The following is a 57,671-nucleotide window of genomic DNA, read 5'->3' as shown; positions in this document are numbered from 1 at the left end:
GCAGTCATTGGCCATGAGTGTGCACCCGGCTGGTTGTTCAATAGCAAGTGGTAGCCCGGAGCATTATCCCAATCCGCGTTTGCAGCCGCTGATTGGAAGTTTTCCATCGTTGGCATCAGGAAATCACCGTCGTGCGCTTGCATCTGGGTGTAAGCAAGATTGTTTTGCTTGGCAAACGCATACTCAACGTAACCAATTGCACCACGCGTACGGTTTACGAAGTTCGCAACCCCTGCATTACCGTTGCCGCCGATAGTGGTCGCTTTACTTGGCCATGTAATGTCTTTACCAACTCCAATTTGCTCGTGCCACTCAGGGCTAACTTGGTCAAGGTACTCAGTAAAGTTGAAGGTTGTGCCTGAACCGTCTGAACGGTGAACCACATAGATAGGTTGGCTTGGTAGCTCAACGCCTTTATTGATGGCTGCAATCGCTGGGTCATTCCAGTTCTTGATGTTACCTAGGTAGATGTCTGCCAGCACTTTACCTGTTAGCTTAACTTCACCGGCATCGATGCCAGGGATGTTAACAACAGGAACGATAGCCCCCATTACCATTGGAAATTGAATCATTCCTTCTTTTTTCAGCTCTTCGATAGTCAGAGGTGCATCCGTCGCACCAAAATCGACGGTTTTTGCTGTGATCTGACGGATACCGCCGCCTGAACCAATCGCCTGATAGTTGATCTGAACGCCCGTTTCCTTTTGGTACTGCTCAGCCCACTTAGCGTAGATAGGGTGAGGGAATGTCGCACCAGCGCCGTTAATCGTCGTGTTGGCAGCTACGCCAAAGGATGCTGCCGCCAGTACTGAAGTCACTAGAGCTGATTTGATGAATTTCACAATATATCTCCGATATAAATAAGCAAATGGTAGGGCTAATTAAAGTGAAATCTAATTAGCCCGTATTAGTTTTAGTGTTCAAGTAAAACTAAAGATATTGAAATAACTTCAACAGTCGATCGATGCTGACCAATCAACAAAGCGGAGATTAGAAATACAATGTGACAGATTTATTAAAAAACGATGTCAACCAACTAGTCGTGAATAACAATTATAGAAACCAAATATAATTTGATAAAAAAACTTCACAGAATATTCTTAGGCTAATTCAAAGTGTAATAAAATATATACTCAATGCTATTTATAAAACGCTTAGATTAAGCATTGATGAAGAGTTCATGCTCAATTAAGATTAACCGATGGACATGCTACTCATCTTCAAGATCTACCTGCTGTACGGGTTGGCGTTTTTTGCCATCTTCTTTGCGATCCTGTTTCGCAATCTTAAAAAAAGCCGTATTGCCATTGCCTCCGCACTCCCCACGCTGGCGTTGTTTGGTCTAATTCATGGTTTTCACGAATGGTCTGAACTGTACCTAGTCCTTTATGAGCACGATTTTCCCCTCACCCGCGATTTACACATCTTCATGGTGTTTAAACTTTGGGTTTCCTACATCGCATTGGGGGCGTTTGCTTGGAAAATGCTCGATCTTACCCGCTGGCGCTATACTCGCGTACTCAAAGGGGGCACGCTTGCGGTCGTAACTCTGTTTGTGTTCAGCCTGTTTTATCGCTACGGTCACAACGAATTTGCTGTTTATCTCAACAATACTGCGAACCAAATACGCTGGGTATTCGGTCTAGGCGCCGGTGCTTTATCCGGTTTTGCCATGATGAGCTACGCCAACGTACTGGAAAAAGAAGGCCATGGCGCCTCACTGCCATTCAAGCTTACGGGCCTAGCTCTCATCTTGTATGGTTTCAGCGCTGGTATACTGACTGTCGATTATGGTCTGTGGGTACTGATATTGCGTACCGCTTGTGCACTCGCCATTTTGGTCACGCTTTGGTCCGCTTTGCGGGTGTTTGATGATGAGAAAAACAAGCAAATCGAAGCCGCGATTCAACAAACCCAGCAGGATGCCAAACTTAAAGAGCTGGGTGAACTCACCTCTGCGGTTGCCCATGAAATAAAAACCCCGCTCAGTAGCGCAATGATGAGCTGCGATTTACTCGAGAATAGCTTGCCTGAAGACGACACTTATAAACGACACATCTCGCGTATTCGTCAAGGCTTGGAACGTTCAGCGGAAATCAGTCACGAAGTACTGAACTACGCCCACCACAAACCAATTGAACGTGAAAATGTGTGTGTTGCAAAAGTCATTCAGTCCGCGTTGTCGCTGAATCAATATCGCCTGGAAGGCTTCCAAATAGGATTAAGCCTTGACGAGACACTGAGTGTCACTGGCGATGCTGGGCAATTGGAAGAAGTGATGACCAATATAATCAGTAACGCAATCGACGCCAGCCAAAGCCACAAGCAGCTCTACATCGAAACGTATCAAGATAAGCTTGTGGCCATACTTTCCATTTCTGACTGGGGTACTGGCATGCCTCAGGAAAAGCTAGAACAAGCTAAGACCCCTTTCTTTACCACCAAACCGCGAGGTGAAGGGACTGGGATGGGCCTTGCTATTAGCAACCAAATCATACTACAACATGGTGGGGAGCTGCTGCTCAGGAACTCCAAGAAGAGTGACCAAGTCACCGGCCTCACTGTGGAAATTCGTTTACCTAGGAATATCGAATGACATTGAAACTCCTGCTAGCCGAAGATGATCAAGAACTGAGAGAAGTCTTGATTGAGGCACTGACTCTAGAATCTTTTGAAGTCACGGCTTTCGACAACGCAGAAGATGCTTTAGACGCCGCCTCAGAAAACCCTTTTGATTTGGCGCTATTTGACGTTGTTATGCCTGGTATGACGGGAGTTGAAGCGCTAACCGCCTTGCGCCGCCTCCACCCTAATATCGGCATAGTGATTACCACAGCTTTTGCCACTGTTGATGTCGCTGTCGACGCCATGAAAAAGGGCGCGGATGAGTTTCTGACCAAGCCGTTTAATTTGCCGACATTATCGGTGACATTAAAACGTGTTCATGCCGAACGTTCTCCAAAGACACCTAAACAGGAACGCAATAACGATCTGATTTTCAGTGCATTATCGAACCCGATACGCCGCAGTGTCATCAAACAACTTAAAGTGCACCGCAAACTCAAATTCATGGATTTATGTCGTGTGGTTGGTATTGAGGATCACACCAAGTTTAACTTCCACCTCAAGCAACTGGTTAACAGTGGTTTGGTCGTGAAAGAGGAAGGGAAAATTTATTCTCTCTCCCAACTAGGGTTACAAGTTCACTCAGGGATGTTGCAGTAAATTACAATACGCTTTAGAACAGAGTCTCAGATTGCAGCAAGGATGCTCTTCTCCACCAATATTATTTTTTTATTTCAGAAACATCGCTATTTCATTGCCAATAAATAAAATCAATAAACAAGATTTATATTAAACTCTCCTATTTATCACAACCAACCAACTCAAACGCTCAGGGAATATATTTAATATGATTCATCTCAGAACCAATCAATAATCCTTATGCTATTCAACCAAAATAATAACCGTGATATTCATGTTTGAGCTCAAAATAAAAACTAATGAAGGTCGTTATTTTAGGTTAATAGCCAATAAGCAAAAAGTTAATATTCCATTTCTATTCTCAGATTCACATTTTACTGAGGATAGAAGGCTATGCTGCTTCCCAAACGTTTCGCTTCATTATCGTTTAAACGCTCTTTTGTGACGATATCACTTATTGGTCTACTCATAGGTTGTGATGAGGAGGTCATTGTTGAGCAAGATACTCGCGATCTTGACATTAACCCACGAGCGACCAACTTCAATCTTACTATTGGTATGGATTTCGATAATCCGCCAACAGGCTCTAAGGTGAGCCCGCAGAATGTAGGCAAGACATACCCTGTTACTATCGAAGAGCTAGGCTCTCTACTAGACGTCCCCTCCTTTGACGGCTCAATAGCGAAATCATTGACTGGCCTTAACGCGCTTCGATTTTCCGATCTAAGAGCGTCAGAGCACAGAACCGTCAGCTTCTGGTTTAAGCTCGAAGAAACCCAGCCGGAGCAGGAAGTTCTCTCACTAATGAACGGTTCACACGGTGAAGCGAGAAGCCGAGAGCCCGTCTTATTGCTGAATACACAAGACGACACACTAGAGCTATGGCGTAAGTACGAAGGTACACAAATTCCAGATACTCAATTACCGAGCCAATTGTTTTCTGGAGTTAAGGTTCCCCGCGGAAAGTGGGTACAACTCACTATGGCAAGCAACCAACACTCAACCAGCGTTTATCTCAATGGTGAGCGAGTAGCGACAGGCGCACCAATTGCTTTGGCTTCTATGCACCTCGCGTTCGGGGCAAGTCCAGGGTATGACAGTCACTTGGAAGACATCCCTTCTGCTGACGTTGCAATGGACAACATTCGTGTCTATTCACAGGATATGGGAGCACAATATGCCAGAGCACTCTATCGCTATGATTTAGGCGAAAGACGTACACTGCCAGTCAATAACCCTGTTCCGTCCACAGGGGTTACAGGTGTGAGCAGTACAGACACGCTGCTGCAATGGTCGCATCCTGATGAGTTTAAGGCACAGCAGGACGTCACTTACAAAGTGTTGGTTTCTGACCGCTCAGATTTCTCGAATGTACTGTATGAGTGGACGACAACAGACAAAGCACTTCAGACCCGCAGTTTGCTGCCAGAGACCCAATACTACTGGCGAGTTGATGTTGAGTCCTCTTCAGACAAAGTAACCGGAGACGTTTGGCAATTCACCACAGAAGCGGCGAATCAGAACCCGGACGAGCTGACAACCATGTCATACAACATCTGGCAAGCAGGGTCGGCGCCGGATCCTCTGCGTAGCCAAGAATACGTTTATGAACAGATCATTCACTCTGGTGCCGATGTTATCTTTATGCAGGAAGCTTATGGTTATCAGGAGGCATTAGCTAACCGCCTAGGGTTTGAATACAGAACCTCCGGTGCTAATGATAACCTCGCGATTTTCAGTCGCTACCCGATTAAGGAAACCTTAGGCAGCTGTAACAACCACATTTGTGGTGTCAGAATTGATATGGGCAACGGTAAGCTTGTAGACGCTTATTCAATCTGGCTAACTTCAGGCGACGACATCGTCAACTTGTTACCGGATCCTGCATATTCTAATCAAGAATTGATCACCAAGGATGATTCAGCGAGAGCACAACCGCTCGAAGGCATTCTGACGCAAATCGAAAAAGACTCTGAACAAGGCATTCCTGTCATTATTGGGGGGGACTTTAATACCTTGTCCTATGTAGATACAACGGCGGAAACCAATATCTTTGGTCGCGGTAATATCGACTTACCTACCATGAGAGTGGCAGATAGCCACAACTACGTTGATAGCTATCGCGAAGTAAACCCAGATGTTCTACACAATAAATGCATCACATGGACACCCTTCTTCAAAGGCAATTCAGGTGCAGGGAGAATCGATTTTATCTTGTATAAAGGAGATAATCTGAGTGCAGAAGAGAGCTACTGCCTACTGGATGATGGCCATAGTGAGATGCATCCGTCCGATCACGGCGCTGTAGTGACTCGATTTTCAATTTACTAATCGACACAAGAAAGCTGGCTTCACAGCCAGCTTTCCATTGGATACTTAACCCGACTTTTTAAGAATTTCAGCAATATGAGTTAATCCACGGCTCTCAGCGTGTTGCAGAGCACTTTCCCCCTGGTTGTCTCTGATATTGGCATCGGCACCATGTTTTAAAAGCTCTTTAACTATCATCTGATAGTTTTCCGTGTCTTTACCCAGTACCGCCACTTCCATTAATGCTGTCCAGCCAAGGTCATTAACATGATTGATGTTTGTCCGGCCATCTTCGAGCAAAATTTTAACGGTTTCAAGGTAACCTTTCTCAGCAGCAGGAATCAAAGCTGTGCCACCGTAATGATTGGTCGAAGCAAAATCGATGTCATACTTTAATAGCTCAACCAACGCTTTATTTTTGCCTTTAGCCCCTGCCATTAGAAACGGCGTGTAGTTAATATCGTCATAGCGAGAACGTTGTTTGAGATCGGCCCCTTGCTTGACCAACCAAGCAATCATTGCAGGATCATCATTTTCTGTCGCGATATAGACGGCCGTTTTTCCGTTGCTAGACAACGTATTAACACACTGCTGAGGGTGCTCTGAAGCGTTTAGGCGGGCGATGTTGCCAAAGGAAACGCTTTGAAAAAAGTCACTGCAGTCGGCAGATAACGCTGGCGAGCTAAGCAGTAGCGCGGCTAAAGCAAATGGTGTTCTCATCGTTTCTCCTTACGATACGTCACTTCCTTCATTTCTGATGAAGTTGATCCCTTAAATAAGTTTAGACAAGCGCGATAAAACAGCGATCAGAATGCTATTCTAGTGCTTTGTAGATTGAGCGGTATGAGCATAAAAGTCGATGTTGCATGCCGCTGGGAAACATCTGTATGGGAGCAACATCTCATCGCTCGCACTCGACATTAAGAGAGATATTCACGGTGATAATCAGAGCCCTAATCAACCATTCACAACGAATTTGGTATCTTTTACAATAAGCCCTGTTGCTCTTCTCTCTTGGAATTCACGGATGAACACCACGCACCTAAAAGCGCTCCTTCTAGCTATCGAAACAGGCTCTATTTCCGCAGCAGCGCGAAAGCTCGGCAAAAAGCAGTCTCAAGTTAGCCAATGGATCTCCGATCTGGAGATTGATCTTGGCGTCAGTTTCTTTGACCGCACAGGAAACAAAAGCACGCTTAGCCAACAAGGTGAACAACTGCTTCCATCACTGACTCATACACTGGCACAGCTAGAAAAGCTGGCTGAAAAAGCTTCCGCTTTGAGCGCAGGAGAGCCTACAACAATTCGTATTGGTATTGAGCATTACGTGCCTGAGGCCCCTTTGTTAAATGCCATTCAACAGCTATTCCTATTACCTAACCTTCATGTAGAAATCTATCGCGATGAACAAACAGGCTTACGAGATGCTTTACTTAATGGCGAAACCGATCTTGTTGTCCAGCATGAGTCAAATCAGCTCCATCAGGACGATGTGGAATACACAAAGTTGGGCAACTATCTTGAAGGTCTGGTATGCCACCACTCTCTCGCTCTTGCTTCTGCTCAGCCCATATCGGTGGATGTATTAAGCGAGTACAAAGAGCTAATTTGGGGACAGTTAGGTGACGAAGAAGGCGAAGGATACAGTCCAGATTACGCGGTAATCAATGACCTAACCATGTTAATCAAGCTACTCGAAGCTGGACAAGGGTTTGCTTTTCTCCCGCTCGCTAATATCACTCAGCAAATTCAGGATGGTACGTTGGTTAGATTAACGTCTGAATTTGAACAAAGTGAGATCCCCCGACGGGTGGAATTAAGTTGGAGACCGGGATTGACTCTCTCTAAAACAGGTCATCAGATCATCGAGTCACTGAAGCAATGCCACGAGTTTCTTGCTTAATCGGAGACTAATGCGTCCCACCAGTCATAAAGGTATAACGCAATATAAATTGGCACCAAAGCCCAAAGCAGTGGGTCGTCGTAAACGTTTTCTGTCGTGCCAATCGTCGCGACGGCCAACATCATCAGCTCTGAAATACCTATAAAAAGCAATGCTTTAGTAAGATGAGCAAGCAAGCGATGGGATTGCTGATGGATATTGGTTTTCTGGTACGTAGCTTCAAATACTCCCACAATCGCAGCCGCCATCAACAGACCGACCACCGCTAAAATGGACGACTGATTGCTTCTATCCATCTCCTGCATCGCATCAAACGTCAGCTCAAATAACATGGGCACCGCTAACATTAGAATGAATGCTTGTTTAACAGCAACTTCGGCTAAAAATATCGGTGATTTCAACACGCTAATCCCTCAAAATACAACGCCGCACGTTTAACGTGCGGCGTTGTGACTTATTCGTCGATGTCGTAGACGATTTGACCGTTAAGAATCGTCATCCATATATCTGTCTTTTTGATTTTCTCGGCAGACAATTGGGTAATGTCACGCGACAAGATGGCAAAATCCGCCGCCTTACCCACTTCTATTGACCCTGTAATATCATCAAGACCTAAGCTTGTTGCCGCATTGATAGTATAGGCGTCTATCGCATCTTCAACACTTGGCAGGCCCGTTTTCCCCATGATTAGGCTATTGGCAATGCCCACCAGCGGGTTGATGTCGTGTACATTCCAGTCACTGCTTAAGGAGACGTTAGCCCCTGTGTCGAAGATGGCTTTCAGGTTCATCAAAGCACGTGTACGCTTGGCTCCAAGAAACGCTTCTGCCCATTGATGATCATGATAAGCAACGTAATCAGAGCCGACTTGAAAATCCGCAGTCACATTCAATTTCGCAAAACGTTCTACATCTTTAGAGTTCACCAACTCAACGTGTGTCAGTGTGTAATCCTTTGCACCGCCTTGCTGACGCATCGCTTCTATAGCATTGAGTGATTCACGAATCGCACCATCACCTATCGCATGGATGTGGGCACCATAGCCAATCTTATCCAATGCTTTGAGCCACTCTTCCATCGCCTCGGGTGGGATGTAGTTGATGCCGTAAGGCTCATCTGGGATGTAAGTATCCAGATAAGGTGCAAGCGTCTTCGCTGTCCCATTAACTAAAATTCCGTCACTGTACATTTTGACCTGATCCACCAGAAGTAGCTGAGATTTGTCCGTCGCTAATACCTCAGACAAAAACGATAACTGCGGCTGCATTGAATCCGTCGGGTAAATCCAAGGTCTTAAGGAAACACGCGCAGTGAGGTCACCCCGTTTCTCGGCTTCCTTCCATACTTCATACCACCCACGCTTCCAGTAAAGTCGGCCATCACCGATGGTCGTAATACCGTGTGAGCGAGCTTCATCCAAACCAGTCATCATACCTTCGTAGCTTTGATCGAATTGCTCTTCAAGGCTGTTCCACGCTATCTCCATCACGATATCGCCGGCGTTATCCAACAAGATACCATTGAGCTCGCCTGTGTATTCGTCTTTGAGAATCTTCCCGCCTTGCGGCTCTGGCGAATTCTTGTTGATCCCTGCTTTTTCTAGTGCTGCAGAATTGACCCACATTGAGTGCGAAGTTTGCTCCATGATGATGACTGGCTGATCAGGAAAGACTGAATCAATGACCTCCAGAGGCGTACGTCTGTTGTCCTCTGCCAGTAATGCCTCGATCGAGAAACCGTAGCCCATCACCCACTCCCCTCGACGCGCGTCTTTACGACATGCTTTCAGGTAAGGGATTTGCTCTTCTAATCCCGCATCCATACTCAGCTCACACTGGCCTCCTGCTTCTGATGCAGCCTCGAAGACATGGTTGTGATTGTCGATAAAGCCGGGCGCAATAAAGCCACCGTCTAAATCTATGGTTTCCGTCGATGAGCGAGTGAAGCTCTGCATGTCTGAGGCTTTGCCTACGTAAAGAATTTTACCTTTCGAAATGGCAATTGAATCCGCAGTTTGATAGCCATAGATGCTGGCATTAGTTAGCACCATGTCGGCGGAATCCGCTGCGTAAGTATTGGCTGTCATAGTGAGACTCGCGAGTAGTGTCAGAGTGTAAGCGCGTTTCATTGGCTTGGTTTCCTTGTTATTCATCCCTAACGTTTCACAGTATAGGGGCTGTCTTAACGCACAGCCTAACAAGTCCTTGGATTTAGTGAAAAATAGTCACTATCAGAGTTTTGGGATAGCATTGATTGCCCTGAACCAATCCATTCCGTTCGACACCGTTACTCTTTTAAAATAAGACGATTGCCATCACCTTAAGCCTCGGCGCAGTAACAAGAAGTCGTGAAGATGTGGAAACCTTTATCAACCGCGTTGATGAGCAAATTTATCGAAGCAAAAGTGGTGGCCGAAATCAGTATTCATATACGGCTTAGTATGTAAAGATGCCCAGTGCGATATTCAAGGAGGAAAGATGTCAGACTACAGGGCAACTATTCGTTGGCAGCGAGCCGAGCACGAAAAATTTAGTGACAATCAATACAGCCGTGGGCACCAGTGGGAGTTCGATGGAGGTGTCAGTGTCCCCGCTTCAGCATCACCTCATGTGGTTCCATTGCCTTATTCGGTCGAAGAAAATGTCGATCCTGAAGAGGCATTTATTGCCGCTATTTCAAGCTGCCACATGCTGACTTTTCTGGGCATCGCTGCTAAACGTCGTTACGTCATCGACTCTTATGTTGATGAAGCCATAGGCATTATGGAAGAAGATGACAAAGGTCGAACCTCGGTAACGAAAGTAACCCTAAGACCTAACATCGTGTTTTCTGGTAGCAAGCAACCTGATTACGCCCAGTTAGAGAAGATGCATAACCTCGCTCATCAACACTGTTTCATCGCCAACTCTGTTAAAACCGAAATCGTGACAGAAATTCTTACTCCCTAAATCGCTGCTGATCCGACAAGAATTAAGGCGGGTAGAGATCCCGTGATGAGTGTATTCATGCTAAACTCTGCGCCAAACACAGGGTTTACCCCGCTTCACTATTCAGATTCAGAGTGTACAGATGCCATTCTCTAAGCTCGGCTTAAGCCAACCAATTACCGACGCCATTCAGCAACTGGGTTATGACAAACCCACAACAATTCAAACCAAAGCCATTCCCGTGGTTCTGCGTGGCGAAGATTTAATTGCAGCCGCACAAACAGGTACAGGTAAAACCGCCAGCTTTGTATTGCCAATGCTCGAAAAATTGAGTCAGGGCGAAACTCAGCGTAAGAAACGTATTCGTGGTTTGATTCTCACGCCAACACGTGAGCTGGCTGTACAGGTTGAAGAGAAGATTCGAGATTACGGCCAACACCTCGCTCTTACTTCACTTGCGATGTACGGTGGTGTGGATGAACAGGCACAGAAACAGGCCCTAATTGAAGGCGTTGATATTCTGGTCGCGACACCCGGTCGACTGATCGATATGTATGGCAAACGCGCCGTACATTTTGAGGAAGTAGAAATGTTGGTGCTGGATGAAGCCGACCGCATGCTCGATATGGGGTTTATTGACGACATCAACAAAATCCTTGACCGACTGCCAACCGATATCCAGCACTTGCTGTTCTCCGCGACTCTGTCGAACAAAGTTCGTGATTTGGCGAAAACGGCAGTACACGACCCTTATGAGATTTCCATCGCGGCCAACCAAGCGTCGAAAAAGAACATCGAACAATGGCTAATTACGGTCGATAAAGACAAGAAGTCAGCGCTGTTAAGCCACTTGATCAAAGAAAATGACTGGGATCAAGCGCTGATCTTCATCGAGACTAAACACGGTGCTGCGAAATTGGCTCAACAGTTGGAAAAGCGCGGTATTGAAGCAGAGGCGTTCCACAGCGGTCGTAGCCAAGCGGTACGTTCTAAATTACTCGAAGATTTCAAAGCTGGAAAAATCCAATACATGATCGCCACTGGAGTCGGCGCTCGTGGTATTGATATTGAAGGGCTAACTCGTGTGATTAACTATGACCTGCCTTTCCCTGCTGACGAATACGTGCACCGTATTGGTCGAACAGGTCGTGCGGACGCACAAGGCGAGGCCATCTCCTTTGTCTCAAAAGATAACTTCAAGAATTTGTGCATGATCGAAAGCCGACTCGGCCATCTGATTGAACGTCGCGAAGTTGAAGGGTTTGAACCGCGTAAACCTGTGCCTATTTCCATTCTCAATTATGTGCCTAAGCACAAGCGTCAAAACAAGGATTCATGATGAACGCACCTACCAAAATTCTCTTTTTTGAGTTTCTTACTCCACTGATCACTTCTGGTAAGAAAACCATTACCATTCGTGATGAGTCAGAATCTCATTACGTGCCGGGTACTCAGGTTGAAGTATTCACTTTGGAGAAAGACGAAAAAGTGTGTGAGGTGAAGATCCTAGCGGTAGAGCCCCTTCACTTTGAAGACATCAACGAGTTTCACGCTGAGCAAGAAGCGATTGAACTGCCAAAGCTTAAGCAGCTGATTCGTGAAATCTACCCCAACACCGACGAGCTATTCCTGATTACTTATGAGCTGGTTGATGCATGATCGACTTTGATTTTCGCCCGGCCACACCGGGCGATTTCGACTTCTTATTCTCTCTCAAAAAGAACGCAGAATACGAAGCGATAAAAGCCATATTTGGTTGGGATGAAGAAGTACAGCAGCGTATTCATCATGAAGAATGGCAGGAAGACCAGCCTACCATCGTGACTGTTGGCGGCCAGCCCGCTGGTAGCTTTTTGCTGCAAGATAAAGGCGAGCATCTGTATTTTTGTCGTTTCTTCCTTCTGGCCCGATACCACGGTAAAGGGATGGGAAGCAAAATACTGCAATACTGTATTGAGCTAGCCGACGCCCAACGTAAGCCGATCCAACTGTGTTATTTGCAAGGAAACCGTGTGGGCAGTCTTTATCAACGCTTCGGGTTCCAATTCACGTTCGAAGATAACGCTTTTGTCTACATGAAAAGAGAACCTCTCATTTAACTCTCATGTTCTCAAAATAATCATATATGAGTGCTTCGTAACGTCCATCTTGCTTCATATCGAATAATACTTGATCAAAGCGCTGGAGCAATTCGGCATGGCTGCGGTCTTTGGAAAATGCAATGTAGCTGGGCGTTGCTTCAATAGGAGGCGATAAAATATCAATGTCGCTATCTAGTCCTTCTCTGACCAAAATGCTTCGGGCACCAAATTCATTGTTTACCCAAATATCAGCGCGTTTTGTACGGACGAGATGAGCGCATTCGACAGTGCTGTTTCTCTGGAAAATAAGCCGAAAGCGACCCTCTTCTATCTTAGCATCCATTCGTTTTCCATAACTCACACCATTGACGACACACAAAGCGATTTTGGATACATCACCCGCTAAAATTTCCTCAGGTTTGTAGTCACTACCTTTAAGCGCCATCAAACTAATATTTTGGACGAAGAGCACATTTTGACTAAAATCTGCAAATTTTTCTCGCTCAGGATTTTTAAAGGCGGTGAAAATGCCATCCGCACGACCACGCTTTACCAGTGTAAGGGCTCTGGCCCAAGGCAATACGGTGATGTTGACTGGTGTTTCCAACTGATGGAACACATACCTCACTAGCTCTACAGCAACCCCTGAAACCTGCTGTCCCTGCATTTCTATATAGGGCGGGTATTCAAGTGTGACCAAATCAACCGGCCTTGCAGCACAAGGTTTTAGTGCCACTAGAGCAAGAATGATTGTTCCTAAACGCAACCACTTCATCCTGTCTCCTTCACATAAGCCAATGATTAAATGAGAAAGTTCTATGCAACCATAGAGCAATAACGCAATTGCATAACACTTAAGACCTTCTACACTTACATATCGTTAATATTAATATCACTAGACAATATCGTTTGACTTTTTACGTAAATCATCAGTTTTTGTAGCAGTTAACACGAGGATTCTATGGTTCGCTCTTCTTTAAGTCGTTTTCAATATTTCCCAATTCTCGCCCTTGCTCTTTCTATGGTAGTCGGTGGTTACTATTACGACAAAACCCTAGACAATTGGGTAACTGATATCGTCAGTAACTACATGTCTAATCTGCTTGACGACGTCTCGCATCAGATTCAAGAAAAAGAGCTCGACCTCTATGACATGAGCCAACCTGAAATAGACGACTTCCTCGATAACCTTTCGCAATCCAGCTTTGAACAAAGATTTACCATCATACACAGCTCGGGAGCCGTGCTGGGAGACTCACAACTTACCAATAGGGAGATTTCCCAGTTGGAAGATCACAGTAGCAGACCCGAGATAAGTGCTGCTCTTTCCGGTGAAACTGGTTTATCCAAACGATTTAGCCAGTCCTTAAACCAAGAGTTACTTTATGTCGCTAAGAAGCTCGAACTTCCTGAAGACGACCATGGCCACGACTCAACTTATGTTCTCAGACTCGCGATGCCAATGACTTCGCTTTATGCCATGTCCGCCGACCTCAAATTAATTGAGCACGCGCTAATGGCATTTTCGCTGGCCATTTTGATTCTCTTAACCTGGTTGAGTAACCGAAAAATCTACAAGCTTGTTAAAGAAGAAAGAGATCAACAGGAGTACCGTATTCAAAAAAGTACTCAAGAGATTGAGCTACTCCACCAACTCGCAAATATGCTCGCCGCTTGTAACAGCGTCAAAGAGGCACAAGTTGTCGTCGCAGACATCATTCCAAGAGTGCTAGGCAAAGTGAACGGTTGTGTTTCCATCATGCGTGACTCACGCAATCAACTCGAAGTTAAACTCGACTGGGGAGGAGAATGGCCCGCGAGTAAACTCTACGCCCCCAATGACTGCTGGGCATTACGCAAAGGTAAATACCACCTATCGAAAGAAAAACACCATAACCTCTCTTGCACCCATATGAGTAGTTCTTCCATTGAAGGGCTCACGTTGTGCGTTCCGCTAACCGCTCATGGTAATACTGTCGGCATGTTCCATCTCTATTTTGATGAACAATCTGAAGAAATATCCGAAGACATCAAACAACTCGCCTTCACGATTGCTGAGCATCTCGGATTGGCATTAGCTAACTTGAGCCTTCAAGAGAAACTGCGCTCGCAGGCGATGCGCGATCCGTTAACGGGGCTCTTCAATCGCCGTTACTTTGAGGAGATATTCGAAAAAGAATGGGCGAAAGCCTCTCAAGATGATTGTCCGATGTCCTTGCTGATGTTGGATTTAGATCATTTCAAACGTTTTAATGATAACTTCGGCCATGACGCGGGAGATTATGTTCTCAAGGAAGTCGCAAACTTGCTGAAACGCGAAATTGGCGACGAACACGTTGCCTGTCGTCTTGGTGGTGAAGAACTGGCGGTGATAAGCCCTAATTGCTCCATCAGCGAATCTATGGAGCTGGCGAACCAAATTGTCAATTCCGTCAGAGATTTGCATTTAGACATGAAGGGCTTATCTCTGGGTCAACTTGGTGTCTCAATTGGGGTAACGACCTTCCCAGATTTAAATACCTCTACCACCGAACTCATTAAAGCGGCCGATACTGCCCTTTATCAGGCCAAAGACAACGGGCGGAGCCAAGCGGTACATACTCAATCAAAAGAATATCTTAAACAGCTAGAGACTGGCGCTCACTCTGAAAGCAGAGACGTGCTACCACTGAAACTCTAGGGCTTCATCTTACTTACTCTGCTTGCTCCTATCACAGGAGCAAGCGCTATTTCCCACTCCATCGTTCGTTCATGTTTTATAAAGACCAACAACCACTAGACGACTGGTCTAATTTAATCTATAGTCCGCTCCATGAATGAAAAAACAAACGACACTCGCCAACATATTCTCAATGTGGGTTACGAATTAGTAGTGAACAAAGGTTTCACCGCCGTCGGTTTATCTGAATTGCTCAAAACTGCCGATGTGCCAAAAGGTTCCTTTTATCACTATTTCAAATCCAAAGAACAATTTGGTGAAGCACTTATTGAAGACTATTTCAGAAGCTACCTAGCTCGCATCAATGCGATTTTTAATGCTGATGAAGGTACTGGCAACCAACGTTTAATGGGGTACTTCTCACGCTGGTTAGATGTAGAAAATGGCGTCTGCAATGCCAACCGTTGCCTAGTGGTTAAGCTTAGTGCCGAGGTTTCTGACTTGTCTGAGCCGATGCGAATCACTCTTGCAAGCGGTGCGGGACAAGTCATTGATTCCATTGCTCAGTGCATAGAATCCGGTATCGAAGACGGTTCGATAAAGGTATTGGATGCGCAGCAAGTCGCGACCCAGCTATACCAACAATGGCTTGGCGCTAGCCTTCTAAACAAACTGGTTCAGGATCACTCACATCTTGAACGTAGCTTAGAGACCACTGAGTCTCTACTTAGCGCTTAAGTTACACATTCCCGTTTGGCTTATTAACCCAACGGGAATTTTTTGAAATTATAACTAGACGACTGGTCTAATAATAGGAAACACAATGACTAACAACGTAAACCGACGCATTGTCCTTGCTTCACGCCCTGTAGGGGCTCCTGTTACCGAAAACTTCCGCTTAGAAGAAGCGGAGAAACCGACGCCTGCTCAAGGTGAATTGCTGCTACGAAGCGTCTATCTGTCGCTCGATCCATACATGCGTGGCCGCATGAACGATGCGAAATCCTATGCAGACCCTGTTGCTATCGACGATGTAATGGTCGGCGGCACAGTGTGTCAGGTTGAAGTTTCGAATCATCCAGATTACCAAGTGGGCGAATGGGTATTGGCTTTCACTGGTTGGCAAGATTATGGCATTTCAGATGGTGAAGGCTTGATTAAAATGGGCATGAACCCATTACACCCTTCCTATGCACTGGGTGTAATGGGTATGCCAGGCTTCACCGCTTACATGGGCTTGCTGGATATCGGCCAACCTAAAGCTGGCGATACCTTGGTAGTTGCAGCCGCAACAGGCGCGGTAGGCTCGATGGTCGGACAGATCGGTAAACTCAAAGGTTGCCGTGTTATTGGTGTTGCCGGTGGTGAGGAAAAGTGTCGTTATGCTAAAGAACAGCTCGGCTTTGATGAATGTATCGATCACAAAGCAGAAGATTTTGCAGATCAGTTAGCCAAAGCGTGTGATAAAGGCATCGACGTCTACTTTGAAAATGTTGGCGGTAAAGTGTTTGACGCTGTGATGCCGCTTCTGAACACAGGCGCTCGAATTCCACTGTGTGGCCTGATTTCTCAATACAATGCAACGTCTCTTCCTGAAGGCCCTGACAGAATGTCAATGCTGATGGCTCAACTGCTGATCAAACGAATCAAAATGCAGGGCTTTATCATCTTTGATGATTACGCTCACCGCTATGAAGAGTTTGCAACCGATATGAGCCAGTGGCTTGCGGAAGGCAAAATTCACTATCGCGAGCATTTGGTGGAAGGTTTTGACAAGGCACCAGAAGCATTTATCGGCCTTCTTGAAGGTAAGAACTTTGGCAAACTGGTTGTAAAAACCAACAATCCACTATAATCGGAGGTCAACGTGATTAAACTGCATCACCTTAATCAATCTCGCTCCAAGCGTATTATCTGGCTGTTGGAAGAGCTGGGTATCGATTATGACATCGTACCTTATCACCGCGACAGCGTGACCTTTCTCGCACCACCAGAGCTTAAATCTATTCACCCTCTGGGCAAATCTCCGGTGATTGAAGAAGACGGACGAGTCATTACGGAGTCTGGCGCAATCACTGAATATCTTATCGACAAGTATGCGTCAGAAAAGCTTGCGCCAGCCAAAGGCTCTGATGACCACCTCGATTACCTACAATGGCTGCACTTTGCAGAAAGCTCTGCTGCCCTGCCGTTATTGCTAAAAATATTCGTGTCCAAAGATGGCGCTCAAATGAACTTTCTTCCGGATTATGCCGAGGTAGAGCTGCATAAGGTCATGAGTTATGTCGACCATCGCTTGGAAGGTAAGCGTTACCTAGTCGCCGATAAACTCACTGGTGCGGATATTATGATGTCATTTATTGTTGATATTCTGACTAACTTTGGCTTGCTTGAGCGCTACACCAATATTGCCCGGTATGCCTCACAACTTGCGAGCCACGACAGCTGGCAGACCGCCGAACAGCTTGAGAGCAAGTTCGGTTAACCACTCCTGTACAGGGTTACCATTCTGAGATGGTAGCCCTGCTTCCCCTTTAAAAATTCCCCTGTTATTTTTTCCTCTTACGCCATCAGTATCCATGAGATAGAAAACATCTATCAATAACATAGCCACAACCAGTTTTATAAAAATCCACTCGCCATCTATTCTCAATGCTAGAAAGTCAGTCCAATGACGGACATTCAATTAGACGCTTTGCCAATGGAAGACGTCTTTGGCTTTAAGCAAATAACGAATAATTCGATTGCCACCGACATAAGAAAAATCAAAGTGGCGACCGTGAATAAGCGACACTAAAGGAGCAAATCATGGAACACAAAAACGTGAATACTGGCGGTAAATGTCCTGTCATGCATGGCGGTGCAACTTCTTCAGACTCATCTAACGTAGCTTGGTGGCCAAACGCGCTCAACCTCGACATCTTGCATCAGCATGACCAGAAATCGAATCCAATGGGCCTGGACTTTAACTATCGTGAAGAACTTAAAAAGCTCGACGTTGAAGCACTAAAAAATGATGTTAAAGCACTGATGACCGATAGCCAAGACTGGTGGCCAGCAGACTGGGGACATTATGGCGGTCTAATGATTCGTATGGCGTGGCACTCAGCAGGCTCTTATCGTACAGGCGATGGTCGCGGTGGTGCAGATACCGGTAACCAACGCTTTGCTCCACTCAATTCCTGGCCTGATAACGCGAACTTGGACAAAGCTCGTCGCTTGCTTTGGCCTATCAAGCAGAAGTATGGCAATAAAATCAGCTGGGCTGATCTGATGATCCTTGCTGGCAACATGGCCTATGAATCTATGGGGCTGAAAACCTTCGGTTTTGCATTTGGTCGTGAAGACATCTGGCATCCAGAAAAAGACATCTACTGGGGTGCAGAAACAGAATGGCTAGCAGAAAGCGGTGGTGAAAACAGTCGCTATTCGGGTGAGCGTGACTTAGAAAACCCACTTGCCGCCGTCATGATGGGCCTCATCTACGTCAACCCTGAAGGTGTCGATGGAAAACCAGACCCACTGAAAACGGCTCAAGACATGCGTGTCACTTTTGAACGTATGGGAATGAATGACGAAGAAACCGTCGCATTGACCGCTGGCGGCCACACAGTTGGTAAGGCCCACGGTAACGGTGACGCTGCTAAACTCGGTGCTGAACCTGAGCGTGCAGAGCTAGATGAACAAGGTCTTGGTTGGAATAACCACACCTCTCGCGGTATTGGCCGTGACACAGTGACCAGTGGGTTGGAAGGTGCATGGACAACCCATCCAACTCAATGGGATAACGGCTTCTTCCATCTTCTGTTCAGCTATGACTGGTCTTTGCAAAAAAGCCCAGCAGGTGCATGGCAGTGGGAACCAGACAACATCAAAGAGGAAGACAAACCTGTTGATGTCGAAGATTCAAGTATTCGTCACAACCCAATCATGACTGATGCCGATATGGCGCTCAAGATTGATCCTGAATACCGCAAGATCTCAGAGCGCTTCTACAACGATCCTGCTTACTTCTCCGACACCTTCGCTCGTGCTTGGTTTAAGCTGACGCACCGCGATATGGGGCCAAAATCTCGCTACTTTGGCCCAGATGTTCCGGCAGAAGAGCTAACTTGGCAAGATCCTGTCCCTGCTGGTCAAAGCAATTACGATGTTGAAGCGGTCAAAGCTAAAATCGCCGCAAGTGGTTTAAGCGTTAGCGATATGGTTTCAACCGCTTGGGACAGTGCTCGTACCTATCGTAACTCAGACAAACGTGGCGGCGCGAATGGTGCTCGTATCCGCCTTGCGCCACAAAATCAGTGGAAAGGTAACGAACCTGAAAAGCTCGCTAAAGTACTTTCGGTACTAGAAGGTATCGCCTCTGAGTCAGGGGTGAGTGTTGCCGATACCATAGTTCTTGCAGGTAACGTTGGCATTGAGCAAGCAGCACGCGCCGCTGGTGTAGACATCTCCGTTCCTTTTGCTCCGGGACGTGGTGATGCAAGTGCTGCGCAGACGGATGTCGATTCATTTGATGTGTTAGAGCCTGTCGCTGACGGATTCCGAAACTGGCAGAAGCAGCATTACGCAGTAAGTCCTGAAGAATTGATGCTAGACCATGCACAGCTATTGGGTTTAACAGCACCAGAAATGACGGTTCTAATTGGTGGTATGCGTGTTCTTGGGACCAACCACTCTGGCTCTCGCCACGGTGTATTAACAGATAATGTTGGTGCGCTGACGAACGATTTCTTCGTCAACCTGACAGACATGCGATACACATGGAAACCAACAGGGCGTAACTCCTACTCTATTGTCGAACGCAGCAGCGGTGACGAAAAATGGACAGCAACCCGAGTCGACCTTGTGTTTGGATCTAACTCCATCCTACGCGCTTACGCTGAAGTCTACGCTCAGGATGATAACAAAGAGAAATTCGTCCGCGACTTCGTAGCCGCTTGGACCAAAGTAATGAATGCTGACCGCTTTGATTTGAAACAGTAACTTGCACTGACGCCCCACGGCTTTTGTGAGTCCGTGGGGTAACAGGGAATCGATCTGGACAGATGTTTAACTCATCAACAATTTGGCAAAAAACTGTAGGTTGCACTAGTTTTAAGTATGTAACAGCAGTTAAGAAAAGAAGCGCATATACGGCTTCACCAATCCATTAACCATAGATGTTACAAATGAGGAGAGTTGGCTATGAAAGGATTCGAATTCTTTAAGTTATTTGACACCAAAGAGCTGTTCATCTTCTACTGATACTGAGCAACCCGCTTGAGTCAGTACTGAAATCCATACGCCGATCGCTAACCTGCACGCATCGGCGTATTGTTTTATTCAGCGCTTATTGTCTTTTCGCCACCGCTTTCATCAGAACAGAAGTATCCATACGTCCGTAGCCATCTTGTTGTAGCTCAGCGTATTGCTCATCGACCTTCTTAGTTAACGGTAAATCAAGTCCGACTCGTTCCGCTTCTTTTAGGCAGAACCCTAAGTCTTTACGCATCCAATCAATGGCAAAACCAAAATCAAACTTATCTTGTGACATTGTCACGGCGCGATTTTCCATTTGCCATGAACCCGCTGCACCATGTTTGAGGGTTTCAACCACTTGTTCTACATCCAAACCAGATTTTTGAGCGAGTAGCAACGCTTCGCTAAGCCCTTGGAGAATACCGCCAATACAGATTTGGTTAACCATTTTACAGCGTTGACCCTGACCATTCTCTCCCAGCAACGTCATTTGTTTAGAGTACACATCCATCACTGGTGAGATTTCTTCGAACACCGCTTGGTCACCACCACACATAATGGTCAGCACGCCGTTTTCCGCACCCGCTTGACCACCAGAAACTGGCGCATCAATAAACTGATTGCCGTTTTCTTTTGCTGCTGCCGCCAATTCAACTGCTAGCTCAGCGGACGTTGTCGTATGGTCTACCAGCACGGCTTCTGCCTTCAATCCAGCAAGAACGCCATCTTCACCGTAAATAACACTGCGTACGTCGTCGTCATTACCCACACAAACAAACACAACATCACAATCCTGAGCCGCTTGTTTAGGCGTCTCACACGCAATACCTTGGTATTCCTCAGCCCATTTGTCTGCTTTGGTTTTAGTGCGGTTAAACACTTTGGTGGAATATCCGGCTTTACTTAAGTAACCCGCCATAGGGTAGCCCATCACACCAAGGCCAATAAACGCGACTTTCTGCTGACTCATTCTGATTTCCCTTTATGATTTTGTAATTAGGGACACAGTCTACTAAACATTCTCTCTTTGGTTTACTACAAATACTCACTATCCAGTTAAACAAGAGCCCCATTAAGGGGCTCAATCTCTAAAGACAACACTCATTTACACTTTGACCAAGTCTTACCTTTGTCCAAGGAACATTCCAACGAAGATGTACCATTGTGGTAATAAGTATTCTTCCACCAATCACCAATAGCATTTCTTGAAATTGAGATACCGTCGAATTTGTAAGGTGTTACAGCCACTTGAGAAGACTTGGATCTCACCCATGTATGTGCCCCGTAATCTGAGTCGTCATTGAAATCTGAGGATATATAACTTAGTTGATCCAATGTACTACGGCTAAAACTATCGATCTTCTGTTCAATGTTTACCCATTCTGGATACTTAGGATCGGGATGATAGCTAAAAATATGCTGGGCACGTAACATACCATCACGATAATTATTAACGACTGACACTTCCAAAGATTGGGTGAAATTACTTCCCACATTATTGTTTTTGCAGCTATCCCAATCCAGTTCTTGCGTGCTTGAGCTGTTACTGACACGGTAAGTTTTCAGAGAGTTGGGTTGAACAAGCTGCTCAATTGACTCCGTGATATAACAGCTGTAGCTGGCGTTATCTTCGTTGATCCATAATGAAGCATTCTTAGTGTAATCAAACCCTGCTTTCTTTTTCGTATTTCGCTCTGTATGGCGGGTTAATAGCACTTCGGTCTTTAAGTCTTCTAACACTTCATATTCTGTGTGTACCAGCTTAGTTTCAGTGAGGACCGTTTTGACCTTATACCACTTATCGACTTTTTGCTTTGTATCTTCGTCCCAGTACTTCCAGTAGTAATCTATGTAGGCTTGATGAACCCCTGAGTTCTCCAGTTGAAGTGCTTTGGTATCACTGTACGACTGTCTAATCGCGGGCATCATCTTCTGAGCTAATTCGTACAGCTCTTTGTTATCATCCTTAATGAAATCGCCGTAAATTTTATCTACTGCGATGTTGTAACGGGCCGCAATACGATGATCGTGCTCCTTCACATTTTGAATAACCTTTTCTTGGGTGTTAACAGCTGATCTCAACGCCGTACAACTGGTGATACCGCTTTCATGCAGATCTTCCTGAATTTGATTCCACAATACCGTCGTTAGAGGAGTTGTGGATTTTATCTCATGCTCAGAACTCAGTGTCATCGCTGGAGGAAAAACAAGCTGATACGGTTTACTGATAGGCGTATTAGGAGCATCTGCATCAATCGCACCGACAGGGACATTTACGACAATAGGCGCGTAATCAATACAATCAGAGTTGCTACCAGACAAGGATAAGCGATAGCTGCCCTCAGAATTAGTCACAGCACTCGGCTCGCCAGAGTCTAACTGACCGTTGTAGTTGATATCTAGGAACGCCGTCGCTCCAGAGATGTATCCATCAATAGCCACACCTTGAAGACTTCGTGTTTGTGATGAAGCGCTAGAGCTAGATGAGCCACCGTCGCCGCCTCCCCCGCATGCGACTATGCCTATAGAGAAGGGGACAACAGCAAGAAGTTTAAGATTCATTGCAAAATTTCCGATGAAAAGTGAAAGGCAAAAACGCGCCACTAAGGATTTAATGGCGCGTAGCGTTATAGCAGTGGTTAACGCATTGAGAATACTAACGGCTATACACTTGGAAAAACATGTAAGAAATGGAGGAAAATAGTGCATGTTTTTTCATTCAAATGGCCTACTTTCTCACTAAGCCCACTATTCTTAACTACTCATTGTTTTGTTGCAAAAGTGCAGCTGTAACCTTAAGTACTGTTAGTCTAGTATTGTTAAGAACCTTATCGTTATTGGTGAAAGGAGGCAGTGAACTTGAACATTGAGCCCACTCACCAAGTTGGCTTTCAGAACACTCATATACAGAGCGGCCATCATCGTAGTCAGTTTCCATATACCAATCTCCATTTGAGTCCTTTGTTGTAATCACTTGATACTGTAACGACTCATTTTGACCAAACACACTTTGCCCAAACTCAGCTTTCGATCTCACCCAACGTACTGAGTCGTGAGCCGAGTTTTCACTAAAATCGGTGCCTATATAGAAAAAACTTCCCAGCAAATTTCCATTAACATTATTCAAAGTAGGATCCACGTCTACCCATTTGGCATAGGGCGTATGTTGGTCATAAGTAAAACGATGCCCAGTAATAACTGTCCCTTGATCCTGACTATTATTAATCGCCATCACTTCTATGGTTTGCTCAAAATCAGCCCCACCAACATAATTACCAAAACAATCGTCCATACTGGACTCTTTTTTAATACCAGATTGATTGGTTACTTCATAAATAGTCATTGAATTTGCATCGGTAACTCGAGATTCCTCAATAGTTTCTTTAATTGTGCAATTAAATGAACGACTCAAAATAGACTCTTGATTACCCTCAGCTTCTCTACGCAGGCTGTACTCTCTTGTATAGGACAAGTCACTATTCTCGGCTGTGTGTGTCACAATATGCTCAAGCAATTGAGGGTCAACAAGCTCGCTCGTTACTTCATATGCTCTTGTTTCTACCTTTGAATCACTCTTTGTCACTTGAACTTTGTACCATTGGTCGTTCAGCTCGCCATTGGTATCCTTTTTACTGCGCACAATGTAACTAACGTATGCTTCTTCGGCTGCTGGGTTTTCTTGTCTCAACATTTTTGATTCACGATAAGACTCCTTGATTACTGGCATTAGTTTCTGTGTAAGCGCTTTTACTTCACTGTCATCCTCTTTTATGAAGTCACTATACAGTTGCTCTACACTAACGTTATTCCGGCTCGCCACACCGTTTTCTAATTCCTGAATGCTATTGTCTGTAATGCCTTGCAACTGAATCGCAAGTTTTAGGTCTGCACAACTACTCATAGCATTATCTTCTAGGTCCAGTTTTAGCTTCATCTCGTTCCAAAGCATGGAAGTCAATGGGGTCGTTGACCTAATTTCAGAATCTGAAGTCGTCATCTTTACTGGAGGAAAGAACAGCTGATACGGCTCTTCAATTGGATTGTTTGGATCGTCAGCATCAATGGCACCAACAGGTACATCAACCACGATTGGCACGTAATCAACACAATCTGCATTATCTCCGGATAGAGAAAGCTCATATCGACCATTGGCATCGGTAATACTCTTTGGTTCACCGCTATCAAGTTCACCGTTGTAGTTCAGATCAAGAAATGCAGTCGCACCTGAGATGTAGCCATCAATAGCGACACCTTGAATTGATTTAGATTGAAGAGAGGAGGGTGAAGTGGATGACGAGGTTGCTCCTCCGTCACCACCTCCACAGGCTGTCAAAAGTGTAGAAACAGTCGCGATAGTTATAATTTTGGAAGTCATGATAATAAGCCCTGACACATATTTCCTATGGGTAAAACTGCACCGCACAGAGCAAGTGCATCCTGATGTGTAATCATTGGTAACACGTGCCGATGGTATAGGCTTTGATAGGCATAAAACATGAAAGGGTTTAACGAAAACCATGCATGTTTTATTAACCATCCATTATCAACAAAATGGTATTAAATTATTGTTTTTCCTTATCAATCCAAAGCTTGTAGAACTCGCTCAGTCCAGATTTATTCGTTTCAACGCCATGAACTTCAAGGCTACGTGAAATCTTTTCTTTGCCATGGAACAGAGGCAAAAGCAGGTTATTGTCATACAAAGCCTGCTCAATTTTCCGCAATGAATAGACGTATAAAATATCGCTCATTGCGTGCTTCACTTGCTCATAATGAACATCCATTTCTGTTTGATCGTAAATGAATTTCAGGCCGGAGCTAGCAAGAAGCCAGTCATACAATCCAAACTCTTCAGGCTGCTCTATGACTTCTTCAATAAATAGAATATCGGCATGGCCGCTGACTGAACTTGGATTACTGATATCCTCTAACTCGAGAATTTCAAGGGTTAGTCCGGTTTCTAGAATTGTACTTTGTATCCACCCAGCGATCTTTTGCAGACAAGGAATCGTCAGTCGAGGCATGGTCAGTACTAAGTGTCCACTTAAGCGTGGTGGCGCGTCATCAGAAACACTGTCAAAGCAAGGCGCAAAACCTACATCATTAACAACAGTTTCTGAGTCCAAATTAGCTCGGCAACGACGTAAGTACTCAACAAGTTCAAGGAGGTCGTTTCGGCTGATTCCTGCATTAGGCCTTGTGTTGATGGCAAGGTAAGACAAAGCATTGATAGTACTCTCCTCACAATCTCCATCCTTATTGAAACTGATGCTGAAGTCACTCAGCTCTGAAGAAGAAGACAAGGTGATCTTATCTAGCAAGGCGGATTGCGCATAGTAATTACGATGTCGTTTTAACACCAAGCGCTCTCGATCCCAATCTTTCAGATAGAAAGGACCGCTTCCTATATACGTACTTAGGCCACTTGAGAAGTACGCTGATTTGAGGCGATAAATCGAAGCATGAACCAAACATAAAACATGCAAAAACAAAGCATTAGGTTGCTGGAGCTCAATCGTTACTTGCCCTGCATCGAGGATGCGTATTTCAACAACCTGCTCAAAGAGATACTTCACCGGTCCGTCGGTAGCTTTTAGCTTGTTAAGGCATTCAGCGACATCAGTAGCTTCTAAATTTTCCCCGTCATGGCAAACTATCCCCTGACGGAGCCACAAATGAATAAAACGCCCTTCTACCTTCCAACAATGCGCCAGTCCCGCTTGAATACGTCCTGATTCATCTTGCACTAATAGCGTACTGTAAATGCTACGGATTACCTGCATCTCAGCGATGCGGTATGTCTTAGCTGGTTCTAGTGTATCTACCCATGGATATTCAGTGATTAGCAAGCTATCGCAACGCTCATTGGCACTCGCTCGCGTTGCTGTTGCTTCAGCCATAGCTTTTACAGCAAGGTGTCCATAAAGCTCCATCAAACGAGAAATACAAGAAAAGCGCCCTTGTTCTAGCTCTTTATAAAAGATTTGTTCTAGTGCTCCCTGCAGATTATGCAAGATCTTAAACTGACTGAGTTTTCCTCTTCCCTTAGAGGGAAGCCAACTGATCCAACCTATCTCAGACAAGCTTTTCAGAATATTAGAAGTGTTTCTTCTCGAAGTTGATAATGCTATCTCCAGTTCATCGATCGACAGATGATATGTTTTCCCCGCCTCATATTTTATAAGCAGTTGCTGGAGTCTGCGTAAGCTTACGTCGTTCAATGGCCACCTTAACTCAACAAATAATAAATGACGGTTTCGTCAACGTTATAAAAAAGTGCTCGAGCTGACACTTTGTACAACTTTCAAACAGTTCGTTCAAAAAATAACCTCAATCCCTGCAAAGTTCTACTCTACTAGAAATTTTATAAATTGGACCCCTACAGAATGTGACCGTAATTCAGTCTTCTATTTCGAGCACTACTAATAGCAAGCCATAAAAATATCATTAGCCTGAATATCAATAACGAGAAACACCCTATGAAAAAAATAACAACTTTACTCGCTGCCACCGCTGCTCTCAGCGTACCGCAAGTCACTTATGCCGATGCAATCCTGCATGCATTCAACTGGAAATATTCGGATGTAACGAATAACGCCCAGCAAATCGCTGCGAACGGATTCAAAAAGGTTCTGATTTCACCCGCTATGAAATCTAGTGGCACCCAATGGTGGGCACGCTATCAGCCTCAGGATTTTCGTGTTATCGATTCTCCTCTGGGCAATAAGCAAGATTTAGAAGCGATGATTGCTGCACTTAAAGCGCAAGGTGTAGACGTTTATGCCGATGTCGTTCTGAATCATATGGCCAACGAAGCGTCAAAGCGTAGCGACCTGAATTACCCTGGTACTGAAGTGCTTAACGACTACTCTGCACGCTCAAGTTATTACGCCAACCAGACATTGTTTGGCGACTTGAGTCAGAACCTGTTCTCTGGCAATGACTTTCACGCTGCCGGTTGTATCACCAACTGGAACGACCCAGGTCACGTTCAGTACTGGAGACTTTGTGGTGATAATGGCGATACCGGATTACCAGATTTGGATCCAAACAATTGGGTGGTGTCACAGCAGAAGCAATACCTTCAGGCACTTAAGTCGATGGGAATTAAAGGCTTCCGCATCGATGCTGTCAAACACATGAGTCAGTACCAGATCGACCAGATTTTCACATCAGACATTACGTCTGGAATGCATGTATTTGGCGAAGTCATTACCAGTGGTGGTAAGGGCGATAGTGGCTATGAAGCCTTTTTGGCCCCTTACCTGAACAATACCAATCACGCTGCTTACGATTTCCCTCTGTTCGCTTCTATTCGCGGCGCTTTCTCTTTCGGTGGCGGATTAAACCAACTTCATGATCCTCAAGCCTACGGTCAAGCGTTAGAAAACTCACGCGCCATTACCTTCACCGTGACTCATGACATTCCAACCAATGATGGCTTCCGTTATCAAATCATGGATCCTAAGGATGAGCAGCTAGCTTACGCATACGTTTTGGGTAAAGACGGTGGTACGCCACTTGTCTATAGTGATGAGCTACCAGATAGCGAAGATAGAGATAATGGTCGCTGGGCTGACGTCTGGAAAGACGCCACTATGATTAACATGCTCAAGTTCCACAACTCGATGCAGGGTAAATCAATGACCGTCTTACACAGTGACCAGTGCACGCTGGTCTTCAAACGTGGTAAGGAAGGCGTAGTCGGCATCAACAAGTGTGGCGATGCGAAATCCGTTACTGTGGATACGTACCAACACGAGTTCAATTGGAACGTTTCGTACAAAGATACGCTAACGGGAGATACAACTGTCGTGAGTTCGCGTAACCATACGTTTAACATTCCGGCACGCACAGCTAGAATGTGGATGCTGTAGTTTCCGCTGAAATAACAAAGGTCTGGTAAATACCAGACCTTTTTTATGTGTAAGCCTTTAATATTACTTGGCTAATTCGTAGTTTTCCTGCATTTCCTGAGGAGCAATACCGTATTCATAATCAGCAAGGTAACCGTCTTTGTAGACTTTCATTCCCTGCTCATCCCAGCTCACTTTGATAATGGCGGTTTTGCCATCTTCACTGCCGAGTAATTTCAGCATCTCGTCATCAATCTTGATGGCTTTGATGGTTTTAATTCGCTTGAACGGCTTAAACTCTGTCGACGTTGGCAACTTTCCATAGGTTTTCTGCCAAGTTTCTTTTGGCACTAACCACTGATTATAGACTTCACCCACAATCGGCTCTGGCATACTGGCTATCACCACGCTGTCCGTCATCACGTTGCGCGTTTCAAGGCTATAACCGCCTTTACCATCTGAGACATAGGTAGGGAAATCGCTTCCCAGCTCTGATGCCTCAGGCAAACGGCCCAATGTCGCGGATTTTTTCACGTACAAATCCGCAGACTCAAATTTGTTCATGATTTCAGGGATGTTTTGAAATTCAACCGGTTTGGCAAATGCTGCAAAAGGAACGGACAATGCAGTGCTTAACGCTGCTATAGTGAAAATGTTTTTCATGAGAGTACTTTGGTATAGAACAGTTGACGATAAAGTAAATAACAAAACAATAAATAGCAAACGATTCAATCACTCCAAATATCGGATTGTGACCTTCTCCTAACCTCACCTTAACAATCGATAAATCCACGTCATATCAGCGCTTTTACTATAATTTAGAAGTGTGCAAGAATGAGCGCCCGAACCGTTAAGGATTATGCTGTACCCATGAAAATTCAAGCCGCTATCTTTGATATGGATGGCCTACTGTTAGACACCGAGCGTGTATGCATGCGAGTCTTTAAGCAAGCCTGTGTGAACGTCAACCTGCCTTTCTATGAAGACGTTTATCTCTCCATCATCGGGCGTAACGCCGCGGGCATAGAAAAGATCTTTCGAGCTGCCTATGGGGATGATCTCGACAAACTCCACAATGAGTGGTGCCGCAACTACGACGCTATTGTCAAACACCAACCAATCCCAGTAAAAGAAGGCGTCGTGGAACTGTTGGAATGGCTTAAAGAACAGCAAATTCCAACCGCAGTGGCAACCTCTACTCACCGTGACGTCGCAGAAATTAAACTGCGCCTTGCGGGTTTAGACAAGTACTTTGATAGCCTGACTTGCGGCTGTGAAGTGTCTGTCGGCAAGCCGGACCCAGAAATCTATCTATTGGCTGCTGACCGCCTCAATGTTGAAGCTGAACACTGTATCGCGTTCGAAGACTCCAATAACGGGGTAAAAAGTGCAGTCGCCGCCAACATGACCACCTATCAAATCCCCGATTTGCTCGAACCCTGTGAAGAGGTGAAAGCATTGGGGCATAGCATTCAACCGTCACTACTTAACGTACTGGCAGAATTGAAAGCCCAATAAAAAAACAGCCCTGCATATCACTTGCAGGGCTGCTTTGTCTCATGAGTGTTATTTCTCAATCCGCATTACCGCTTCCAAATGCGCTCTCATTTCGGTTTCCGCAAGGTCACCACTCGCGTTATTAACTAAAACACCTGCTGGCACCCGCTCAAAATATTTTTGTAATACGGAAGTGGCTCTCTAGGATATTCTTATATCCAGAAACAATTTTTCAGAACCTTTGGTTCTAATGAGAATACCCGTTGGGGCTTTTATCTTTTTGAATCTGTCCCAAGATAAGGAAGTGCCGGATATCAATTTTGGATAAGGAATAACAATGACTAACCAATACGTACCACCAAAAGTTTGGAAGATGGAAGATGAAAATGGCGGCCAGTGGGCCAGCATTAACCGACCGGACTCAGGCGCCCGTCATGAGCAGGCGCTCCCTGTGGGCTCACACCCAATCCAGCTTCATTCAATGGGCACACCAAATGGCCAAAAAGTCACGATTATGCTTGAGGAACTTCTCGCGCTTGGTGTCAGTGAAGCTGAATATGATGCTTATTTGATAAAAATTGGCGACGGTGATCAGTTTGGTTCTGGCTTTGTCGAGGTGAACCCAAACTCCAAGATCCCAGCATTGGTTGACCGCTCAGGTGACACACCAATCAATGTATTCGAATCAGGTAATATTCTGCTTTACCTCGCCGAGAAATTCGGCCATTTCCTACCAACAGATGTCGCGGCGAAAACAGAGGTCATGAACTGGCTGTTCTGGCTTCAGGGGTCTGCGCCGTACCTAGGCGGTGGTTTTGGTCATTTCTACGCCTACGCGCCAGAGAAGTTTGAATACCCAATCAATCGCTTCTCAATGGAGGCGAAGCGTCAACTGGACGTGTTAGACAAGCAGCTGGCAAACAATACCTTTATCGCGGGTGAAGAGTACAGTATTGCAGACATCGCTATCTGGCCTTGGTACGGAAACTTAGTGTTAGGAAATGCCTATGATGCAGGTGAGTTCTTAGATGTCGATAGTTATAAACACCTTAAGCGTTGGGCTGAAGCCATTGAAGCTCGCCAAGCAGTCCAGCGTGGTCGTATCGTCAACCGCGCATGGGGCGAAGAGTGGGAACAAGTACCAGAACGCCACAGCGCTGAAGATATCGATAAGGTACTTAAACTCAAACCTTAGGCCATAAAGCACAACAATAAACCCTCTCATTCAAAATGAGAGGGTTTATTTTATTCCACCGCCCCTGCAAGGCACACTAATTAGGAAAACGCCGCCGGCAATCACATCCTCTTTTCTTGCACTACAACTCCACCAGAGTTAAGTGTCACGAATCCATAGCGATATCTGGTTTCTTCCCAACCAATGTCGCCAACAATGAAGAAAAAAAACTAAAGAAATCATCTCTTTTTTCCTTCCTCGCTCACGATTAGCATTTCCAATCAAACACACCGACTGAGATGCGATTATGAAAATTGAGCACGTTGCGCTCTGGACCAAACAGCTAGAGTTACTAAAAGATTTCTACATCAAGTATTTCAACGCGACGCCCAATCAAAAATACCATAACAGTGAAAAGAGCTTCTCTTCTTACTTCCTATCTTTTAGCAGTGGTTGCCGCCTAGAGCTAATGCAAATGGACAGCATTCCAGAGTCAAAAGATGACCTTTATGACCAGTTCACTGGTTTTATCCATATTGCCATTTCACTTGGCTCAGAACAGGCGGTAGATCAATTAACTCAACGCTTAGTTGAAGATGGCTACGAGATACTCAGCAGCCCAAGAACAACGGGGGACGGCTACTACGAAAGTTGCTTCTTTGACCCGGACGGAAACCGAATTGAGCTAACGGTTTAGACAAACCTTTTATCTTCAGAATATGACAAAACATACCTCGTCGATTAAACCCTAAAAACTGTCTGTATTTGTCGCTAGTACTCTCCGCTATACTTCGCCCGATTTAACTCAAAGCTCTGGATTTACGCTCCAGTTCGCTAAAAGGAAAAAACATGACAGATTACGTAGTATGCGCACTTTACAAGTTTGTGCGTCTTGAAGATTATGTGGAACTTCGTGAGCCGCTAAAAGCGCTGATGGAACAACATGAAATCCGTGGCACGCTCTTGCTTGCTAACGAAGGCATCAACGGTACGGTCGCTTCTAGCCGTGAAGGTATCGACACTCTTCTCGCCTGGTTCAAGCAGGATTCTCGCCTTGCAGATATCGTTTACAAAGAGTCATTCGACACAAACCAACCGTTTAATCGTACCAAGGTTAAGCTGAAAAAAGAGATTGTGACGCTCGGTGTAGAAGGCATCGACCCTCGTCATGTCGTCGGTACTTACGTTAAGCCAGACGAGTGGAATGAGCTGATCTCAGATCCAGAAGTTTTCGTCGTCGATACACGTAATGACTACGAAATCGAAATTGGTACGTTCAAAAATGCCGTTAACCCGAAAACAGACACTTTCCGCGATTTCCCTGAGTACGTGGCAGAAAACATGGATCCAGCAAAGCACAAGAAAGTCGCTATGTTCTGTACTGGTGGTATTCGTTGTGAAAAGTCTACGGCTTACATGAAGGAACAAGGCTTCGAAGAGGTATACCACCTGGAAGGCGGCATCCTGAAGTATCTTGAAGAAGTGCCTGAAGAAGAAAGCATGTGGGAAGGCGATTGCTACGTATTCGATGGCCGTGTCGCGGTAAACCACCAGCTAGAGAAAAGTGGCTACGAGATGTGTAATGCGTGTCGTTTGCCGATTACACAGGAAGACATGGAATCTGAAGCGTTTGAGAAAGGCGTTAGCTGCCCTAAATGTATCGACAAGCATACAGATGAGCAAAAAGCACGCTTCCGTGAGCGTGAAAAGCAAGTTCAACTCGCTAACAAACGCGGCGAAACGCACGTTGGAGGCGAGGCCGATCAGGTGATTGCTCAACGTCGAAAAGAAAAGATTGCACGTAAAGAACAGCAAAGAAAATCTAAGTAACGCCTACTCGTTCTGAATTCAATCCCCTCTGTATTTTTACGAGGGGATTTTTTTGCACGCCTGAAAACGCTATCGCTCACTTGGAAACACTGCCGTTCACATCAATTCGATGGCTAGCTAACAATTAGTGTCGAACACATCACAGCACAAACCTAACTGTCACCGAGACAAACGCGTGATCACTCGCCTGCTTGTCCCGCTCAAAACTGGGATTTATCAGGTGATTGTCGAGCGTCGAATAGGACGTCACATCGGCCATTGAGTACTGCGAGTCGGGCTGAAACTCCTGCGAAAATAAGATGTAGTCGAGCACGTTACCTTTTGCGAAATGATAGTGTGTGGGCGGACGCTCTGCCCCAGGCTGCTTTATAACGAAAATGTCCCAACTGTCTCGCAGCATAAGGAAGGATTCGCCTTCGATAACTTTGGTCAGTAAGCCTGTGATGTCGCTGCTGATCGGCTGATTCATATCCCCCACCAGAACAGTCGGGATCGGATGCTTCGCGTATTGTTGTTCCATCGCTAATCTTAACATCACCGCCTCCCATCCTCTTTGCTGGCTTGAAAGCCATTGGCCCACCAGCGGTTGTCCTTCACCTTCTTCTATTGCTTCGGTGGCTCTCTGAGATTTTAGGTGGCTAACATAAACAGCGACTTCACCGATATCTGGCACTTCTACCACAGCAAAAACGGGCTGACGGCTAAACTCCGGCTGCGGGATTGAATAGCCTGCTAGCGATGATGCCGGTAACGTGACCGCTTCAACATGCGAGATCGGGTATTTAGAAGCCAGAGCCACAACGGGGTGGGAGTAGATGTAATCACTTTCAATGTTTGGGCTATCAACACTAGCGAAATACGAGTACCCCAACTCTTCGAATAGCTGGCGGGCAGCATCGAGACTAAATACTTCCTGAACTCCAATAATGTCTGCATTGAGGTTCAGAATGGCATTTTTTGTCCATTGGCATTTAGCTTCCCACGCGTCAGCGTCATAGATATTTTCAAAGTCATAGAACGCACCGGGGGGTTCGATGAAATTGAACAAATTGGCAGTGGCAAATGTAAGTCTTTTGTCGGTAAGCAAAGCGCGACCTTATTGGTTCTAATTAGTGTTTAGTGTAACCACATCTCTATCAATCTGCTGACTGATAAGCCTGTTAAGCAGTCCAAGTTGCTGTAATAGTCACGGTTGGAACCAAAGCGAGAACATTAAGTCTGTTCACCCACTCCGCCTATGGCGTCGGTTTATTCTTTTCAGCACTGCTCTTATCTTGAAGCACCTCATTAGTCGCCGCCATTATCAGAAGAAAACATCACCTGATTGTGCGCCAGCGCACTGTCTGACATCCATACATCAAACAGGGTTGATTCGATTATTGAAAACGATAATAATTATCATTACAAAAAGTTTGAGGTCAGTATGGATAGCCAGAAACCGCTTTATAATGCTTTCTTTAAAGCACAAGACAGATTTGTTGAACGCTACACACCTTGTGGATTCGAGCCCGATATCATTCACGATTACATTCACTGGGCGATGACCTTGTCTTCGTTCTATGAGCAAGGTACCGAGAATGAGAACCCACTGCTGTGTGAACTTTACCTACGTCAGGTGTATTTTCATTTGATTGAAGCCATTCAAGATCCGGTGAGAAGTCGCACGTTCCGACGGGTCTGCCTCGACGCTATTCATACTCCCCTACTATGCTTAAAGCGCTACTACTACCAGTGGGAAGATGGCGACATTAAGTTTTTAAACCTACAACAACAATTGCAGCGCATCCAGACGCCGCACGATTAAATTCAAAAGGATCACCAATGACTCAATCTTCTGCCCCACAGACATTCCGTGTTGAAAAAGACAGCATGGGAGAAGTGAAAGTACCCACGAACGCTCTGTATCAAGCGCAAACACAGCGCGCAGTGGACAACTTTCATTTCAGCAAACATACGATGCCAACCGCGTTTATTCAGGCGCTGGCATACGTAAAGCAAACAGCCGCTTTAACGAATGCTCAACTGGGTCTGATGGAAGGTGATATTGCGAATGCGATAGCCGACGCAGCGCAAACCATTATTGATGGTCAGCACTTAGAACACTTCCCGATTGACGTTTTTCAAACTGGATCAGGCACCAGTTCGAACATGAATGCTAATGAAGTGATAGCTACGTTAGCCAGTGATATTCTGGGCGGTGACGTGAACCCTAACGACCATGTCAATATGGGTCAAAGCAGCAACGACGTTGTTCCAACAGCGATTCAGGTCAGCGCAGCACTAACAGTCGAAAAACAGCTTATCCCAGCGTTAAATCATTTCATTGAGACGCTACAGAGTAAGCGTAATGAAATCGGCCATGTTGTGAAAACAGGCAGAACGCACCTAATGGACGCCATGCCAATCACATTTGATCAAGAGCTTGGCGGTTGGCAATTCCAGCTTGAACAAGCGAAGCAAGGAATTGAACAAAGCCTGATTGACGTTAAAGCTTTGGCCCAAGGTGGCACCGCTGTGGGAACAGGTATCAATGCTGATCCAAGATTTGCTAAAGCCTTTGCAGATAACCTCTCTCAGGCAACACGCCTACAGTTCACCTCTAGCGAAAACTTCTTCTATAACCTAAGCAGTCAGGATGCCTTGGTCGCACTTTCCGGTCAGCTCAAAACGGCTGCCGTTGCCATCATGAAAATTTCGAACGATCTACGCTGGATGAATTCGGGCCCACTTGCTGGCTTGGGTGAGATTGAACTTCAAGGCCTACAGCCAGGCTCTTCTATTATGCCGGGCAAAGTAAACCCAGTGATCCCAGAGGCCGCAGCCATGGCAGCCGCACAAGTCATCGGCAACGACACCACCATCACCGTAGGCGGCCAATCTGGCAACTTCCAGCTTAACGTCATGCTGCCTGTGATCGCTCACAATGTACTGGAAAGCATCGAACTGTTAGCCAACAGCGCAATTGCTCTGGCAGACAAAGCGGTCGCGACCTTCAATGTCCGTGAAGACAACCTTCAAGTCGCATTAGCGAAAAACCCAATACTGGTGACGGCGCTCAACCCTGTTATTGGCTATTTGAAAGCAGCTGAAGTGGCTAAGAAAGCATACAAACAAGGACGTGCCATTATTGACGTGGCAGAAGAAGAAACGGACCTTGATCGCGCTACGCTAGAGCGTTTGCTAGATCCGGCGAAGCTGACTCAAGGTGGTGTTGCAGAATAAACCCGATAGCACACATCCTTGTGCTGTGTGCTCTGGTTTAGATCCAAGCCAGAGTAATAAGCAAAAATGGGACAGCAATCATTGATGCCATTTTTGCCAGTGACAACATCTCGCGAAGTACAATTTCACGCTTAGGTGATATCGTGTGCTTCGCTGGATGCGCCACTATCGCTTGGGCATTGTTCATAGTTCCTCAAACATGCGCTTATGTTAGTGGAGGCGCGATTCTAAAGCCTAATCTGAGGGACCGCAATGCCTATAGCCGTCAGAGTTCGGTCAAAACACCATCACATGATCCACCATGACCTTACCTTCACGATAAACCAAGACCATTTCAGCGACGTAATCTCCTTCAACTCGACTGAAACCTTGCTTCCAGACAAAAGCTGCTGAATCAGGGCGCTTGAACAGTGCCACTGGTTCTCGACCAGTGAACACGCCCTTTTGTGACTGATACTGTTTCACGACACGCTTAAAATAATCGGGCTTTACGATATCGCGCAAGCGCGGGGTAAAATCCTGCACATGTTTCGCATGATTTATCTCCGTCGACGCCTGCATTAAATTATCCATTAGTGGATTGGCTAGGTCCCAAAGAGCTTGCTCACTCATTTGCTCAAAGTCCATTTCAACCTCTGTAGTAACTGTATGAAGAAAAAGAAGAAATCACGACAAATTAATCACTAGATTAATTTTATATGAATTAAGTTTCTGTATCTATAGTTAATCGAGAATATATCCTATTTAGAAAATCAATGGTATCGCTTCGCTTAGCGACACCTTCACCTTAACTTGCTGATTTGGAGTACTTTATGAAACGGTTCTTGATCGGTTCTGTTCTGATTTCGCTGTTAACGGCCTGTACACAAGATGACTCATCCCAAGCCCTTGGTACGTTGGAGAGAGACCGTGTCACCTTCACTGCAACAGCCAACGAAATCATCCGTGCGTTACCCGCGACAGAAGGCTCACAAGTACAGCAAGGCGAAGTGTTGGTTCAACTTGATACCACCAGCCAAGAAGCGGTGCTCGCTCGTGCAGTTGCTGAGCAATCCAAAGCAGAAGCTTACCTACTCAAATTGACCAATGGTGAACGCCCAGAAGACATTGCCGCTTCCCAAGCTCGTGTTAAACGTGCTGAAGCCCAATTAACTGAAGCTCAGAAGAATTACACCCGAAAAGCGGAGCTGGTTGAAAAGCGGTTGATCAGTCAATCAGAACAAGACACTGCACTTGCCGCACGCGACTCCGCGAAAGCCGAACTGGACTCAGCCAAAGAAGAGTTTAGCAAGCTGACAGCTGGTTCACGCCTTGAAGATATCGAACAAGCGAAAGCCGAGCTCGCGGCTTCTGTTGCTGATGTGACTCTCCAGCAACAGAAGCTTAGCGAGCTCACCATTACCGCGACCCGTGATGGGGTACTGGACAACTTGCCTTACAATTTGGGCGAACGCGTTCCCGTCAATGGCGTGGTCGCCGTCATACAGGCTAGCCGTGTCCCATATGCGCGTGTTTACGTGCCTGCTAGCCATCGCGTTGAATTCGTTCCGGGTAAATCAGTTTCCGTTACTGTAGACGGCGTTGAAAATCCAATCTCTGGGACAGTTCGTTGGGTTGCTAGCGAGCCCTCATTTACGCCCTATTATGCGCTCACCGAAGACGAGCGTTCTCGCTTGATGTATCTGGCGGAAGTTGACCTTGAGTCCTCGGCACAGCGACTACCTTCTGGCATCCCGGCACAAATCGACTTGTCTGGAGAGTAGCGCCAATGGAATATGCGATTAAAGCAGAGAATGTAGTAAAGAGGTTTGGCGATTTCACCGCCATCGACGACATCACGCTCAATGTACCCAAGGGCAGTATTTACGGCTTTCTTGGACCGAATGGCTGTGGGAAGTCCACCACCATCCGCGTGCTGACGGGTTTGCTAAGCCCAAGTGAAGGTGACGTCGATGTATTGGGGTTGGAAATACCACGCCAATCTGAACTGCTGCGCCTCAAAATTGGCTACATGACGCAGAAGTTTTCTCTCTACGACGATTTAACCGTAGAGGAAAACTTAGAGTTTATCGGTCAAATATTTGGGATGGGGTCAAAGCACCTCACGCAACGTATCAATGAACAACTGAAAACCTACGGTTTGGACCAGCGACGAAAACAACGTGTCGGTGGAATGAGCGGTGGCCAGAAGCAGCGCCTTTCTCTCGCAGCCGCTACTATGCATCAACCTGAACTCTTGTTTCTTGATGAACCGACTTCTGCCGTTGATCCTGAAAACCGCCGCGAATTCTGGGAACAGCTTTTTGATCTGTCTGACCAAGGTACAACAATTCTGGTTACGACTCACTACATGGATGAAGCGGAACGTTGCCACAGACTGGCCATCATGGAGGCAGGAAGAATTCGTGCCGATGGCGAGCCAGAACAGTTGATGGCCGATATGGGTGTCAATATTGTTGAGGTCAAAGCAGACAATTTGCGGACACTGAAGGAGTCCCTTCTTGCCAGAGAGGAAGTGCGCTCTGCCGCACAATTAGGCATTCGCCTGCGGGTTTTGATTCATCAACATATCCAAGATCCGATTGCATGGTTGCGCGAGCAGTTTCCTGAACTCATCAAAGCGGAAATGAATCTAGCCAGACCGAGCCTAGAAGATGTGTTTGTCACCGTCACGGGAGAAGGAAGACAATGATCCAGTCTATCGCTCGCATGAAGGCGATCATGTTTAAAGAAATCCGTCAGCTTTCCCGTGATCGCATCACCTTTGGCATGGTCGTGATGATTCCCCTGATTCAGCTGCTGCTATTTGGTTTTGCGATAAACACCGACGTACGCAATATTCCAATCGGTGTTGTAGACCAAAGTCAGAGCACCACCGGACGCGTCATAACAGAATCCATTAAGGTCACCCAGGTGGTTGACGTCAAAGCTACATACCCGACCGCGGACCAGGCAGAACAAGCGATTCAGAACGGTGAAATACGTGCTGCTCTAATCATTCCATCTGACCTGACGCAACGAATGACCCAAGGTCGCGTGCTGGGGCAATGGGTGGTTGATGGTTCCGATACCATGATCAGTTCTGCGATTCTGGCACTGCAGAATATGCCATTAACGGACTTTGATTTTGATATCCGCCCTGAACAACAAAAAACCTTTGAAGTTGCTTTATTCTACAACCCAAGTCGTCGCTCTGCGGTGAATATCGTACCGGGTCTACTTGGTGTCATTCTGACAATGACGATGATTCTATTTACCAGCGCAGCCATTGTAAGAGAAAGGGAACGTGGCAATCTGGAATTGTTAATCACTACACCAATCCACTCTTTCGAATTGATGGTCGCTAAAATCGTCCCATATATTTTTGTCGGCCTGATTCAGGTGTTCATCATTCTGGGATTAGGCCACTTCATCTTTGATGTCCCGATTAACGGAGCCATTAGCCAGATCCTTCTAGGAACGCTGTTGTTTATCTCCGCAAGCCTGACTCTTGGCTTGGTGATCTCGACCATAGCGTCGACTCAGCTTCAGGCCATGCAGATGACCGTCTTTATCTTGCTGCCTTCGATACTATTGTCTGGCTTTATGTTCCCGTATGAAGCGATGCCTATTGCGGCTCAATGGATTTCTGAAGCTTTACCCGCCACACACTTTATGCGCTTAATTCGCGGTATTGTACTACGTGGCTCTGATCTAAGCGGTATGTGGCACGACACATTATGGCTGGCCTGCTTTACTGTGATTGGTCTATTGATCGCCTCAACGAGGTTCAAGAAGTCGTTGGATTAAAGGAAAGCGCCCCTCGATGATGAGGGGCGTTTTTACATTAACGGATATTTTGCGCGATTCGCCATAGCACGCCAGAAGGATCGATCAGACAAAACTCCAACATACCCCACGGTTGTTCAATCAACTCCGTCACTTTGCACTCAAAGTCCTTTTCGATACCGGACGCCTTAACATGCTCCAACCAACCCATCGCATCCTCTACAAGTAAATGCATCATCGCGTTTTCTGCATGTTCAACTTGATAGTAGTTCTGCAGCAGAAAAGCGGTGTTATCTTTTCGCATGTAAGCAACGTCACCAAAGACTGAAGCAACCTCAAATCCCAACGCCTGATAAAATCGTTGCGAAATTTCAAAGTCTTTGCTGGGAATAAAGGATTTAATTTCCGTAATCGCCAGATTTGCCATAGTTACCATCCAAAGGCTGATTAAGTTATTTGGAGGGTAACCTAGCTAAAATCTTCACACAACAAGTTGAGAATAATAATCAATAACCAATCTCAGTTTTGACTAGAAAATGGTCTGAACCAGCAGGATTAGGTGAACTTTGGCGCTGACAGATCTTTCTACCTGCATTCACAGATTGTAGCCACAAGTGGTCAATTGCGATCATGGAAACCGGCGGCGTATTGAACGCTTGAGACCAATTGGGCCAGCTTGCGACTGGGGCTTTCTGGAAAGTTGGAAACAGTTTGGCAAAACGTAAACTAGCGGAGGAGAGATTAAAGTCTCCCAATACCATAACTTCATCACTTGGATAGATTTCTATCAGCGACTCAATGGTCCTAATTAGTGCATTTCGCCTGTACCACAACTCTTTAGTCCTTGGTGAAGTTGGATGCGCCACAATGAGAGTCATAGCGCTTTGATTGTGGGGATACCAGGTCCCACGAATAATATTTTGTTCATCCGGCGTCATAAACACCGACATATTTTTTAACGGAGAAACACTCAGAATCATCTGGCTTGAGGGATAACCCACACCTTTCTGGCCGCCATAGAAGTAGGGATAGATGTCACTGAGCATCTTCAGCCTTTCACCAATTTCTGGCGCGACTTCTTGCATCACAACTAAGTCTGCAGGCTTGGTAAGCAAGTAATTGATGAACGCATTTACATCAGGGTTCTCATAGTAGAGGTTGAACTGCACTACTGAGACAGAATTCGCACAGCGAGACACCAAATTTTGATTGGACTTTGGAGCCATCAAGGTAAACGCACCTGCCAGAACAATACATATTGCACTTGGTGCCCATTTTAATCTTAAGGCAAAAATCAGTGCGAAAACGATGTAGACGATTAAAAACAGACTTGGGTAAGCAACGATGTTTTCCACCCACCAAGTTGCTTCTTTTAAAGAGAGCCCTGCCCACAGCAATGCTGGGCTGTAAACGATCAACCAGATTTTCCAACGCCTCACTGTAAGTCCTTTTAAAGTGGAGCTTTATTTAAGTATGTACCATCTCTGGCTAAATATGGTTTTTTATTATTTCAATCAGTTTTCTAGACTGACGAAGTACTTTGAGACGAGTGTTAATGTATGCCTGAACTCACTCATCAATTTGACTGAAAAAACAAGATAAATGGAATAATCGTCAATGAGCTGACTGAATATCCGGATATCGATTTTCCTAATGCCACAATTAATACTAGGCTATTAGTAAGCAATTACACACATAATAACTTGCTATGAATAAACAACGTCAACTTGGCATCGACAAGCAACTTGTCATTGTCACGCTCCTCGTGAGTCTCGTTCTCGCATTCGTTATGGCGGGAGTAAACTTCTACGTTGATTACCAAGTGGAGCAAAACAACTTAGATAAACAAATGCTTCAAATTGAAGACAGCTACGTCACAAGCCTGCAAAACAGCCTGTGGATTGAAGACCAAAAGCAACTCACGACTCAAGCCTCAAGCATCTTCCAGTTACCTGCAGTCGATCGATTAACCATCATCGACAGCAAAAGTACTCTTATAGAATTAGGTAACGAAATCACAGGTAAGAAGGTTACTAACGTCTGGGATTTAACTTACCAACTCGGCAACAAGAGCTTTACGCTCGGGCAATTAAGAATTGAAACCGATTTAGCTCCTGTCTATCACGCATTATGGCAAAAGTTCTTATTTCTGCTGGTGATGACCTTGATACAGACCTTACTCATTGTTTCCTGCTTATTATGGCTAACAATGAAACTGATCTTAAAACCCATTTCTCACCTTTCATCTGCAATGGCTGATTTCCATACCAGCCCGACTCCCGACAAACTGGTGATGCCAAAACGATTGTTCCACGATGAGATCAGCCATCTGACAGACAAATACAATCAATGTGCAGAGCAGCTACGAGTCAATTACCAGCAAATCATCGAGTCAAAAAAAAAGGCAGAAATCGCTAATGTTAAGAAAAGTGAATTCCTAGCCAACATGAGCCACGAAATTCGCACCCCAATGAATGGGATCGTCGGCGTCGCTGAACTACTTAAAGAAACCAAGCCGAATGAAGTTCAGCGCAACTACGTCGATATTTTGCTGACGTCGTCCCATACCTTGCTCGATATTATCAATGACATCCTCGATTTTTCGAAAATAGAAGCCGGCCACTTCGAATTGGATCCTACCAAGTTTGACCTCAAATCACTTATCCAACAGCAAGCCAACGAATATAGCATCCGCGCCAAGCAACAAGAGCTGTTCTTCGACTGCAATATAGACCCAGCTGTACCTCAGGAAATAGAGGCTGATTCTGTCAGGCTGAAGCAGGTCATCAATAACTTGATCGGCAACGCCCTTAAGTTCACCCATCGTGGATATGTTGAGCTCAACATCAAGCTGTTGGAAAACGAGACAGGCAACCAACTTCAGTTTGAAGTCAAAGATACAGGGATTGGTATCGCCAAAGACAAACTCGACTCAATCTTTGACAAGTTTCAACAAGCCGATGGCAGCACAGCCCGACAATACGGAGGAACGGGGTTGGGGCTGGCGATAAGCCAAAAAATCGTTGAGTTGATGGGTGGTAAGCTCCAGGTGACCAGTGAAGTTGATCTTGGCAGCAGCTTTTATTTTTCTATCCCAATAGATACTCCATCAACGGCTATTGGGGGTATTGTTCAATCGTCACCAAATCTGGTTGAGTTTCCAGCTTCTTCTGGTACTCAGATGAAGAAGTTGTCTCCGAAATACAAAACTGGCCTCAAAGTGTTGGTTGTTGAAGATACTCGAGTAAACCAACAAGTGATTCAAGTAATGCTTAATTTGCTTGGTTTGGAGGTAGATATAGCGAATAACGGCGTCGAAGCTTTGGAATATTGTCAGCAGAATGAGGTGGACGCCATCTTGATGGACTGTCATATGCCTGTCATGGATGGTTACGAAGCAACACAGAAAATTCGTCAGCTCGAAGGTTGGGCGGCCTATGTACCTATCATTGCTGTCACAGCTAACGTGATCAAGGAGGATCGTGAGCGTTGTTTTGAAATCGGTATGAATGGTTTTCTCTCTAAACCGGTTAAGCCTAAAGAAATAGAAGAAGCACTAATTGATTACGTCCCAGCTTATCAGAGTGCACAGAACAGAGCCAAAGTCGCCAATGGCAATAATTTGGACACACCAAGCTCGCGCTCTTAGTATGAGAGTTAAAACCATTAGGCACCTGAGGGCCAAACGAAAGGATGAGATAGAAGCATTCACAAATAGTTAATCTTCATGAGTCAGACTACTTATTGATCAAATTATCATCTAAATTTGAAGGTAGATGTGATAAAGGGAAGAGCTATGAGTAGGATTTTTGCGATAATTTTGTTGTTCGTGTGCTCACCCTTATCTGTCGCCCAAAATAGTGACAAAGTCGTAAAATTGGTTGTCGGTGATTGGGAACCGTATACCAGCAGCCTGAATAACCCAAATTATAAAATTGCCGAAGACCTGGTCATCGCTGCTTACCAAACGCAAGGCTATAGTGTCACTATCGACTATCATCCTTGGAGCAGAGCTTATCGTTACGTTGAGTCAGGCAAATATGACGGAACATTCCCTTGGTTTAAGAACGATGAACGACAATCCCTTTTCATCTTCTCAGAATCCCTGTTCACACAAAAAATTGTCTTTTTCTACCATGTCGACAGCAACTTTGATTGGCAAAAATCATTGGATTTAAACAACTACCATATTGGTGCGACACAAGCCTATGAAGTGACCCGCTTGCTCCAGTCGCAGGGCGTAAAAGTCGAGGTTGCCAATGAGGACCAAAGTAATTTTATTAAACTAGGGAAACAACGCATAGACGCTTACCCAGCGGCGGTTGAACGTGGTTACTACATGATGGGCACGATACTTTCTGCCATACAGATAAATAAGATCCGGATTCACCCTAAGCCAATTATGGAAAAAGACATGTACACTATGTTCTCTAAGCATGATCATGAGCGTAGTGCACGCCTTAGTGAAGCACTCAGTTTAGGCATCCAACAATTGATTCAATCGGGTGAATACCAAAAGATCATCAGTGTAGAAAATCAAATTTCTGTCTCTCACCCGTCCGACTTATAAAAAGAGCTCTGAGTGAAAATAAACTGTCATAATTACTAGTTACCCTGCCTTGCGAAAACAACCTACATCACTGAGAGACGCTCCATGACCAAACCTTTGTACGTATTCGATCTAGATGAAACATTAATCAAAGCAGACAGTGCGATGATTTGGAATGAGTTTTTAGTCGAGAAAGGTATTGTCGATGATGCAAGTTTCCTCACAGAAGATCAGCGACTGATGGCATTGTATTCTCAGGGAAAGCTAGACATGGATGACTACCTCAAGTTCGCCATGGCCCCTATTGCCCACCTCTCTTTAGGAGAAGTTGAGAAGCTGGTCAACGAATGCGTTGATAAAGGGATTGCCCCAAAGCAATTTCAACAATCTATCCCGCTGTTAGAACAGCTCAATAAGCAAGGCGTCGACACATTAATTATCTCCGCAACCGTGAGCTTTATTGTCGAAGCCGTGGCACGGCATCTAGGCGTTGAGCAATCCATGGGGATCGAATTGGTCACCGAGGACGATCGTTACACGGCAAAAGTGTCCGGTGTTCCAAGCTATCGAGAGGGTAAGGTAACTAGACTAGAACAGTGGCTCAGTGCCAGAGACGAAACCTATTCAGAGATCCACTTTTACACTGATTCAATCAATGACCTGCCCTTATGTGAGCGCGCTGACTACGCTTACTTAGTCAACCCTTGTCCTCGATTAAAAGCCATCGCAGATCGTCCAAACTGGACCATTCTACACTGGGACTGATAATGTCAATTTAGGCGGTTGCACCGCCTTCAATTCAGGGTGTATACCTCAGCCCAAGCATGGTGCACCCGTCTTCGTAGTAACGACCCGTGATCACTTCAAACCCATAAGCACCGTAATAGTCTTTCAAATGTTCCTGCGATGAAATGAAAATAGAGCTGCTAGTATGTATCTCTCTCAGCGTATCAAAGCTCAATTTCATCAGTTCATGACCAATCTGACGGCCACGATGACTTATCGCAACGATCACTCGCCCGATGCATACATCATTGGCGCTGGTATCAATCAGTTCTAACACTTCTTCCGGGTAACCTAGGCCCTGCGGCATCAATCGGCTATACGCAACCAGCTTTCCGTCTTCATAGCCCATCACATGTCGCGTTTCAGGGTGAGTATCTTTCCCATCTAAGTCACTGTAAGGCGATTGTTGCTCAACAATAAAGATATCAACTCGTAGACGCAGAAAGTCATACAGTTCATTCACAGATAATTCGGCAAACCTCTTTACTCGCCACTCTAACATTGCATTTCTCCTTACATTGGTGGGAGCCAAATTAATATTCACCTCATCAATAATCATTAACCTTTGTTAAGCTAGGCGACAAAACTTCTCAACTGACTAATGTTGACATACAGGTTACAAAGCAAGCCCAAAAGCCGCTAAAATCACAGTGAACCCTATATTTAATGAGTAAATTGATGCCTTTAGGTAAGTTGGCTGCGTGCTTTTTGTTTCTGTTTCCTCTAGTCGCACAAGCGCAGAGTCTCCAAGAAAATTGGCAATCGCTTTATCAGCAAAATTGGCAGGCTACCGAACTCAAAGTCACACAGCAGCAGCTCAGCCAGTACCCTGCTGAATTACTCACACAGCAGGCTCGCTACCCAGATTTCAAACAATACAACTGGCAAGAGATCGAGCAGGTTTATCGAGTGTCTCAAACCTGTCAGAAAAATGAGCAGCACAACGCTAACCTTAATGACGCCATCGAGTTTGAACTGGCAATGTGCAATGATCAGTTGCTCACCGATGATTGGTTTCAAGCGCACACGCTGTTGCACCCAGCTGGCGGGAGCTTTGCAGACCGCTATCTGGATCGTCAACCTAACTACCAACCTAGCCATACGATACGTCGCTACTTAACCATCGACAATCCGCAGCACCCTTTGCATGCGGCACTATCCACTCTGTCCAATGAAGGACGTGAAGCCCTACTGAACGGATACCGTGCATGGATGGAAAAAGACACCTTGTGGCTAAGTGGAGAACAAGGTTGGAAAGCCGTGACAGCTGAAACGTGGCAACCTGTTGCAAAGCGACTGGAGATCACGCTATCAGGCCCAAATTGCACCTTCCGCTACAGCAACCTTTGCATCAGTGATGTTGCCGAGAACGTGCTCGCATTACGTTTATTTGTCGCAGGTTTGTCGATTTTGATTCTCTTTATAACGGTCAAAACCCTTTACACGAGACGCCAGCAAAGCCGTGAGAAACGCTTCATATTGCAGTTGTTGACCCATGAACTGCGCACACCGATCACCAGCCTAGGCCTAACCGTGGAAATGTTCCGCAGTCAGTTTGATCGCTTACCAAACGACACTCAAGATGCCGTCTGGCGATTAATGTCTGATCACCAACGGCTTTCTCAACTGACTGAAAACAGTAAGATCTACCTCAGCACACAGCGTTCTCAACAATTGCTCAAACAAACGGCTTCTCTGGATGATTGGCTAGAACATACCTGTGAGAAGCACGCCCTTAGCTACCAGCTCAGTCAAGATAGAGAACTCACTTTACCCTTTTACTGGTTGTCGATTTGTTTAGACAATTTGATTAAAAATGCCAAACAGCACGGGCATGGCAAGATTGAAATTCGTGCCACTCTCACCCATAAGCTCGTCATTGAAGTGACCGATCAAGGCTACTTTCCTTCCGCCATGGCTCAATTTTTCACTAAGTTCCAAGGGAAAACAAACCATGAAAACATGGGAATAGGCTTGAGCATTGTCGAGCATTTAATGAAACTCATGGGAGGTAAGTTGATTGTACGACGCCGCCCAACTCGCTGTATTTTGGAGCTACCGCTATGAAGAGCTTATTGCTGATCGAAGATGACAAACTACTTGGACAGGGATTAGTTTCTCTATTTGAATCCAATGGCTACCATTGCGTCTGGGTACAAGAAACCAGAAAAGTAGAACAACTCTGGTTTAAAGCGGATTTGGTTATCCTTGATCGACAACTGAGCGATGGAGACAGCCTAAAACATTTACCACACTGGCTGCTTCTCAAGGCCGTACCTGTCATTATCCTGACCGCCAAAATCGACACCGAGCAAAAAGTGGAAGGCCTGATGGCTGGTGCCAAAGATTACGTTACTAAGCCATTTTCCCATGATGAATTGCTTGCCAGAGTAGTTAGTCAGCTGAGGCCCTTAGGCGCGAGCTATCTCTGTTATGGCGGAATTGAACTCCATCTAGCGAAACGTGAAGCCATGTTCAACGATCAACTTGTAACGTTAAAACCTAAGGAGTTTCAGTTACTGGTGCTCTTGATTCAGAATCAGGGAAGAGTATTCCACCGTGATGAGTTGCTCAACAAAGTATGGGGCTATCAAGCCTTCCCGAGTACGAGAACGATAGACAACCATATTTTGCGACTGAGGCAAAAGCTTCCAGTCCTTAACATCGAAACACATCGAGGGGTCGGCTATCGTCTCAATGAGGAGGCGCTATGAAACGTCGGCTCTTGAGTACACTTGCTTGCCTCATCTTTCCACTCTCCACCCAGGCAACTTGGTTTGAGGACACGCCACTTGCGCGCACTTATCAAGCGCTGCTTAACAATCAGCCTCAATTGGCCTGGCAGGAATTGCATCTGGCCCTTAACCAGCAAGATATCGATCGTCAATATTGGTTACCTGTCAAACAAGAGATTTTGAACCAGTCTCAGTGTGGTCAGCAACTGATGGCTAACTCTTCATCGCTACCCGCGGCTCTAAGCGTCAGCTTTGTACGCCGTTCAGGCCTGTCTTCACAAGGTTTCCAAATAAAAATTTCGGCTGAAAACACTCAGAATGACTTAACGATTGAGCTTATTGATCCGTCAGTCAAGCAGCTATTAAACGGAGAGCTGTCTCAACAAAGTGACTATCAGGAAATTGAAACCGACGAGTTGCTGATCGAGCCCTTATCTGGCCTATATAAACTCAAGTTGGGAAATACTGTTTACCCTTTGCTGGTGGCCATGCCAGAGAATCAAAACTGGACACGTCTAGACAATTCGATGCAACGAATACATTTAACCCTTCCAGTAACCGAAAGCAGCTGCGCCAAGCCCACTGCTACGTGGCAATGGTTTGACAGCCAATATTTGATGCTGGGAATGAGAAAACCGATTTCGTCACTTGTTGCTCCTGTTCCTCGCTCAACGCAGATCCCTGACGGCGCCAAACACCTGAGTGCCACCGTGTCTGTGTTTGAATACCAACAAGGCTTAAAGATTGAGTACATTCAACGTATAGCCATTCCTTTTGCTCCCTAAATCCACGAATGGCTACGAATAGAGACAATTGGGTGACAATCATTTAAGCCGCCTCAGCTGTAATGGGTTCCTTAGTTTTTCAAGGAATCCATCATGCTTTTTCAAGCCCGTTCTTTAACGCAATATGCTGCATTGCCTTTGTTGGTATTAGCAACCAGTGTTCAAGCTCAGTCCATCGCTCTTAGTGACAAAAACAATCAGATTTCTATTTCACCGCAAGATTTAGAAATTAGCTGGAATGATCTCATTGTTAACAGCCAAGCGATGAAAGTGAATCAACATACTCAGGTGGCTTCTGATTTGGTGTCAGTTTCAAAAACAGAAGCCCGTTGGACGCTTCAGCCAAGTGGTATTCGTGTATCGACTAAACTGGTTAAGGAGGCGTTAAAAATAAGCTTCGCTGCTCCGAGTAAGCCAGCCATTAAACGTAACCAGCCCCTCACGTTAAGCTGGTTTGATTTGCCTCAGGAGCGAACCAAAACACTCTTTCTTCCTTTCAGTGAAGGCATGCGCATCCCGACAGACAATCAAGTATGGGCAGATTATCTGGCCGAAGAGCACTCTGGTTCTAATACTACCCAAGGCCTCAAGATGCCCTTCTGGACAGCACAACAAGACAATCGTTACATCAGCTATCAATTACTGAATGCCACAAACAACACGCTAAATTTCTCGAATGCTCACCCCAAAATTGACATGTTGGCGGAGCATCAATTCACTCCTCTCAATCAACACCAAGATTTTACTGTTCAGATCAAGCTTGGTAATGATTGGATGGATGGAGCCAAAGCGTACAGGCAATGGCGCATTGATCATAATCAGTCGACGACACTCGCGGAAAGAATGAAGAACACCTCTCAGATCAAGCAACTGATTGGGGCAAGCCAAGTGTATCTGTTTGGTAAGGATTTGCTGAGCACCGATGATGTCACCAACTGGTGGGGACTCAAGCAGTGGTATTTTGAGCAGGCAGAGCTGACCATTCCTCCACAAGCACTCAAAGAGATTCAACCACTGAAAAAAGGTAAGGACTGGCTAAGTCGCTATCACAAGCAGTTGTTGATTGATTCGCTTAATGATTCGCTACACCAAAAATTTCCTTCACCGGCACCGACACTCAGCAACAATGCGATTGCAGCTCAATACCACGCTGCCCAGCAGCAAAAGCAGTGGCTGAAAGAAAATGCGGCGTCTTATCTGCTCAAACCTGAGCGCTGGGGGCAAGCATTATCAACAGATATGTTGACCAACTTAAAACAAGCTGGGCTCACCAAACTCTGGCTGGGTTTTGATAACTGGATGCCGGCGTTTTATCAACCAAACGTCGTGGACGACGCTAAGCAAGCGGGCTATCTGGTCGCCACTTACGACTCTTACAACACTGCCATTCCTCTAGGGCTTAATGACGGATGGCTGACGGCTCAGTTACCCGAACTAATGAGACAACATTGCTCAATAGAGCTTGCTAATGGAGAAAAGAAAAAAGGCTTCCGAGGCAACGGTTACTACCTTAACCCAAACTGCGAACTGGATTACGTAAAACAGCGAGTACTGGATGTCGTCAAATATGGTCGCTTCAACAGCCTATTTCTCGACGTCGATGCCACCGCGATGGCAAGAGAAGATTACAGCGATGGCAGTAGCGAGAAAGATATGCTTGAAGCTTTTAACCAACGCATGAACTGGATAACGAAACAAGACGGCCTCGTACTGGGGTCAGAAGATGGCAACAGCCTGACAACCCGAGGCATCGCGTTTGCTCATGGTCTTGAAACCGTCGGCTTTGGCTGGACAGACAACGAAATGAAAAACGATGCTCGTTCACCGTATTTTCTGGGCCGCTGGTATCCAGACCACAAACCTGACTTCTTCTTTAAACAGGCAAAAGTAAAAGAACCCTATAAAACCCTGCTTTTTGCTCCACAATATCGAGTACCTTTGTACCAGATTGTTTTCCACGACGAAGTGGTCAACAGTCATCACTGGCACAGTGACAGCCTCAAATTTAGTAATGTGCAGGCGGAGCGCGATTTGATCTCTATGCTCTACAACACGCCTCCAATGGTACACCTGACACGAGATGAAGCGAATTCTCCTGATAGCCCAAGACTCAAAGCACTGGCTCATTATCAGCAAGGTTATACCCCCATGCATGAACAGCTTTGGGATAAACAGCTTACCGAGTTCAAATGGCTCGGCAAGTCTGGGTTGGTGCAGCAAACGACGTTCAGCGATGGAAGTACGATCACCGCCAATTTCAGCTCGAAACCGATCACCTACGCTAGCATTACGCTCCCGGCTCAGTCTGTACTGGCACAACTCAGTACTGGTCGAAACATCAAGTGGCAGGCCAATCCAAATCAATGACAACAGAGCGGCGAATATCGCTTTTGTCTAGTGGAGAAAATGCCCGGTTTGAAGGTAGCTGATCGTTTGTTTCGCGACTTCGGCATCATAGCGCATCGCAGTGTGACTCACGTCTAAGGTGATAAAATCTGCCATATTGCTGACTTTCGCTGACTCAACAGACACCAGCCCATCGTTGAGAGAATGGAAAAGTTCGGCTGTTCCCGATGATTCTGAAGTACCAGCAATCACCCCGACTGGATAATAAGGAGGTGGCAATCTCTGCCCAAGGGATTGCTCTCCCGTTGTCAGCGACTGGCTGACTTCTCCCGCAATCGACATCAGAAAATGCCCTTTCATGCTGTCAGCCACTTCGCTACCTTTGTTCGGTGTGCCAAGCAGCACAACTTTACCGAGTCGCTTATCTTGCGCCAGCTGTTCATCGTTTGCTAGATATGAGCGAATCGCCAAGCCGCCAAGTGAATGACCGACAAAGTGAACGGTGGAGTAACCTGATACACATTGATCAATCTGGGAGGTGGTTTCTTCTTTCCACTTCTGTAGAGACTGACCAATGGAAGAATAATTGAGACGACACACCGCATAACCTGCGTCAGTAAGACTGTTTTTCAGGCCTCGCATCGCGAAGTCACTGCGGCCTAAACCATGAGCGACAACAACAAGTGGCGTATCAGGCGAATACATTGTTGTGGAAGTACAGCCCAACAATAGGCTGGTTAGTATGAATAGCGTCATCAGTTTAGGTTTGATATTCATAAGAAATCTCTGATTCAGGGCAGCCTGTGAATTATATTTCCCCTTACTCGCATCCGAGATTCATTTAACGCCATTGTGCATTCACATCACGCCATTCTAGCTGCAATCTGTCGCACGAATTTTTCATAAATGAAATTTATAATTTCATATTTATCATTTAAATTAAATTTACATTAATGTTACTTTAAACGGCGTTGGTTACACTGATACAAAGTCATTCTAAAGACCACGAATACTTTATAACAGTTTGGATACGGAAATTAGACCAACAATCTCCAAACTAAAAAATTTAAATTGTTGCCCTTGTTTGCCCGTACAGTCTGCCCACTGTGCGGGTATTTTCTTTCAACCCCACTCTACAAACTCTACTCTGTTCACAATATTGCTTTAATTAATCATTTGATTAAATAGTGTTGAATTTTTCACATATCGGATACAAATACACCAATCTATAATTAATCAAACGTTTAATATTAGAGGCAGTATTCGTGGCTGATTCTCCCCGTAAAGCAGGCAGGCCGAGCAAAGATATCGATGCTCGAACTCAACTCATTGAACACGCCAGAGATCTCTTCACCGTAATGGCTTATGACAAAGTGTCGACCCGGTTAGTTGCTAAACGTGCGGGCGTGAATGTCGCTATGATTCGGTACTACTTCGGTAGCAAAGAAGGGCTGTTTGAAACCATGCTTCGAGAAACGCTCGAACCAATGAAGCAACAGCTCAAAACACTGGCTGCGGATAGCAATCAGAAGAACTTCCTCGACCTAATGCGCACCTATTATCGTGAAATGGTCAAAATACCCCAGTTTCCTCGGCTGGTCGCGCAAGTCATGAACATGCCACCGTCTGAAACACAACGAAAGCTATTGGAGAAAGTCTTTGACGACATTGGGAAACCGATGCAGCACGTCATCTTCGATCAACTGGCTGATAGTGGTGTACTACGTAAAGACGTTGACCCGACCTTATGCCGCGTTTCCTACGTTAGCTTAATGGTTTTTCCCTTTATTGCTCCGCAAGCCCTACTCAATATCCACGGCATTGAACTCAATGAAGAGTTCTTGAACCGCTTGTTCGAGCACAATATCAAACTTATGACGCAAGGTTTTCTGCAACCTTCACACACAACGGAATGACGTTATGAAACTCAATCGAAAACTACTCTTTTTCCCGGCACTTGCTGTCGGAATACTCATCTTAGTTCTCGCGGTTAAAATGAAGCCTGAGTTACCCGTCAAACCTGCTGGTGACCGAGCCCGACTGGTTGAAACTATGTCGCTCGAACTAAAATCGGTCGCCCCCATCGCCATCGGATTTGGCAAAGTGGCACCGAAGCTAGAATGGAAGGCAATTGCGGAAGTGACAGGCAAAGTGGTTTATCGCCACCCCCAACTCAACAAAGGGCAAGTGTTAAGAGCGGGAACGGAAATTCTCAGAATTGACCCACTCGATTATGAACTCAAACTTGTGCAGGCTCAGGCTGACCTTAAATCTTCTCAAACCTCTTTAGCCAAACTGACACTCGAAGAAGAAAATCTTAAACAGACGTTAAAGATTGAAACCAATCGTCTGAACATTGCTAACAAAGAGCTGGAACGCAAACAGAACCTGAGAAAGAAAGGGCTAACTTCTCAATCCGATGTCGACCAGCAAGAGCAGAGTGCACTGTCACAACGCAAATTAGTCCTCGATATCGACAATCAGATCGGTCTGATGCCTGATGAAAAACGAGTCGCGGAAGCACTGGTTAAAGTCAATGCCTCTAAAGTTGAAGAAGCACAGCGAGCGCTGGAAAAAACCATCATTACGCTTCCTTACGATCTCAGAATTGCTGATATAGAAATCGAGCAGAATCAGGTCGTGAACCTTCAACAAACCATGGTTACAGCACACGGCATTGAAGTAATGGAAGTGGAAGCACAACTCTCGATCCACGATATGCACACCTTGGCGTCGAGCCTTGGTGAGTTCGGTCGTGATTCGGATGGGATTCCACAGCCTGACACCATTTTCATTGGTGCAACCATTGAACTGAACAGCGGTAATCTTAATGCAAGCTGGCCCGCGCGAGTGGCACGTATCAGCGAAACCGTTGACCCAAATCAGGCCACCGTCGGCGTCATCCTCGAAGTGCAGCAGGATTACCGTAACCTTAACCCAACGTCTGTCCCACCTTTAGTTAACGGTATGTTTGTCAGAGCTAAAATTGAAGGCCAGGAAAACCCAAGCTGGGTCATACCAGAACGCGCACTGCATGGCGACCGAATTTACGTCAAAGGTCAAGACAACAAGCTGCAGATACGCACAGTGAAAGTGCTTTATCGCCGCGACAATAACGTCATTATCGACGGCAATCTGGAGCAAGGCGAAAAACTGATCATTAACGATCTGCTGCCCGCGATTGAAGGTATGCTGCTTAAGGAAGAGAACCGTGACGCAGAGGGGTCTGAATCATGATTCGATTCTTTGCTAAACACCCGACAGCCGCCAATCTGTTAATGCTGACGTTGCTGATTTTGGGTATCACTTCACTGCCTAATATTAAACGCGAAACCTTCCCCGAGTTTGATCCGCCTTACATTATGGCTGGGGTTACCTATCCAGGCGCTTCACCACAAGAAGTTGAGGAAAGCATCTGTGTACGATTAGAAGATGCCGTTGACGGCTTGGCCAACATTGAAGAAACCCAATGTGAAGCCATCGAAGGCTCTGCTCGTCTGATCTTAAAGCTGAACGAAAAAGCAGACATCGGCCGTATGCTAGTCGATGTTCAGACTCAAATTAACGCCATTAACGACTTTCCTCAGGAGATTGAATCTCCCGTGGTTCAGGAACTGGACTGGAATGAGCCTGTTGTTGATGTTGCGATTACCGCGAATACCACTTGGCCAGAACTGAAAGCCTATGCAGAGCAGCTTAAAAGAACGTTAAAGCTAGATTATGACGTCTCTCTAGTAGAAGTAGCGGGCTTCTCTGATCATCAATTTCGCGTGGAGCTGGATAGTCAGGCTATGCGACAGCTTGGTTTGAGTGTCGGCGACATTGCCGAACAGATTGGTCGCCAGAACGTCAAGCTTCCGAGTGGTAATGTCGAAACACCAGATAAGAACTTTCTGATCCGTTTTGACGAAAGAAGAGTCACCCCACAAGAACTCGAATCCATTGTTGTAGGTTCCGGCCCGAATGGCTCGCTCATTCGTCTACGCGATATTGCAACCATTACCGATCGCTTTGAATTGGACGAACAAAAGGTGTTATTTGACGGTCACCCTTCCGCGTTGCTTAAAGTGAGCAAAAACAAAGAAGATGACGCACTGAGGATCAAAGAGCGTGTCGCCCAGTTTGTTGAAGACCAACAAGCAATAGCACCAGACGGCGTTAAGCTTGAGCTGACCAATGATTTGTCCTCGGTACTTTGGGATCGCCTGACCATGATGGTCAAAAATGGTTGGCAAGGGATCATCTTGGTGTTTGCAACCATGTGGCTGTTCTTTAGCCTACGCTATTCATTCTGGGTCGCAGCAGGGTTACCTGTTGCATTTCTCGGCGGTTTGTTTCTCATGGCTCAACTGGGCCTATCCATCAACATAATGTCACTTGTCGGTCTGCTCATGGCCATCGGCATTATGATGGACGATGCGATTGTGATTGCAGAGTCTATCGCCGCGCATCTGGATAGAGGAGAAAAGGTCGATGATGCAGTGACCAATGGCGTTAAGAAAGTTCTACCGGGTGTTATTTCTTCTTTCCTTACCACTGTGTGTATTTTTGGTAGCCTGCTGTTCTTGCAAGGTGAGATGGGTGCTGTACTTAAGGCCGTTCCGCAGGTATTGATTCTGGTGCTGACACTCAGTCTTGTCGAAGCATTTCTGATCTTACCCAACCACCTTTCGCACTCATTACACAAAGAGAAAAAGGAAAAGCCACCAGCAAAGTTCAAACAAAAGCTGCTCGATGGATTTGAAAACTTCCGTAATACCAAATTGGTCAGTGCGGTTGAGAAAGTCGTAGAATACCGTTACGCCTTTATTGGTGGTGTCTTTGCGTTACTTCTGATTTCTGCAGCGACGTTAGCGGGCGGGTTACTCAAATTTCAGCCTTTTCCTGAGCTTGATGGGGATATTGCTGAAGCACGAATCATTCTTCCTCCCGGCTCTTCCCTTTCTCAGACTGAAGCGGTGGTCGATAAGATCGTCACCTCAGCCCGAAAGCTGGACAAAGAATGGAGTGAGAAAGTCGAAAATGGCACACCATTGGTTCAACACATCACTAGCCAGTTCAACGCCAATGCGGACGCCAATGAGTCTGGGCCTCACATCGCCACTGTGCGTTTGGATTTACTCGGTGCTGAAAGCCGAAACACATTGATTGAGGAATTCATTGCAGCTTGGCGTGAAGACGTCGGTGAGCTCGCTGATCCAATATCTTTGGTCTACAAACAACCAACAATGGGACCGGGCGGGCGTGCCATTGAGATCCGTGCTAAGCATGATGATCTCGACGCACTAAAAGCCGCTTCTATCGAAATTCAGCAATATCTCAATGAGTTTGATGGCGTACACGGCGTGTTGGATGACATGCGAATGGGCAAAGAGGAAGTGCTAGTCAAACTTCGCCCCGGTGCCGAAACCTATGGCGTTAACGGCCAACTCATCGCCAATCAGTTACGCGCTGCCTTTTTCGGCCAAACGGCAGACGAAATTCAAGTAGGTGTGGAGAACATTTCGATCGAAGTGCGTTTGGACAAAGTCCAAGCTGGGGATCTGCAACAATTGGCCAACTTCCCCATCATTTTATCTGATGGCAGCCAGATCCCGCTGGCCACTATCGCTACTCTGGATTTCCAACGTAACTATGTGCGAATCCAACGCATAGACGGGCTGCGTACCATCAGCGTATTCGGTGATATTGATAACACCAAAGCCAATTCCACAGCCATCATCGCCCAGTTCCAAAAAGACGAAGCGCCTAAGTTGATGCAGAAATATCCGGGACTACGCTTCGATTTTGAAGGCGAAGCAAAAGACACCGCGGAAACGGGAGCTTCAATGGGTAAAGGCTTCTTACTTGGGCTATTTGGGGTGTTCGCCATCCTTAGTTACCAGTTCCGTAGCTACCTCGAACCATTCGTGGTGATGTTAGCCATTCCATTGGCATTTGTTGGTGTCGTCTGGGGGCACATCCTGCTCGGTCACTCACTCAGCATGCCTAGTTTAATGGGCTTTGTTTCCCTTGCAGGGATTGTCGTCAATGATTCCATTCTACTGGTTCAGTACATCCGACATCATGTGGACGAGGGCGACAATGTTCATGACTCCGTTGTCAAAGCAAGCCGGGAACGTTTCAGAGCTGTATTCCTCACTTCTATGACCACAGCAGCCGGTTTGTTACCTCTGTTAACTGAAACCAGCTTGCAAGCGCAAGTTATCCAACCACTAGTGATTTCAATTGTGTTTGGTATCTTCGCTTCAACTCTACTGGTGCTGTTTATGATCCCTGCCGCGTACGCCATCCTCGCCGATTTCGGCGTAGTGCGTAAGCATGAGGAGATTTAACAACCTCTATTAACAAGCAAGGGCTGTGAAGTTCACAGCCCTTTTCACTTACACTTTTCTTAGAACAAACATTTGGTAGCCGTATTGATGTAAGTAGTTCTGGTGCATATGTAATTCTGACTTCATATCGATTAGTGCCTGAGAAGCTTGTAGAGAGCTCCCCAGTTCACCAACTCTAGACACGAGAGGATCGACAAAGTTATTCCATGACTGTTGGCTTAGAGTAAACGTCTCTACTACTTCATAGCCTGCCTGACGCATTTGCGCGATGCGCTTATCTACGGTCACCATATCCGGATACTCTTTTTGATAGAAATTCGAGACATCGGAGTCAGGATTATCTGTTAACCACACAAGATCGCTCACGACAAGGTAACCGCTTGGTTTTAGGTGGGCTTTCCAGCTTTTGAGCGCATTCTCTACTCCCATAATGTAAGCACTGCCCTCAGACCAAATCACATCA

At 45.7% G+C, this 57,671-nt stretch carries 52 protein-coding genes (2 of these 52 running past the window's edge); 34 read left to right on the top strand and 18 right to left on the bottom strand.

Going from position 1 to position 57,671, the window contains the following annotated elements; translation table 11 throughout:
• On the bottom strand, positions 1 to 842 hold the 5' portion of the coding sequence (gene pstS, locus FIU99_RS24010; RefSeq protein WP_006961333.1) for a phosphate ABC transporter substrate-binding protein PstS. The gene continues 202 nt to the left of window position 1, outside the view; only the first 842 of its 1,044 coding nucleotides appear in the window; the start codon lies at positions 840 to 842; its stop codon lies beyond the left edge, outside the window.
• A 359-nt stretch (positions 843 to 1,201) separates the two neighbouring features.
• Here pstS and FIU99_RS24005 point away from each other — a divergent pair, with 359 nt between their 5' ends.
• The 3 genes from FIU99_RS24005 to FIU99_RS23995 all read left to right on the top strand — a co-directional run bounded on the left by FIU99_RS24005 (position 1,202) and on the right by FIU99_RS23995 (position 5,535).
• The gene (locus tag FIU99_RS24005; RefSeq protein ID WP_006961334.1) at positions 1,202 to 2,596 is read left to right on the top strand and encodes a sensor histidine kinase; all 1,395 of its coding nucleotides are present in this window, start codon (positions 1,202 to 1,204) and stop codon (positions 2,594 to 2,596) included.
• Positions 2,593 to 3,225 (top strand): response regulator, encoded by a 633-nt coding sequence (locus tag FIU99_RS24000; protein WP_006961335.1) that lies wholly within the window; start codon positions 2,593 to 2,595, stop codon positions 3,223 to 3,225. The genes FIU99_RS24005 and FIU99_RS24000 overlap by 4 nt, the downstream gene beginning before the upstream one ends.
• Positions 3,226 to 3,597: 372 nt before the next feature.
• On the top strand, positions 3,598 to 5,535 hold the full coding sequence (locus tag FIU99_RS23995) for an endonuclease/exonuclease/phosphatase family protein (RefSeq protein ID WP_152472576.1): 1,938 nt from the start codon (positions 3,598 to 3,600) through the stop codon (positions 5,533 to 5,535).
• A gap of 45 nt (positions 5,536 to 5,580) precedes the next feature.
• On the opposite strand, the gene FIU99_RS23990 is transcribed toward FIU99_RS23995, so the two are convergent.
• The gene (locus FIU99_RS23990) at positions 5,581 to 6,234 is read right to left on the bottom strand and encodes an ankyrin repeat domain-containing protein (RefSeq protein ID WP_006961337.1); all 654 of its coding nucleotides are present in this window, start codon (positions 6,232 to 6,234) and stop codon (positions 5,581 to 5,583) included.
• Positions 6,235 to 6,541: 307 nt separating this feature from the next.
• Between FIU99_RS23990 and FIU99_RS23985 the strand changes: the two genes are divergently transcribed.
• Complete coding sequence (locus FIU99_RS23985; RefSeq protein WP_006961338.1) at positions 6,542 to 7,417, top strand: LysR family transcriptional regulator; 876 nt, start codon at positions 6,542 to 6,544, stop codon at positions 7,415 to 7,417.
• Here FIU99_RS23985 and FIU99_RS23980 read toward each other — a convergent pair.
• Together FIU99_RS23980 and FIU99_RS23975 are read right to left on the bottom strand one after the other, a co-directional pair.
• Positions 7,414 to 7,818 (bottom strand): hypothetical protein, encoded by a 405-nt coding sequence (locus FIU99_RS23980; RefSeq protein ID WP_031342908.1) that lies wholly within the window; start codon positions 7,816 to 7,818, stop codon positions 7,414 to 7,416. The genes FIU99_RS23985 and FIU99_RS23980 overlap by 4 nt on opposite strands.
• 53 nt (positions 7,819 to 7,871) lie before the next feature.
• Positions 7,872 to 9,545: an amidohydrolase gene (locus FIU99_RS23975; RefSeq protein WP_006961340.1), complete on the bottom strand. Its 1,674-nt coding sequence runs from the start codon at positions 9,543 to 9,545 to the stop codon at positions 7,872 to 7,874.
• 349 nt (positions 9,546 to 9,894) lie between these two features.
• Between FIU99_RS23975 and FIU99_RS23970 the strand changes: the two genes are divergently transcribed.
• From FIU99_RS23970 to FIU99_RS23955, 4 genes are all read left to right on the top strand, one after another.
• Positions 9,895 to 10,365 carry an OsmC family protein gene (locus FIU99_RS23970; RefSeq protein WP_006961341.1) on the top strand — a complete coding sequence of 157 codons (471 nt, stop codon included), beginning with the start codon at positions 9,895 to 9,897 and terminating at the stop codon, positions 10,363 to 10,365.
• 121 nt (positions 10,366 to 10,486) lie between these two features.
• Positions 10,487 to 11,683, top strand: a complete 1,197-nt coding sequence (locus FIU99_RS23965; RefSeq protein WP_006961342.1) for a DEAD/DEAH box helicase — start codon at positions 10,487 to 10,489, stop codon at positions 11,681 to 11,683.
• Positions 11,680 to 12,003, top strand: a complete 324-nt coding sequence (gene yqfB / locus FIU99_RS23960) for a N(4)-acetylcytidine aminohydrolase (protein WP_086026961.1) — start codon at positions 11,680 to 11,682, stop codon at positions 12,001 to 12,003. The genes FIU99_RS23965 and yqfB overlap by 4 nt, the downstream gene beginning before the upstream one ends.
• Positions 12,003 to 12,443 (top strand): GNAT family N-acetyltransferase, encoded by a 441-nt coding sequence (locus FIU99_RS23955; RefSeq protein ID WP_039952245.1) that lies wholly within the window; start codon positions 12,003 to 12,005, stop codon positions 12,441 to 12,443. The genes yqfB and FIU99_RS23955 overlap by 1 nt, the downstream gene beginning before the upstream one ends.
• Here the strand turns inward: FIU99_RS23955 and FIU99_RS23950 are convergent.
• A complete protein-coding gene (locus FIU99_RS23950) occupies positions 12,436 to 13,200 on the bottom strand; it encodes an ABC transporter substrate-binding protein (protein WP_006961345.1) in 765 nt (254 codons plus the stop codon). The genes FIU99_RS23955 and FIU99_RS23950 overlap by 8 nt on opposite strands.
• A 186-nt stretch (positions 13,201 to 13,386) precedes the next feature.
• Between FIU99_RS23950 and FIU99_RS23945 the strand changes: the two genes are divergently transcribed.
• The 6 genes from FIU99_RS23945 (at position 13,387) to katG (ending at position 20,070) form a co-directional block, all read left to right on the top strand.
• Positions 13,387 to 15,105, top strand: coding sequence for a diguanylate cyclase (locus tag FIU99_RS23945; protein ID WP_006961346.1), 1,719 nt, complete (start codon positions 13,387 to 13,389; stop codon positions 15,103 to 15,105).
• Positions 15,106 to 15,237: 132 nt separating this feature from the next.
• A complete protein-coding gene (locus FIU99_RS23940) occupies positions 15,238 to 15,822 on the top strand; it encodes a TetR/AcrR family transcriptional regulator (protein ID WP_006961347.1) in 585 nt (194 codons plus the stop codon).
• A gap of 85 nt (positions 15,823 to 15,907) precedes the next feature.
• Complete coding sequence (locus tag FIU99_RS23935) at positions 15,908 to 16,939, top strand: NADP-dependent oxidoreductase (protein WP_006961348.1); 1,032 nt, start codon at positions 15,908 to 15,910, stop codon at positions 16,937 to 16,939.
• A gap of 12 nt (positions 16,940 to 16,951) precedes the next feature.
• A complete protein-coding gene (locus FIU99_RS23930; protein WP_006961349.1) occupies positions 16,952 to 17,569 on the top strand; it encodes a glutathione S-transferase family protein in 618 nt (205 codons plus the stop codon).
• Between the two features lie 186 nt (positions 17,570 to 17,755).
• Positions 17,756 to 17,881 (top strand): hypothetical protein, encoded by a 126-nt coding sequence (locus FIU99_RS27705; RefSeq protein ID WP_006961350.1) that lies wholly within the window; start codon positions 17,756 to 17,758, stop codon positions 17,879 to 17,881.
• A gap of 11 nt (positions 17,882 to 17,892) precedes the next feature.
• Entirely contained in the window at positions 17,893 to 20,070 is a 2,178-nt protein-coding gene (katG, locus tag FIU99_RS23925; RefSeq protein ID WP_006961351.1) for a catalase/peroxidase HPI, read from the top strand.
• Positions 20,071 to 20,416: 346 nt separating this feature from the next.
• Here the strand turns inward: katG and FIU99_RS23920 are convergent, their stop codons facing one another.
• From FIU99_RS23920 to FIU99_RS23905, 4 genes are all read right to left on the bottom strand, one after another.
• On the bottom strand, positions 20,417 to 21,295 hold the full coding sequence (locus FIU99_RS23920; protein WP_006961352.1) for an NAD(P)-dependent oxidoreductase: 879 nt from the start codon (positions 21,293 to 21,295) through the stop codon (positions 20,417 to 20,419).
• Positions 21,296 to 21,426: 131 nt separating this feature from the next.
• Entirely contained in the window at positions 21,427 to 22,887 is a 1,461-nt protein-coding gene (locus FIU99_RS23915) for a hypothetical protein (protein ID WP_039952154.1), read from the bottom strand.
• A 196-nt stretch (positions 22,888 to 23,083) separates the two neighbouring features.
• Positions 23,084 to 24,700, bottom strand: coding sequence for a hypothetical protein (locus FIU99_RS23910; RefSeq protein WP_236612186.1), 1,617 nt, complete (start codon positions 24,698 to 24,700; stop codon positions 23,084 to 23,086).
• Positions 24,701 to 24,887: 187 nt separating this feature from the next.
• Positions 24,888 to 26,546 carry an ABC transporter substrate-binding protein gene (locus FIU99_RS23905; protein WP_006961355.1) on the bottom strand — a complete coding sequence of 553 codons (1,659 nt, stop codon included), beginning with the start codon at positions 26,544 to 26,546 and terminating at the stop codon, positions 24,888 to 24,890.
• Positions 26,547 to 26,804: 258 nt separating this feature from the next.
• Between FIU99_RS23905 and FIU99_RS23900 the strand changes: the two genes are divergently transcribed.
• Positions 26,805 to 28,202, top strand: coding sequence for an alpha-amylase family protein (locus FIU99_RS23900; protein WP_006961356.1), 1,398 nt, complete (start codon positions 26,805 to 26,807; stop codon positions 28,200 to 28,202).
• A 63-nt stretch (positions 28,203 to 28,265) separates the two neighbouring features.
• Here the strand turns inward: FIU99_RS23900 and FIU99_RS23895 are convergent, their stop codons facing one another.
• Entirely contained in the window at positions 28,266 to 28,844 is a 579-nt protein-coding gene (locus tag FIU99_RS23895) for a hypothetical protein (protein WP_006961357.1), read from the bottom strand.
• 207 nt (positions 28,845 to 29,051) lie between these two features.
• On the opposite strand from FIU99_RS23895, the gene FIU99_RS23890 reads away from it, so the two are divergent.
• From FIU99_RS23890 to FIU99_RS23875, 4 genes are all read left to right on the top strand, one after another.
• On the top strand, positions 29,052 to 29,699 hold the full coding sequence (locus tag FIU99_RS23890; RefSeq protein ID WP_152472575.1) for an HAD family phosphatase: 648 nt from the start codon (positions 29,052 to 29,054) through the stop codon (positions 29,697 to 29,699).
• A 316-nt stretch (positions 29,700 to 30,015) separates the two neighbouring features.
• The gene (yghU, locus tag FIU99_RS23885) at positions 30,016 to 30,873 is read left to right on the top strand and encodes a glutathione-dependent disulfide-bond oxidoreductase (RefSeq protein WP_006961359.1); all 858 of its coding nucleotides are present in this window, start codon (positions 30,016 to 30,018) and stop codon (positions 30,871 to 30,873) included.
• Between the two features lie 286 nt (positions 30,874 to 31,159).
• Positions 31,160 to 31,549 (top strand): VOC family protein, encoded by a 390-nt coding sequence (locus FIU99_RS23880; RefSeq protein WP_006961360.1) that lies wholly within the window; start codon positions 31,160 to 31,162, stop codon positions 31,547 to 31,549.
• Positions 31,550 to 31,701: 152 nt separating this feature from the next.
• Positions 31,702 to 32,682: a rhodanese-related sulfurtransferase gene (locus tag FIU99_RS23875; protein WP_006961361.1), complete on the top strand. Its 981-nt coding sequence runs from the start codon at positions 31,702 to 31,704 to the stop codon at positions 32,680 to 32,682.
• Between the two features lie 139 nt (positions 32,683 to 32,821).
• On the opposite strand, the gene FIU99_RS23870 is transcribed toward FIU99_RS23875, so the two are convergent.
• Positions 32,822 to 33,769: an endonuclease/exonuclease/phosphatase family protein gene (locus tag FIU99_RS23870; protein WP_006961362.1), complete on the bottom strand. Its 948-nt coding sequence runs from the start codon at positions 33,767 to 33,769 to the stop codon at positions 32,822 to 32,824.
• Positions 33,770 to 34,105: 336 nt separating this feature from the next.
• Between FIU99_RS23870 and FIU99_RS23860 the strand changes: the two genes are divergently transcribed.
• Both FIU99_RS23860 and FIU99_RS23855 read left to right on the top strand, forming a co-directional pair.
• Positions 34,106 to 34,486 carry a hypothetical protein gene (locus FIU99_RS23860; protein ID WP_006961363.1) on the top strand — a complete coding sequence of 127 codons (381 nt, stop codon included), beginning with the start codon at positions 34,106 to 34,108 and terminating at the stop codon, positions 34,484 to 34,486.
• Between the two features lie 17 nt (positions 34,487 to 34,503).
• Complete coding sequence (locus tag FIU99_RS23855; protein WP_006961364.1) at positions 34,504 to 35,904, top strand: lyase family protein; 1,401 nt, start codon at positions 34,504 to 34,506, stop codon at positions 35,902 to 35,904.
• A 37-nt stretch (positions 35,905 to 35,941) separates the two neighbouring features.
• On the opposite strand, the gene FIU99_RS27410 is transcribed toward FIU99_RS23855, so the two are convergent.
• A complete protein-coding gene (locus FIU99_RS27410) occupies positions 35,942 to 36,091 on the bottom strand; it encodes a hypothetical protein (protein WP_006961365.1) in 150 nt (49 codons plus the stop codon).
• A gap of 89 nt (positions 36,092 to 36,180) precedes the next feature.
• On the bottom strand, positions 36,181 to 36,531 hold the full coding sequence (locus tag FIU99_RS23850; RefSeq protein ID WP_006961366.1) for a hypothetical protein: 351 nt from the start codon (positions 36,529 to 36,531) through the stop codon (positions 36,181 to 36,183).
• A gap of 185 nt (positions 36,532 to 36,716) precedes the next feature.
• Here FIU99_RS23850 and FIU99_RS23845 point away from each other — a divergent pair, with 185 nt between their 5' ends.
• The 3 genes from FIU99_RS23845 to FIU99_RS23835 are packed head-to-tail and all read left to right on the top strand — an operon-like array spanning position 36,717 to position 39,693.
• Positions 36,717 to 37,667, top strand: a complete 951-nt coding sequence (locus FIU99_RS23845; RefSeq protein WP_006961367.1) for an HlyD family secretion protein — start codon at positions 36,717 to 36,719, stop codon at positions 37,665 to 37,667.
• A 5-nt stretch (positions 37,668 to 37,672) separates the two neighbouring features.
• Positions 37,673 to 38,596, top strand: coding sequence for an ABC transporter ATP-binding protein (locus FIU99_RS23840; protein ID WP_152472574.1), 924 nt, complete (start codon positions 37,673 to 37,675; stop codon positions 38,594 to 38,596).
• Entirely contained in the window at positions 38,593 to 39,693 is a 1,101-nt protein-coding gene (locus tag FIU99_RS23835) for an ABC transporter permease (RefSeq protein WP_006961369.1), read from the top strand. The genes FIU99_RS23840 and FIU99_RS23835 overlap by 4 nt, the downstream gene beginning before the upstream one ends.
• 37 nt (positions 39,694 to 39,730) lie before the next feature.
• On the opposite strand, the gene FIU99_RS23830 is transcribed toward FIU99_RS23835, so the two are convergent.
• Both FIU99_RS23830 and FIU99_RS23825 read right to left on the bottom strand, forming a co-directional pair.
• Positions 39,731 to 40,099 (bottom strand): VOC family protein, encoded by a 369-nt coding sequence (locus FIU99_RS23830; protein WP_006961370.1) that lies wholly within the window; start codon positions 40,097 to 40,099, stop codon positions 39,731 to 39,733.
• A gap of 79 nt (positions 40,100 to 40,178) precedes the next feature.
• Positions 40,179 to 41,111, bottom strand: coding sequence for an endonuclease/exonuclease/phosphatase family protein (locus FIU99_RS23825; RefSeq protein ID WP_006961371.1), 933 nt, complete (start codon positions 41,109 to 41,111; stop codon positions 40,179 to 40,181).
• A 269-nt stretch (positions 41,112 to 41,380) separates the two neighbouring features.
• Here FIU99_RS23825 and FIU99_RS23820 point away from each other — a divergent pair, with 269 nt between their 5' ends.
• From FIU99_RS23820 to FIU99_RS23810, 3 genes are all read left to right on the top strand, one after another.
• Positions 41,381 to 43,321, top strand: coding sequence for an ATP-binding protein (locus FIU99_RS23820; protein ID WP_039952155.1), 1,941 nt, complete (start codon positions 41,381 to 41,383; stop codon positions 43,319 to 43,321).
• 147 nt (positions 43,322 to 43,468) lie between these two features.
• Positions 43,469 to 44,242: an ABC transporter substrate-binding protein gene (locus tag FIU99_RS23815; RefSeq protein WP_006961373.1), complete on the top strand. Its 774-nt coding sequence runs from the start codon at positions 43,469 to 43,471 to the stop codon at positions 44,240 to 44,242.
• Positions 44,243 to 44,326: 84 nt separating this feature from the next.
• Positions 44,327 to 44,986 (top strand): HAD family phosphatase, encoded by a 660-nt coding sequence (locus FIU99_RS23810; RefSeq protein ID WP_006961374.1) that lies wholly within the window; start codon positions 44,327 to 44,329, stop codon positions 44,984 to 44,986.
• A gap of 34 nt (positions 44,987 to 45,020) precedes the next feature.
• On the opposite strand, the gene FIU99_RS23805 is transcribed toward FIU99_RS23810, so the two are convergent.
• Complete coding sequence (locus FIU99_RS23805) at positions 45,021 to 45,509, bottom strand: GNAT family N-acetyltransferase (RefSeq protein WP_006961375.1); 489 nt, start codon at positions 45,507 to 45,509, stop codon at positions 45,021 to 45,023.
• Between the two features lie 176 nt (positions 45,510 to 45,685).
• Here FIU99_RS23805 and FIU99_RS23800 point away from each other — a divergent pair, with 176 nt between their 5' ends.
• The 4 genes from FIU99_RS23800 (at position 45,686) to FIU99_RS23785 (ending at position 50,894) form a co-directional block, all read left to right on the top strand.
• The gene (locus FIU99_RS23800; protein ID WP_006961376.1) at positions 45,686 to 47,074 is read left to right on the top strand and encodes a DUF3404 domain-containing protein; all 1,389 of its coding nucleotides are present in this window, start codon (positions 45,686 to 45,688) and stop codon (positions 47,072 to 47,074) included.
• Positions 47,071 to 47,721, top strand: a complete 651-nt coding sequence (locus FIU99_RS23795) for a response regulator transcription factor (RefSeq protein WP_006961377.1) — start codon at positions 47,071 to 47,073, stop codon at positions 47,719 to 47,721. The genes FIU99_RS23800 and FIU99_RS23795 overlap by 4 nt, the downstream gene beginning before the upstream one ends.
• A complete protein-coding gene (locus FIU99_RS23790) occupies positions 47,718 to 48,527 on the top strand; it encodes a DUF2861 family protein (RefSeq protein WP_006961378.1) in 810 nt (269 codons plus the stop codon). Before FIU99_RS23795 ends, FIU99_RS23790 begins: the two co-directional genes overlap by 4 nt.
• Before the next feature lie 93 nt (positions 48,528 to 48,620).
• The gene (locus FIU99_RS23785) at positions 48,621 to 50,894 is read left to right on the top strand and encodes a glycoside hydrolase (RefSeq protein WP_006961379.1); all 2,274 of its coding nucleotides are present in this window, start codon (positions 48,621 to 48,623) and stop codon (positions 50,892 to 50,894) included.
• Positions 50,895 to 50,921: 27 nt separating this feature from the next.
• Here the strand turns inward: FIU99_RS23785 and FIU99_RS23780 are convergent, their stop codons facing one another.
• Positions 50,922 to 51,650 (bottom strand): alpha/beta hydrolase, encoded by a 729-nt coding sequence (locus FIU99_RS23780; protein WP_006961380.1) that lies wholly within the window; start codon positions 51,648 to 51,650, stop codon positions 50,922 to 50,924.
• 488 nt (positions 51,651 to 52,138) lie between these two features.
• Here FIU99_RS23780 and FIU99_RS23775 point away from each other — a divergent pair, with 488 nt between their 5' ends.
• From FIU99_RS23775 to FIU99_RS23765, 3 genes are read left to right on the top strand one after another with little or no spacing between them, the layout of a single operon-like run.
• Positions 52,139 to 52,789, top strand: a complete 651-nt coding sequence (locus tag FIU99_RS23775) for a TetR/AcrR family transcriptional regulator (RefSeq protein WP_006961381.1) — start codon at positions 52,139 to 52,141, stop codon at positions 52,787 to 52,789.
• A gap of 4 nt (positions 52,790 to 52,793) precedes the next feature.
• Positions 52,794 to 54,110 (top strand): efflux RND transporter periplasmic adaptor subunit, encoded by a 1,317-nt coding sequence (locus FIU99_RS23770; protein ID WP_006961383.1) that lies wholly within the window; start codon positions 52,794 to 52,796, stop codon positions 54,108 to 54,110.
• Positions 54,107 to 57,208 (top strand): efflux RND transporter permease subunit, encoded by a 3,102-nt coding sequence (locus FIU99_RS23765; protein WP_006961385.1) that lies wholly within the window; start codon positions 54,107 to 54,109, stop codon positions 57,206 to 57,208. The genes FIU99_RS23770 and FIU99_RS23765 overlap by 4 nt, the downstream gene beginning before the upstream one ends.
• Positions 57,209 to 57,256: 48 nt before the next feature.
• Here FIU99_RS23765 and FIU99_RS23760 read toward each other — a convergent pair whose 3' ends face one another.
• A protein-coding gene (locus FIU99_RS23760; protein WP_006961387.1) for a MerR family transcriptional regulator crosses the window boundary here: on the bottom strand, positions 57,257 to 57,671 show its final stretch. 746 nt of this gene lie beyond the right edge of the window; the window shows 415 of its 1,161 coding nt (coding positions 747-1,161); its start codon lies beyond the right edge, outside the window — the gene reads right to left on this strand; the stop codon is at positions 57,257 to 57,259.

It is taken from the genome of Vibrio sp. THAF64 (genome assembly GCF_009363455.1).
GTDB lineage: Bacteria > Pseudomonadota > Gammaproteobacteria > Enterobacterales > Vibrionaceae > Vibrio > Vibrio coralliilyticus.
The sequence above is the reverse complement of the archived record's forward strand: the minus strand, read 5'-3'. Positions and strand labels throughout refer to the sequence as shown.

What these genes read in the sequence shown, in the direction of transcription:
- FIU99_RS24005 (WP_006961334.1), top strand. Translation starts at nt 1,202, where the DNA reads ATGGACATGCTACTCATCTTCAAGATCTACCTGCTGTACGGGTTGGCG.
- FIU99_RS24000 (WP_006961335.1), top strand. Translation starts at nt 2,593, where the DNA reads ATGACATTGAAACTCCTGCTAGCCGAAGATGATCAAGAACTGAGAGAA.
- FIU99_RS23995 (WP_152472576.1), top strand. Translation starts at nt 3,598, where the DNA reads ATGCTGCTTCCCAAACGTTTCGCTTCATTATCGTTTAAACGCTCTTTT.
- FIU99_RS23990 (WP_006961337.1), bottom strand. Translation starts at nt 6,234, where the DNA reads ATGAGAACACCATTTGCTTTAGCCGCGCTACTGCTTAGCTCGCCAGCG.
- FIU99_RS23985 (WP_006961338.1), top strand. Translation starts at nt 6,542, where the DNA reads ATGAACACCACGCACCTAAAAGCGCTCCTTCTAGCTATCGAAACAGGC.
- FIU99_RS23975 (WP_006961340.1), bottom strand. Translation starts at nt 9,545, where the DNA reads ATGAAACGCGCTTACACTCTGACACTACTCGCGAGTCTCACTATGACA.
- FIU99_RS23970 (WP_006961341.1), top strand. Translation starts at nt 9,895, where the DNA reads ATGTCAGACTACAGGGCAACTATTCGTTGGCAGCGAGCCGAGCACGAA.
- FIU99_RS23965 (WP_006961342.1), top strand. Translation starts at nt 10,487, where the DNA reads ATGCCATTCTCTAAGCTCGGCTTAAGCCAACCAATTACCGACGCCATT.
- yqfB (WP_086026961.1), top strand. Translation starts at nt 11,680, where the DNA reads ATGATGAACGCACCTACCAAAATTCTCTTTTTTGAGTTTCTTACTCCA.
- FIU99_RS23950 (WP_006961345.1), bottom strand. Translation starts at nt 13,200, where the DNA reads ATGAAGTGGTTGCGTTTAGGAACAATCATTCTTGCTCTAGTGGCACTA.
- FIU99_RS23945 (WP_006961346.1), top strand. Translation starts at nt 13,387, where the DNA reads ATGGTTCGCTCTTCTTTAAGTCGTTTTCAATATTTCCCAATTCTCGCC.
- FIU99_RS23940 (WP_006961347.1), top strand. Translation starts at nt 15,238, where the DNA reads ATGAATGAAAAAACAAACGACACTCGCCAACATATTCTCAATGTGGGT.
- FIU99_RS23935 (WP_006961348.1), top strand. Translation starts at nt 15,908, where the DNA reads ATGACTAACAACGTAAACCGACGCATTGTCCTTGCTTCACGCCCTGTA.
- FIU99_RS27705 (WP_006961350.1), top strand. Translation starts at nt 17,756, where the DNA reads ATGACGGACATTCAATTAGACGCTTTGCCAATGGAAGACGTCTTTGGC.
- katG (WP_006961351.1), top strand. Translation starts at nt 17,893, where the DNA reads ATGGAACACAAAAACGTGAATACTGGCGGTAAATGTCCTGTCATGCAT.
- FIU99_RS23920 (WP_006961352.1), bottom strand. Translation starts at nt 21,295, where the DNA reads ATGAGTCAGCAGAAAGTCGCGTTTATTGGCCTTGGTGTGATGGGCTAC.
- FIU99_RS23915 (WP_039952154.1), bottom strand. Translation starts at nt 22,887, where the DNA reads ATGAATCTTAAACTTCTTGCTGTTGTCCCCTTCTCTATAGGCATAGTC.
- FIU99_RS23910 (WP_236612186.1), bottom strand. Translation starts at nt 24,700, where the DNA reads ATGACTTCCAAAATTATAACTATCGCGACTGTTTCTACACTTTTGACA.
- FIU99_RS23900 (WP_006961356.1), top strand. Translation starts at nt 26,805, where the DNA reads ATGAAAAAAATAACAACTTTACTCGCTGCCACCGCTGCTCTCAGCGTA.
- FIU99_RS23895 (WP_006961357.1), bottom strand. Translation starts at nt 28,844, where the DNA reads ATGAAAAACATTTTCACTATAGCAGCGTTAAGCACTGCATTGTCCGTT.
- FIU99_RS23890 (WP_152472575.1), top strand. Translation starts at nt 29,052, where the DNA reads ATGAAAATTCAAGCCGCTATCTTTGATATGGATGGCCTACTGTTAGAC.
- yghU (WP_006961359.1), top strand. Translation starts at nt 30,016, where the DNA reads ATGACTAACCAATACGTACCACCAAAAGTTTGGAAGATGGAAGATGAA.
- FIU99_RS23880 (WP_006961360.1), top strand. Translation starts at nt 31,160, where the DNA reads ATGAAAATTGAGCACGTTGCGCTCTGGACCAAACAGCTAGAGTTACTA.
- FIU99_RS23875 (WP_006961361.1), top strand. Translation starts at nt 31,702, where the DNA reads ATGACAGATTACGTAGTATGCGCACTTTACAAGTTTGTGCGTCTTGAA.
- FIU99_RS23860 (WP_006961363.1), top strand. Translation starts at nt 34,106, where the DNA reads ATGGATAGCCAGAAACCGCTTTATAATGCTTTCTTTAAAGCACAAGAC.
- FIU99_RS23855 (WP_006961364.1), top strand. Translation starts at nt 34,504, where the DNA reads ATGACTCAATCTTCTGCCCCACAGACATTCCGTGTTGAAAAAGACAGC.
- FIU99_RS27410 (WP_006961365.1), bottom strand. Translation starts at nt 36,091, where the DNA reads ATGAACAATGCCCAAGCGATAGTGGCGCATCCAGCGAAGCACACGATA.
- FIU99_RS23850 (WP_006961366.1), bottom strand. Translation starts at nt 36,531, where the DNA reads ATGGACTTTGAGCAAATGAGTGAGCAAGCTCTTTGGGACCTAGCCAAT.
- FIU99_RS23845 (WP_006961367.1), top strand. Translation starts at nt 36,717, where the DNA reads ATGAAACGGTTCTTGATCGGTTCTGTTCTGATTTCGCTGTTAACGGCC.
- FIU99_RS23840 (WP_152472574.1), top strand. Translation starts at nt 37,673, where the DNA reads ATGGAATATGCGATTAAAGCAGAGAATGTAGTAAAGAGGTTTGGCGAT.
- FIU99_RS23835 (WP_006961369.1), top strand. Translation starts at nt 38,593, where the DNA reads ATGATCCAGTCTATCGCTCGCATGAAGGCGATCATGTTTAAAGAAATC.
- FIU99_RS23830 (WP_006961370.1), bottom strand. Translation starts at nt 40,099, where the DNA reads ATGGCAAATCTGGCGATTACGGAAATTAAATCCTTTATTCCCAGCAAA.
- FIU99_RS23820 (WP_039952155.1), top strand. Translation starts at nt 41,381, where the DNA reads ATGAATAAACAACGTCAACTTGGCATCGACAAGCAACTTGTCATTGTC.
- FIU99_RS23815 (WP_006961373.1), top strand. Translation starts at nt 43,469, where the DNA reads ATGAGTAGGATTTTTGCGATAATTTTGTTGTTCGTGTGCTCACCCTTA.
- FIU99_RS23810 (WP_006961374.1), top strand. Translation starts at nt 44,327, where the DNA reads ATGACCAAACCTTTGTACGTATTCGATCTAGATGAAACATTAATCAAA.
- FIU99_RS23805 (WP_006961375.1), bottom strand. Translation starts at nt 45,509, where the DNA reads ATGTTAGAGTGGCGAGTAAAGAGGTTTGCCGAATTATCTGTGAATGAA.
- FIU99_RS23800 (WP_006961376.1), top strand. Translation starts at nt 45,686, where the DNA reads ATGCCTTTAGGTAAGTTGGCTGCGTGCTTTTTGTTTCTGTTTCCTCTA.
- FIU99_RS23795 (WP_006961377.1), top strand. Translation starts at nt 47,071, where the DNA reads ATGAAGAGCTTATTGCTGATCGAAGATGACAAACTACTTGGACAGGGA.
- FIU99_RS23790 (WP_006961378.1), top strand. Translation starts at nt 47,718, where the DNA reads ATGAAACGTCGGCTCTTGAGTACACTTGCTTGCCTCATCTTTCCACTC.
- FIU99_RS23785 (WP_006961379.1), top strand. Translation starts at nt 48,621, where the DNA reads ATGCTTTTTCAAGCCCGTTCTTTAACGCAATATGCTGCATTGCCTTTG.
- FIU99_RS23780 (WP_006961380.1), bottom strand. Translation starts at nt 51,650, where the DNA reads ATGAATATCAAACCTAAACTGATGACGCTATTCATACTAACCAGCCTA.
- FIU99_RS23770 (WP_006961383.1), top strand. Translation starts at nt 52,794, where the DNA reads ATGAAACTCAATCGAAAACTACTCTTTTTCCCGGCACTTGCTGTCGGA.
- FIU99_RS23765 (WP_006961385.1), top strand. Translation starts at nt 54,107, where the DNA reads ATGATTCGATTCTTTGCTAAACACCCGACAGCCGCCAATCTGTTAATG.